Here is a 57,671-nt window from a genome sequence, read left to right as displayed (position 1 = left end):
GCAAATACGGAGCCAGCTGCTTTTGCACATAGTCGCCCATCACCTGCTGCAGACGCTCGGCCAGGGCATCGCCGCCGAGCGCCCTGAGCTGAGCCAGGTATTGCTGGGCTGCGACATCATTCTCAAGGTACGCTGAGAATGCGGCAGCGAGCTTTGACGCGTCCTTAAGATCTTCGGGCGACAGCGCCTTAAACTGATCAGAGCGCATAAAGCCCTCAAACAGCTGGTTGGCAAGCGCTCCCGCCTGCTGCATTTGCTCGGGCGTGAGCTCCAGGCCGTCAAAGATGCCCGAGAAATCTGGGGCCGGCGCTTTGGCCATGATGTCGCTGAAGTCAACGCCCTTCCCAACGCCCGAAAGGTCAATGTCCAGCCCGGACAAGTCGATACCAGAAAGGTCCACACCGCTGGCCGCGCCCGAAAGCGCAGATGCATCGAACGAGAACGCGCTCTTGAGCTCCGCCTCGTCCACGTTGAACATGCTGCCCAGATCAACGCCTTGTTTGGCCTCGCCTTGCAACTCGTCAAAGGTTTTGCCCGTAAACACATCTGTCTCGGGGTGGGCAAGCTGCTCTTGCACAATCTGCGAATTGGCAGCGCGCTTCATAAGCTGGCGAGTCAGCGCATGCGTATAGGCAATGCCCGGGGACAATGCGCTCGCGTTTGCCGCCTCGTTGGGTCGCACCACGCCCACAATGCGCACGTCAATACCGTCGGCAACCTTGGCTTTCATAAAGTCGGCGTCGCCAGACATGTCAGTCCACATGCCGGTCTCTTCGTTTTTGCGATAGGCATCGGCCGGCGACAACACCTTAAACGTCGTGGACAGCGCATCGTCGTAGGTAAAGTCAGCGCCGGTCTCGGGCGTCCCGACCTTGCCGTCGGCCGTCATGGCGCTGTTGACCAGGTCGTTGAGCTCATCGATATCCAGCGCACCGATGCTATAGAGGGTGTAGTCGCCCACCGTGCCGCGGCTCGAAAGCACCATCACGGCCTCGTTGGCAGACGTAGGCCAATGGCCGGCAACGACATCGTACTGGCTGTCGAGCAGGCTCTGGTCGTCAATCATCTCGTTAAAGACCGAGGTCCCCATGGAATCCATGCTCACCGTTGCCGCCGAACTTGCGCCGCCGCTCATGGCCTCGGTCATGGCGTTGGGCACCAGCCGGACAGGCTTCTCATCGCCCTTGCCGGCACGATAGACAACCGGCGTCACGCCGTAGCCGTACTGAATGGCGTTGACCTCTTTATCGATGCCGTCGCCACCGGCATCGAGCCATGCCTTAAAGCTCGTCATGTCGTTTGACTTAACGCCTGCGAACATATCCTTTACGGCCGTGACCACAGGGATCTTATCGGTCCCCTGAGCCTTGCCGTCGGTGCCGTCGTCGGACGAACCCTCGTTCTTGGACGTATCGTCATCCGTGGCCCCATGCCCGCCCATCATGGACGACAGGTCGTAATCTTGTTTGGAAATCGTAAGCGGGTAGCTCGAGAGTGTGTCCTCCTCGACCTTTTTGATGTAGTCGTTTACGCCGTTGGAGAGTGCCAGGATCGCCGCAATGCCGATAATGCCAATCGAACCTGCAAAGGCCGTCATGGCCGTGCGGCCCTTCGTGGTCATGAGATTTCGGGCAGAAAGCCCAAGCGCCGTCACAAAGCTCATCGAGGTTTTGCGCGTGGGCTTGGCCTCGCGACGCGCGGCCTCGGCAGCATCAAAGGGATCTGAATCGTCGGTGACCTTGCCGCCCGCCAGGTTGACAATGCGCGTGGCGTACCTGTATGCCAACTCGGGATTGTGCGTGACCATGATGACCAGACGGTCGCGCGCAACGTCCTTGAGCAAATCCATGACCTGGACGGACGTCGTTGAGTCCAAGGCGCCGGTCGGCTCGTCAGCCAGCACAATCTCGGGGTCATTGATCAGGGCGCGGGCAATGGCCACGCGCTGCATCTGCCCGCCCGAAAGCTGGCTCGGGCGCTTGTCAACGTGCTCGCCCAGACCGACTGCCTCGAGCGCCTTGCGCGCACGTTGGCGGCGCTCGGCATGCCCCACGCCCGCGAGCGTAAGCGCCAACTCCACGTTTTCCAAAATGCTCTGATGCGGAATGAGGTTATAGCTCTGGAACACAAAGCCGATGCGATTATTGCGATAGGCATCCCAATCGCGGTCGTTGAAGTCCTTGGTCGAGATGCCGTCGATCAGCAGATCGCCCGAATCGAAATGATCGAGTCCGCCGATGACGTTGAGCATCGTAGTTTTACCCGAACCCGAGGGACCCAGAACGGCTACGAACTCGTTATCGCGAAAAGACAGGCTTACGCTGTCGAGCGCTACCTGCGTAAACGACTGCGTAACGTACCTTTTGCAAATAACTCTGAGATCCAGCATGGACGGCAACCTCTCTCGCGCGGGCGCGCTCGCCCGCTCCCCCGCCGTTCACGTTCGGCGCGTTTGTCCTACTCTATCCTCATTTTTGGCCGATACCAGTGAGGAATGTAACGAACCGCGCCAAAAAACGAACGGGACAGCACGCCGCATGGCGCACCATCCCGCATATAACATCCCCGATGCGACAAAGAGGCTGTCACTTTGTCACATTCCAATGCGCGCTACTTTTCGAGCCCGCACGGCATAACGTTAGCGCTGCCGCGGCGAGCCTCAGTCACGGCTGCAAAGAAGCGATAGCCGCCCGAGAAGTTAAAGCACTCAAAGCCATGCTGCGCCAAAATACGGCAAGCAATGTAGCTGCGAATGCCGCTCTGGCAAATCACGTAGACCGGCTTGGCCCGGTCGAGCTCGCCCAGGCGATTGCGCAGATCATCGACGGGAATGTTTACGAAACCATCGATATGCCCGCGCTCATACTCCCCTTCCGTACGAACATCGAGCAGCTGCACGCTGCCATCGCGTGGCAAGTTGGGCTCATCCTCCCAATGCCACTGCGCCAGTATGCCGCGATTGAGGTTCTCGATCATAAAGCCCGCCATATTGACGGGATCCTTCGCCGATGAATACGGCGGCGCGTATGCTAGGTCCAAATCCTTAAGCCTATCGCCGCGCATGCCTGCCTGGATGGCAGTCGCCAGAACGTCGATACGCTTGTCCACACCATCGATGCCCACGATTTGCGCACCCAGCAGGCGCAATCCCTGCTTCTCGAAGACAACCTTCATGGTCATGGGCGTTGCACCCGGATAATAACCCGCATGCGAACCGGGCGACAGGACCACGCTGTCGCAGTCAATTCCCGCCGCGTGTGCTGCCTTTTCGGATAGTCCCGTGCTTGCCGCCGTCAAGTCGAATACCTTGATAACCGATGAGCCCAACGATCCGAGGTAGCAGCTGTCCATGCCGGCTATGACATCGGCGACGACACGCCCCTGCTTGTTGGCGGGGCCGGCGAGCGAAATGACCGCGTCCTCGCCGGTCACCTGATGCGTGACCTGCACGGCATCGCCCACGGCATACACGTCGGCAGCAGAGGTCTCCATGCGGTCGTTGACCACAATAGCCCCCTTGATGCCCAGTTCGAGCCCCGCCTCTTGCGCCAGATGGCTCTCAGGTGCCACGCCAATGGCAAGCAGCACCATATCGGCTCCGATAGGGTCATCGCCCGCAACATGGGTGACAACGCGGCCATCAACTTCCTCAAAACCTGTCACATCGGCCTTGAGGCGCAGATCGATACCGTGCTCACGCACCTCGGTATGCAAAAGGGTCGCCATGTCGTAATCCAGGTTGTTCATAAGCTGGACGGGACGCTGCAGAAGGGTCACCTGGAGCCCCAGCTCACACAGATTCTCCGCCGTCTCGACGCCAATGAAGCCGCCGCCGATCACGACGGCACTGCTCGGTCGCCGCTCTCGAACATAGCTGTGAATACGCAGCGTGTCCTCAACGGTGCGTAGGCTAAAGATTTTATCCGAGTCGATGCCCGGCAACGCAGGGCGAATCGGCTTTGCACCCGGCGACAGGATGAGCTTGTCATACGTCTCGACAAATTCCTCGCCCGTCAGCATATTGCGAACCTCGACCGTATGCGAATCGGGATGGATGGCAAACACCTCGTGACTCGTCTTGACCGCAATGCGAAAGCGATCCCAAAAGCCCTTGGGAGACTGCAGCGTCAATGCGCTCTCTTCTTCTATCACGCCGCCAATGTAGTACGGAAGCCCACAGTTGGCATACGATACAAAACCCGTGCGCTCAAAGATGACAATTTGGGCCTGCTCGTCGAGTCTGCGCAAACGTGCCGCCGCCGATGCGCCGCCCGCGACGCCTCCAACGATAACCACCTTCATAGCTAACGCACCACCTTTCCCGTGTAGCCGCTTATGCCGCCGATATTCTTGACACTGCCATACCCAGAACGCTTAAGAAAACTCACAGCTTGGTTGCTTCGCGCACCGCTCAGGCAATGCACGAAAAGCTGCGTGCCCTTTCGACGTATACCCATGATGCTACCCCGAAGCAGAAAAAAGAGTCGCTGTTTCCAGCGACTCCCCTTCAGTTGTCTGTCCCACGGACTTACTGTTCGCTCTTCGCGAGTGCCTGATCGATCAGTTTGTTGAGCGCCTCGCGCTGCTCAGCGGAGTTGATGCCGCCCATGATCGGCTCTCCCACAATGTTACCGTTCTGGTCGATCACGTAGGTGGTCGGGAACGAGTACAGGTTGGAGGTGAACTTTCCGGCCTCGCTGTCCGACTTAAACCAGATGTTCTTATACGTCACGCCCTTCTTGGAAAGCACGTCCTTGGCATCGGCCACCGCGTCTTTGTTGCCATCGAGCGTAAAGGAATTAACGCCCACGACCTGGCCGCCCTTCTCGGCAAGCTCCTTGTTGAGCTTCTCCAGATCGCCCAGCTCTCCCACGCACGGCTTGCAGGTGGTAAACCAGAAGTTCATGACGGTGACCTTGTTCTTGGAGAACAGCTCGTCGCTGTTTACATCGTTGCCGTCCAAGTCCTTGCCCTTAAAGCTGGGGAACTTCGTCTCCCCGCTCTCGCCGTTGGTCATACCCGCGGTCGAGGCATCAACGCTCTCCCCCTCGCCGGGCGTGCTGCCGCATCCGGGGAACTCCTTCTCCAGCGCCATGAGCTTGTCCTCGATCTCCTTGATCTGCTGTGCACCGGCCTTGAGTGTCTTAAGCTCATCCGCCGTGAACTCATCCTTGGCGCCGTCGATGGTCTTGAGCAGAAAATCGCCGTAATTGCTGCCATCCTCAATCATTGCCGAGTCTTTATTTGCCGCATTGAATACCTTTTCCCACAGCGCGTTATCACTCGAAAAGATCTCGTTCTCCTTCTGCATGAGCTTCGCATACAGCTCAGCGGCCTCGTCGGCATTGGCCGGCTTCTGCGCAGTGAGCTCTGCGATCTTAGGATCGGAGCTCGCAGATTCGCTCGCATTGCCACCGGGCGCCGAACATGCCACAAGGCACAAGGCCAATACCGGCACCATAAACAGGGCCGCAATCTTAGAAAGCTTCATAGTCATTCCTCCGTTTTGTCGAAGCTTGTTTACTTTTTATCGGCGGTCAAGGGAAGCTTTTCCGCCGACACATCCAGGCCATAGCGATAGCTGATGGCATCGACAGGACAGGCCCCGATGCACTTTCCGCACCGGATGCATTCGGCATGATTGGGCGCGCGGACCACATCAACGTCCATCTGACAAACCTTTGAGCACTTGCCGCACGAGACGCATTTGCACGCGTCAACCTGAATCCCCAGCAGGGACACCCTATTCATGAGCGCATAGAATGCGCCGAGTGGACAAATCCATTTGCAGAAGGGGCGGTAGAACAAAACGCTCAGCGCTACCACGGCAATGAGAACGGCAAGTTTCCAAGTAAAGAGCTGCCCCAACGCAGATCGAATGCCGGCATTGGCAATGGCCAGCGGAATGGCGCCCTCGAGCACACCCTGCGGACAGATGTACTTACAAAAGAACGGGTCGCCCATGCCCACGTCGTTAACCACCAAGACGGGCAGCAGCACCACGGCAAACAGCAGCACGACGTACTTGATGTACGTGAGCGGCTTGAGCTTTTTCGTGGAGAACTTTTTGCCGGGAATCTTATGAAGCAGCTCCTGCAGCCAGCCAAACGGACACAGAAAGCCGCATACAAAGCGTCCCAGCAGCACGCCGAGCAAAATGAGCGTACCGGTAACATAGTAAGAAAAGTTGAACTTGGATGAACCTACCACCGACTGGAACGACCCGATGGGGCACGCACCCGATGCCGCGGGGCACGAATAGCAATTAAGCCCAGGTACGCAGACTGTTTTTCCCGCGCCCTGATAGATGCCGCCTTTGGCAAAGTTTGGCAGGTGAATATTGGTGACCAGCGTCGCCGCCGCCTGAATGAATCCGCGAAATCGGGCCAAAACATGCGACGCAGTGTTTTCTCTTTTATCCAATTCCGATACACTCCAAGCACAGCCTAATCGCTTTGGCCAGCACGGCATCCGCCTCGCCACGCATAACACCAAAGCACACCATGGTAATTCCGACGATCAACAAAGCGACCTGTACCACGGGTTTTACCGCTTTGAACAACACGACCACTCCTTTCGTTACGCGACCATTGGACCATATCGGCTATAAAATCCGTGTTAAGCGCGATATGGAATGTGCAAGGAGACTGTTATGCGTATTTTGATCGTCGAAGACGAGCGAGCACTGTGCGATGCAATCGCGCGCAGCTTGCGAAACTTGGCGTACAGCGTCGACTGCTGTCACGATGGGCAGGAGGCGCTCGACCTGCTGGGCGTCGAAGTCTTTGACCTCGTGGTGCTCGACCTCAATCTCCCCCGTATCGACGGCATGACCGTGCTCAGGGAACTTAGGAAAACCGACTGCGAGACCAAGGTACTGATTCTGTCCGCACGTGGCGAAGTATCCGATAAAGTCGCCGGACTCGATGCCGGCGCCAACGATTACCTTACCAAGCCGTTTCATCTGGACGAACTTGCGGCAAGGATCCGCAGCCTTACCCTCAGGCGCTTCGCACAAAGCGACATAGTATTAACCTGCGGAAAGCTCAACTTTGACACCAAGGCGCGCATCGCTTCCGTGGACAGTGAGGCTCTATCTCTTACACGCAAGGAAACGGGAATCTTGGAATACCTGATGCTTAATCAGGGGCGACCGGTAAGCCAAGAGGAGCTTATAGAGCACGTTTGGGATAGCACCGTGAACAGCTTTAGCAACGCAACCCGCGTTCACATCTCGTCGCTCCGAAAAAAGTTGCGCGGCGCTTTGGGATACGACCCGATTCGCAATCGGATTGGAGAGGGCTACGTTATGGAGGATGGAGAATGAAAGGGCTTTCGCTGCAATGGCGCATAACGATTATGACGGCACTGCTCACGTGTGCGGCATGCGTGCTGACGAACTGCCTGGTCGGCTATACGGGCATGCGCTACATGGATGCCATCGGCAGCGACATCTCGGCCTTTAACGCAACCGGCGAAGATTCGCTCCAGGCGTTCGACCCAACGAAAGCAGCCCTCGATGACAAGGTCACGATCGTCGTAAACGACGCACAGGAGTCTTTTGGCACGACAGCCTGGTACATCACGGCTGGAGTCACACTCCTTGGCGGCGCGCTGGCATACTTTGTGAGCGGCCGTGCACTCAAACCGCTACGGGCTTTTGCAGCTCAGGTTGAGCGTGTGCAACCTGACAACCTAAGCGAAATCAGACTCAATGAAGATGTGCCCACCGAGCTACAACGATGCAGCGCCTCTTTCAACGACATGATCGCTCGTCTTGGCGAAGGGTTCTCTGCACAGCGTCAGTTTACCGGCAACGCCGCACACGAGCTGCGCACCCCGCTCGCCCTTATGCAAGCACAGATTGAACTATTCATCTCCGAACACTCCGGTTTGCAACCCGAAACAGCCGAGCTGCTCGGCCTGCTACAAGAACAAACCGAGCGCATGTCTCGAATGGCCAAGGTATTGCTCGAGATGAGTGAGCTCCGCAGCGTTCCTTGCGAGGACGATGTGGAACTTGGTCCCTTGTCCGAAGAGGTCCTCACCGACCTTGCGCCACTTGCCGAAAATAAGGGCATAGCCCTCAATTGTGCTGGAGACGCTTTAGTAATCGGGAGCGACACGCTCCTCTATCGGCTGGTGTTTAACCTGGTCGAAAATGCCATCCGTTACAGCCGCCCCGGCTCGACTGTCAACGTCTCCATCTGCGACAACGACAGCCACGTGTTCCTGCGAGTCGAGGACCAGGGCCCGGGAATACCCAAGCAGTACCGAGAGAGCATCTTCCAGCCGTTCTTTCGTCTAGACAAATCCCGCAGCAGGGCATACGGCGGCGCAGGACTCGGGCTAGCGCTTGTTTGGGAAATTGCAGCGCTTCACGGTGGCACGGTAGAGGTCGAAACAAGTTCCGAGAACGGGACCACCATGCTCGTAAGCCTTCCAAAACAATCCGTAGCGTTAACCGAACAGTAAAACGAAAGGGGTCCCGCACACGCTTGCGCGGGACCCCTTCTCCGTCAATGCAATTCGTCCAAAAGAATAGAAGCTTACTCCCACTCGACCGTGCCAACGGGCTTCGGCGTGAGGTCGTAGCAAACGCGGCAAATACCGGGGACCTCGGCGGTCACGCGAGCGGTAATGCGCTTGAGCAGCGCCCAGTCGAGCTCAGGCACCTCGGCGGTCATGACGTCGACGGTGTTGATGCAGCGAATAATGCAGGGCCAGTCGTAGGCGCGCTTGCCCTCGCGCACACCGGTAGCGCGGAAATCGGGCACTACGGCAAAGTACTGCCAGATGGTCAGGCCGGCCTTGTCGATCTCTTCGCGCACGATGGCATCGGCCTCGCGCAGCGCCTCGAGACGGTCACGGGTGATGGCGCCAAGGCAGCGGACGCCCAGGCCAGGACCGGGGAACGGCTGACGCTCAACCATGTTCTCGGGCAGGCCGAGCTCGCGGCCCACGACGCGCACCTCGTCCTTGTACAGCAGCTTAACGGGCTCGCAGAGCTCAAATTGCAGATCCTCGGGCAGGCCGCCCACGTTGTGGTGAGCCTTCACGACATCCTGGGACTCCAGGATGTCGGGATAGATGGTGCCCTGGGCGAGGAAGCTGACCTCGTCGCCCACCTTTCGGGCCTCTTCCTCGAACACGCGGATAAACTCGGCGCCGATAATCTTGCGCTTGGTCTCGGGCTCGTCGACGTCGACGAGCTTATCGAGGAAGTGGTCGGTGGCGTCCACGTAAACCAGGTTGGCGTCCATCTGGTTCTGGAACACGTCGACGACCTGCTCGCTCTCGCCCTTGCGCATCAGGCCGTGGTTCACGTGCACGCAGATGAGCTGCTTGCCGATAGCCTTGATCAGCAGCGCCGCGACGACCGAGCTGTCAACGCCGCCAGAAAGGGCCAGCAGGACCTTCTTGTTGCCGATCTGCTCACGGATTGCAGCAACCTGTTCTTCGATGAACGCCTGAGCGAGTTCGGGAGTGGTGATACGCACCATGTCGTCGGGACGCTTGTTGGAATCCATGCAGGGCTCCTTTTCGGGTCGATGGAACGCGCCGCGCATATGCAAACGCACCGTCATATGACCTCATTATATGCAGAGCGAGGTTCGTTTCCCATCGCTGCGACGGAGCTTTTTGCAGGGGTGGCAATTTTTCCTAATGTCGAGGTCAGCTAGGCTTCGGTAGCCACCTTGGGAGCATCGACAATAGACTCTTCCTTTATACGTTCGGCATAATCGTAGGCGATAACCACAAATTCCAGTCCCGAGCAACAGGGGTAAAATGGCTGCTAATGTTGCCAGCTGTTGGGAGATGGAAGATGGACTGCGATGGCTACCCGCGCATTCCCATGCCGTTGATGTGCACTGCCTTTGTGCCGGGGCAGATTGACGCTGCGGTTGCAGGCATTTCCGACCCCGATTCACGCACCATCGCCACGGCAGAAGCGCTGTACTTTCGCGGACAGGCCACACTCGCCGCCGAGACAGCACGCCCCTATCTTGACGCCACCGATCCCGCACTGCGCTATTCCGCATGCTTTATCTGCGGATACGCCAGCCTGTCGCTCAACCGTATCGCCGACGCCCGCCGGTGCCTTACGGGCATCCTCGATACGCCAACTGACGAGGAGTCGCCCGCCGCTCACGCCACGCATATCCTGTTCGCCTCCGCCGCGAGCGTCCTGTTGCACTTGCCTTCCCCGTATTCTGCCGAAGAGTTTTATCCGCTTGCGGCGCATCTGCCCGAAGGCCTGCGCCTGTTCGCCAGCTACGTGGTGGCGCACGCGTTGTATCTGCGCGGCGAATACGGCCGCAGCCTGGGCATGGCGGAAAACGCCCTGATTATGAAACAGGGAAGCTACCCCATCTCGGAGCTATTCCTGCACTTGTCGGCTTCGATGGCCTGTATGAGTCTCAAAGACGTCGACGCCGCAAAAGCGCACTTTGGCGCCGCTTGGGACATTGCGCGCCCCGACGGCCTTATCGAACTCATCGGCGAACACCATGGCCTTTTGCAGGGACTCATCGAGGCATGCCTAAAATCGCAATACCCTGACGATTTCGCACGCATCATCGAGATTACGTATCGATTCAGCTACGGCTGGCGGCGCATCCACAACCCCGATTCGGGCGAGGACGTGGCCGACGATCTAACGACCACGGAATTCACCATGGCCATGCTCGCCTGTCGTGGGTGGACCAACGCCGAAATCGCACGCCATATGGGAGTATCGCCGGGCACCGTCAAAAACCGCCTATCAGGAGTGTATGCCAAGCTTGGTATCGGAACTCGCGCCGAGCTGGTCGCGCATATGTTGCGTTAGCGACCGGGCTGCCAAGCGCATCGAACGCGTTCCGGAACCCGGCGCTTCGCTCGATCAATTTGGACATTTTGACCCTTGAACGGCACTACCGTGACTGGATGCCTTCTTGCAAAATTGGATTATTTCCATCGATACCTGCTGGATGGGGGCCAAAGATGCTTGATCGCCGTTCGTTACTTGTTGCTGGAGCGTCCTCGCTAGCGAGCATTATGTTGCTTCGCGTGCCGGGAAGCGAAAATGCCTTCCTGCTGCCGTTCGCGCCCACCGCGGCCTATGCCGACGAAGAAGACCCCTTCAAGGTCTTGGTGCTCTCGCGCACCATGTTTGGTGTGGTCGTGGTCGACGTCGCCAACAAGAATACGCCCATCACGGGTGCCCAGGTCACGCTCACATCGCGCTATGCTGCAGGCAAGCAGCTCACCGCCACTACCGATGACGAAGGCACGGCCATCTTTGAGGTCGCGCCGCTTTCGGAAGGCTACGTGGACGAGGCGACGCTTCTCGACGCGTACGAATTTAACGGCGGCATCTCCATTAGCATGGCGGAATACCGTGATGTCGAGATTCCCCTTGCTCGCATTCTGGGCGGCACCGCCATAACCGCGCCCACACGTCCGTTTTCCGACGGCGAGCCGTACTTCCGCCAGCTCACGTTTGACGAATGGGACATCCAGTACGCCGACGCCACGTTCATGACATTGCCGAAGGACGATACGGCAAACGACCAGCCCAACACGCACGCTTTTACCGTGCAGGCCCATCTGCCGCAGGGCGGGCAGGCAACGTTACATATCAATAAAGTGACGCCTGCCGCGGGCAGCTCACCCGAAACCGTCACGCAGATTGGCCAAGTCAAGGCCAGCGCATCGGGCACGGATAATCTGGCAACGTTCACACTCGAAGATAAGTTCCTCGATGCGGCATCGGGCCTTCTGGAAGAAGGGTGCAAGCTGCGCTTTGTCCTCGACTATCAGGGCAAAACCTACACGCTCTCCTCCCCCATGGCCGTTGTCACCGCGCCGGCCGCAAAGGCGGAATCGGGCTCGACCACCATCATTCCCACCACCATGGACCAAGAGGTCACTCCGTTTGATTTCCCCGCATCGTTTCCCGGCATCGGTGGTAATAAGTTCACGTGTTGGATGCCCACATTTCCGATCCTCTTCGATTTCTCGTTTGCCGGGTACGTGCTGTTTGGCGGAGGATACAAACCAGCCAGCTATATGAACGATTCGGGCAGCCCTGATCCGGAATACTGGAAGAAATCGCCGCGCGAGTCGGGCGCCAAGCAGGCAAACCGCTATCTCGACGAGATGGAGGGGAAGTGGAATCAGTACAAGAGCATGAGCGCCGGTTCGGGCACCGACCCAAGAAACACCAAGCTCCTTCGCCACCATTGCACGCTGCTGTTCACGATGGATATCGCCACACAGCTGTACGGCTCGCTCGCCTACGATTGGGCGGGCAAAACCTGGGGTGACAACAACGACCCCGCATACGGCAATATTAAGGCCCTCTTCCAGGTAAGAACCGACCTCAACTGGACCGAACAGTTCACCTTGGGACCGGTGCCGTTTTTCCTAAACGTCAACCCCTGGGTGCTGGCAAAACTGGCGCTCGCCGTGGGCGCCCACACGCACGGTAGCGGCGCGGCGTTTTTTAAAAACATTTCGCTCGATTGGTCAAACACGTCGGGCTCGTTCACCATCCAGATCGGGCTTGCCGTTACCTTTGGAGCCGGCGTTGCGGGCGTCGCCTCGTCTGCCGTGCGCGGCGCCGCATCCCTCACGCTGTTCATTGGGTACGAGAAGGCAGATGGACACCCGCTTCCGCGACTGCGCGTAGGTGCAGACGTCGATGTCGATGTGATACTCCAGTTCGTTATGTTCAAGTGGACCACCAAGGCTTGGTCGGGATCGTGGCCCACACTCGCCGATTCGTGGAATATGTCGGTGAACAACGGCGACCAGTATGTACTCCAGCGCTCTGAGCTGGCCTTGGGTGGAGATACGCCTTATACGCTGAACGCCTGCTTCGGCTCGGGCGGCAACGCCGAGGCAGGTGGTGTGCCGCAGTTTATCGCGTCGGCCACCATCGTCACCAACGCCGAGCTGCTCGCACGCGCCGAGGTTAAGGCCACTGCCGTAAACGCCGCGCCTGTCGTGCGCGATTGGGATCAAGCGGTCACGCGCATTGAGCTCGAGGCGGATGCAGAAAGCGACGACACGGGACAGATCGAGCATTTCGTCCATGCACTGATAGAGAACGACGAAAACGCCGCGCCAATGTATAAGTACACCTATATCGGGCAGGCGACGAACGCCGTTGCGGACCCCAACGCCAATTCTGCCGGCGTGTCGGAGGACGAGCGTGGCGGCATAAAACCCTCGAGCGACAACGTGCTGTTTTCCGGCGTGCTCAGCGAAGCCCACATGAAGCTGGCAATGATTGCCGGCGTAGAATGCCTGTTCCGTATCGCCTCGGTGTGCTACGGCGACAATGGCCGCTCGCGCCTGGTGGTGCACACAAGGGCAAACGGCACGTGGTCCGCCCCCACGCCCGTGGACTTCCCCCTTGGGTTTGGCGAGAGCGACGTGGAGCGCGACGGCATATACGATTACGACTTCGACGTGGTGGAATATACGGACGGGAGGGGAAACCAGGACGCCTACGTGCTGCTGGTCTCGGGCGAGCGCCCCGACGGCGACAACACCCTTTTCGATACGGCAAGCACAGCCGGCATACTGTCCGTCGTGCGCCTGCGCATAAGTAATGACGAGACCCGCGTGGTGTCGCATACGTCATGGCGCAGCATCTCGCGCGGCCGCCTGCAAGAGGATGGCTACCATTGCCTGCAGTGCCCGCGTATCACGGTGGGCAAGACGCTGGTCGACGGGCGCCTGTCGGGTGCCTACCTCCACCGCCGCGGAACCACCGCAGAAAAGGCGCTCGGCAGCGAGGCTGAGGTTGCGCTGGAGTGCTTTACCCTGTGGTCGGACGTTTCGGGCGACAGCCTGACGTTCCGCCAAGTTCTTCGCTTTCCGCAGGCACCGTCGAGTATCGAGCTGGGCGAGCCCGAGAATATCAACGGCAAAATGGTGGTGCCCGTTACGTACGAGACCGCAAACGGTTGCGGCTGCGCATCGTACGCCGTGATCGGCCAGTCTATCGCGGGCTGGGGCGTTATGCCGCCGGACGCCGCGGTGCCCCATGCGGTGCCATGGCCGCAGCACACGGGCTTTTTGGCCACCGTCAACGAACAACTGCAGCATATTACTTGGACGCGAGGCGCATCGGCATTTGCAACGCAGCCCGTGGGTGCCGCAGGCTGTGGCCCGGCATCGTTTAGCGTAAGCAACAACGGCAGGTGCGTGCTCTATGTAGAGAACACCGATGGCAAGGTGGGACAAACCTACGACGAAGAAGGCAACCCGGTAGCAGTGATGGGCAAGCACTTCCGCATCTTCGCCAGCACCTTGGCAGGCGATCTGTTCACGGAGCCGTTCGTGATGTGCGAGCTGGACCATCCCGTCGATCAGATAACGACATTTTTGACGTCGGGAGGCATGCTCTCCGCGCTCGCCACGCACATTGTGAGTGCCGAGCAGAGCAAGGCGGAGCTGCACGGCATCGAAGTGCCCTTGGTGGCGTGTGCCACTCCGACGGGCGCGGTCGCTACCTCGGGCGCGGTGGTACCCGGAGCAGCAGGCGAATCCTTCATGGTCACGGTGCGAAACGACGGCAACACCTTGCTGACCGCCGGCACGATCGATCTGTACCGAGAGGGCTCCAGTCAGCCGTTCTCCAGCGCATCCATCGGATTCGGAGTGAACGCACGCATGGCTTCGATCTACGATCCAGAGCTTGCCGAGGACGCTTCGGCCAACGACATGGCACACGTGAAGTACGCACTCGAGACGCTGGGCACACGTTTTGCAACGCACCCGCTGGTAGCCGACAACGGCAACGCCGTGCTGGCACCGGGTTGCACGGCACAGTTCCGCATGAGCTTCGCCATCCCCGAGAGTTGGAGCGACGAAGTGGGCAAACGCGTAACGCTGTATGCGAAGGCGCGTAATCTGGTGGCGCTCGATCCCGTAACGCTCGAGGAAATTCGACCGGGCGCAAACTCGGCGCTGGGTGCCGTACTGCACGAGCTTCATGTGCCCGACGCGGCATGCGAACGCTCGGAAGTTCAGGTCGGTGTATGCGACAGCGCGGATACGACAGGACTTCACGACGCCCCGATGACGGTCGACGGCGATGGTGGCTCGAGTGGCGGCGGTACTGACGAGGGCGGCGGCTCCGGCGGAAGCAGCTCCGGCAGTGGCAAGGACCACGACAATAACAAGCGCTCCGGAAAAGCGGGCGCACTTGCGGGCACGGGCGATGTCAACGCTCCCCTTACGGCAGCCGCTGCAGCACTCGCCGCGGCAGGCGCCGGCCTCGTCGCCTACAGCGCCCGCCGCACGGCGCTCGAAACCGACACCGCCAATGAGGTCAATTCTGATAAGCGTCGCTAGCTCCTGCTTACTTTTGTGAGAGGCGCCGACTCGGCTAATCGAACATCAAAATGGGCTGGTTCTGGATACCCAGAGCCGGCCCATTGCGCATTAGATGTCGTCTGAGGAGTCGAGTTCTGCCTCGAGCTTGGCACGGCGTCTTTTCGCCGTGAAAAACGTTGCACACAGGACAGCAAACGTGGCCGCGAAAATCGTCGCACCGCAGAACACGCCCGTGGCCAGGTTCGCCAACCAAAAGACGCTTTCGAGCAGTACGATCTGCGCCTCAGCGACACAGCGCATTGCGGCAATAACAAGCGCGAACGCGGCGCTTATGGAAACCATGTTCGCCATCGCCATGTGGACATAACAATTTCGATTCGCTATTCAAACTTACTCGGACAGAACCGACTCGGTTTTGTCCGAGTAAACTCGAGCATAAACTTGTTCATGCGATACAATTAACTCGGACAAAACCGAGTCGGAAGGAACCGAGTAAGTGGAATTCATTGGCAGGGAGCTTGAACTCGCCCGTATTAAGAAAACACTCAATGCGCCCGAGCAGCGCAATGTTCTCATTTACGGAAGGCGTCGCGTCGGCAAAAGTGAGCTCATCAAGCAGGCGCTAACCGATTTATCGGACGTCGCAACGATCTATTACGAGTGCCGCCAAACCTCCGAGGCAGACAACCTCGAGAGTCTGTCCGCCCTTGCTGCTGAAGCGCTAAGCTTTCCTCCGCTCGCCTTCACGGGCATCCGCGAGCTCATCGAATTTCTGTTTGCCCAAGCCAAAGACAAGAACATTACCCTCGTTCTCGACGAATACCCCTACTTGAGAGATGCGGTTAAAGGCTTAGACAGCATTCTCCAGACCTCAATCGACGCTCACAGGGAAGACTCACGTTTAAACATTGTCCTGTGCGGCTCCTATGTTGAGATTATGAAATCTCTCATCGAGCATGAAAGCCCCCTCTACGGGCGAATTGATCTCGCGCTTGAGCTTAAGCCCATGGATTACTTTGACGCTGCAAAGTTCTATCCCGCGTTCTCACCCGAGGACAAGGTGCGGCTCTATAGCGTTTTTGGCGGCATCCCCTTTTACAATCGCCTCATCGATCAGTCCCAAAGCGTACGCGACAATATCATCGAGCTCGTCACAGAACCTGGCGCCCGCTTAGAAAGCGAAGTACCGTCCTATCTCAACGCCGAGATCTCGAAGATGACCAACGCCAACGAAGTTTTCGGGGCTCTCGCACAAGGTTACTCCCGTTGGGGGGACGTGCTGGCACAGTCGCACGTCTCGAGCGGTCCGGCCATGGCAGACGTACTCGACAAGCTCATGTCACTCGAAATCGTCCAAAAGCGTGCACCCATCAACGACCCTACGAATAAGCGCAAGTCTGGCTACTTTGTGGTGGACCCACTTTCGCTCTTTTACTATCGCTACGTCTTCCGCAATGCTTCTGCGCGTCAGCTGCTCGACCCGGAATTCTTCTATGATCGTCACGTCTCCCAAGACTTCGAGGAAAACTACACTCCACATATGTTCGAGGAGATCTGCCGTCAATACCTCGTACGGCAAAACAGGACTGGCAAGATCGAACCGGCTTTCGATGCCATAGGCAAGTACTGGTACGACGATCCCGCAAACAAAACGAGCGGCGAATTCGATGTGGTAACGCAAGACCCCGAGGGCTACGCATTCTACGAAGCAAAGTTCCGCAAATCCCCCGTCACGCAAAAAATGGTCGACGAGGAAATCACCCAAGTCGAGGCAACGGGGCTCAAGTGCCATCGCTACGGATTCTTCTCCCGTTCGGGCTTCGAAGCTGACGAAAGCGATCGAACCGTCTTCATCGACCTGCCGCAGATGTTTGAATAGGACAGACCCCACCCGCATCCCAAGCATCCATTATCTAATCGAACTATTGTTCGATGGAATTCGTGTTGGTTGGAATCGCCCAAGGCCTGGGCTATGCTACCTTGACTATCTATATGACTAAAACGCAGCAAAGGAGCACCGAGAGAGCGAGTATGGCAAAAAACACCGCAAACTATGGTAACGACAGTATCCGCCAGCTCAAGGACGAGGAACGCGTACGTCTACGACCCGCCGTCATCTTTGGCTCGGACGGACTCGATGGCTGCGCGCATGCCGCCTTCGAGATCCTGTCCAACGCCGTTGACGAGGCACGCCAGGGCTACGGCAAACTTATCACCCTTACCGCCTTTCGCGATGGCTCCATTCAGGTAGAGGATAACGGCCGTGGCTGCCCGCTCGACTGGAACCCTTCCGAGAAGCGCTTTAACTGGGAGCTCGTCTTCTGCGAGCTCTACGCCGGCGGCAAGTACAACAACAACCAGGGCGGCGACTACGACTTCTCGCTCGGTACCAACGGCCTGGGCTCCTGCGCGACCCAGTACGCCTCCGAATACATGGACGTCACGGTTTGGCGTGACGGCAACAAGTACTCCCTGCACTTTAAGAAGGGCAAGGTCGTCGGCGCCAAAAAGAAGGCGCTCGAGATTGAGCCCAGCGACGAGGACCGTACCGGCACCACCATCAAGTGGCGCCCCGACCTTGAGGTCTTTACCTCGATTAGCATCCCTCACGACTGGTATCGCGAGACCATGCGCCGCCAGGCCGTGGTCAACGCTAACGTGACCTTCCGCCTGCGCATTGAGGGTGACGATGGCGAGTTTTCCGAAGAGGATTTTTGCTATCCCAAGGGCATCGAGGACTACGTGCTCGAGAAGGTCGGCACCGACTATCTCACCGAGCCCTTCTTTATCGAAGCCGACCGTCGCGGTCGCGACCGCGAGGACCTGCCCGACTACAACGTAAAGATCACCGCGTGCATGTGCTTCTCGCGCACCTTCATGATGCAGGAGTATTACCACAACTCATCGTGGCTCGAGAACGGCGGCTCGCCCGAGAAGGCGGCCCGTAGCGCTCTGACCAGCGCCATCGATGCCTACATCAAGCAACAGGGCAAGTACAACAAAAACGAGAGCGGTATTAAGTGGCAAGACGTCCAGGACTGCCTGGTACTGGTGACCAACTGCTTCTCCACCCAGACGTCCTACGAAAACCAGACCAAGAAGGCCATCAACAACCGCTTTATCCAGCAGGCCATGACTGCCTTCTTTAAGGAACGCCTCTCGACCTACTTGATCGAGAACAAGGACGCCGCCAACAAGATCATGGAGCAGGTGCTCATCAACAAGCGCTCGCGCGAGAATGCCGAGAAAACGCGCCAGAGTATCAAGACCAACCTGCAGCAGAAGACCGACATGGCCAACCGCGTGCAGAAGTTCATCGATTGCCGCTCCAAGGACAAGAGCCGCCGCGAGATCTACATCGTAGAGGGCGACTCGGCAGCAGGCGCCATTCGCACGTCGCGCGATGCCGAGTTCCAGGGCGTTATGCCCGTTCGCGGTAAGATCCTCAACTGCCTGAAGGAGGACTACCCGCGCATCTTTAAGTCCGACATCATCATGGACCTCATGCGCGTGCTGGGCTGCGGTGTGGAGATCAAGGACAAGCGCATCAAGAACCTTGGCGCCTTCGACCTGGACAACCTCAACTGGAACAAAGTCATCATCTGTACGGACGCCGACGTCGACGGTTATCACATCCGCACGCTCGTCCTCACCATGCTCTATCGCCTGGTGCCCACGCTTATCGACGAGGGCTACGTCTATATCGCCGAGTCGCCGCTCTACGAGATCAACTGCAAAGAGAAGACCTACTTTGCCTACACCGAGCTCGAGAAGAACGGCATCCTCAAAGAAATCGGCGACCAGAAGTGTTCTATCAACCGCTCCAAGGGTCTTGGTGAAAACGATCCGGACATGATGTGGCTCACCACCATGAACCCCGAGACGCGTCGCCTGATCAAGGTGGAGCCCGAGGACGTCACCAAGATGGAAACCATGTTCAACCTGCTGCTGGGCAACGACGAGGCGGGCCGCAAGCGCCATATCTCCGAGCACGGCAAGGAATACCTGGACCAGCTAGATCTGCAGTAGCAGCAAATCGATAACGACGGCCCATAAGAAGTTCAAGAGGAAATCGTGGCAAAGAAGAAGACGAAGAACCAGCCAAAGAAAAAGCAGGTCAACGACGAGAACGTCATCGGCCTGCACTCCGAGGTCACCGACCAGCCGATCACGCAGACGCTCGAGGTCAACTACATGCCCTACGCCATGAGCGTCAACGTCTCGCGTGCGTTCCCCGAGATCGACGGCTTTAAGCCCTCGCACCGCAAGCTGCTCTACACCATGTACAAGATGGGCCTGCTCAAGGGCGAGCGCCAGAAGAGCGCCAACATCGTGGGCCAGACCATGAAGCTCAACCCGCACGGCGACGCCGCGATCTACGAGACGATGGTGCGCCTGGCCACCGGCAACGAGGCGCTGCTCGCCCCCTTCGTGGAGTCGAAGGGCAACTTTGGCAAGTACTATTCGGGCGACCTGAGCTACGCCGCCTCGCGTTATACCGAAGCCAAGCTCTCCCCCATCAGTGCCGAGATCTTCAAGGACATCGACAAAGACCCGGTCGACTTCGTTGACAGCTACGACGGTGCCATGAAGGAGCCGCGCCTGCTGCCTACTACGTTCCCCAACATCCTCGTCTCGGCAAACAAGGGAATCGGCGTCGCCATGGCATCCGATATCTGCGGTTTCAATCTCAACGAGGTCTGCACCGCCACGATGCACTACCTGCAGGATCCCGACTGCGACCTGCTCGAGTACATGCCCATGCCCGATTTCTCCACCGGCGGCGAGATTATCTACCGCCGCGAGGAGATGGAGAAGATCGTCGAGACCGGCCTTGGCAGCTTCCAAATCCGCTCCCGCTGGCGCTGGATTCCCGAAGAGCGCATCATCGAGGTCTACGAGATCCCCTACACCACCAAGACCGATGTCATCATCGAGCGCATCGTCAAGCTCTCCAAGGAGGGCAAGGTCAAGGAGATCGCTGACATACGCGACGAGACCGACCTCTCGGGCCTGCGCATCGCCATCGACCTTAAGCGCGGCGTCGACCCCGACAAGCTCATGGCGAAGCTCTATCGCTCGACCACGCTACGGGATTCGTTCTCGTGCAACTTCAACGTGCTGGTCGATGGTTACCCCCGTGTTATGGGCGTGCGCCAGATCCTGCACGAGTGGGTCAAGTGGCGTATTGAGTCCACGCGTCGCCGCATTAACTTTGACCTGGGCAAAAAGTCCGAGCGCCTGCACCTGCTGCACGGCCTAGAGGCGATTTTGCTCGACATCGACAAGGCCATCGCCATCATCCGCGGCACCAAGCTCGAAGCCGAGGTCGTGCCCAACCTTATGAAGGGTTTCGACATCGACGAGACCCAGGCCGAGTTTGTTGCCGAACTCAAGCTCCGCAACATCAACGAGGAGTACATCCTCAACCGCACCAAGGACATTGCAAAGCTTGAGGGTGAGATTGCCGAACTTGAGGAGATCCTCTCCAGCGAGGAGAACATCAAGAAGGTCATCAGCGACGAGCTGGCCGCGGTCAACAAGAAGTACGTGATGCCGCGCCGCACGGGCAGGATCGAGCCCCATGAGGTTATCGAGGTAAGCTTGGAGCCCGAGGTCGAGGAGTACCCGGTCACCATCATGCTCTCGCGCGACGGCTACCTTAAGAAGATGACCGACCGCGTGCTCAAGAAGGCGACCACGCTCAAGTACAAGGACGGCGACAAACCCTTTATCGAGTTCCCGTCCTCCAACACCCACGAGCTGCTGGTCTTTACCAACAAGAGCCAGGTGTACAAGTGCAAGGTTGCGGCATTTGAGGACACCAAGTCGGCCCAGCTGGGCTCGTACCTGCCGACCGATCTTGAGATGGAACCCGACGAGAGCGTCATCTGGATCATCGACCCCGAGGACTACAAGGCCGACGTGCTGTTTGTCTTTGAGAACGGCCGCGTGGTGCGCGTCGCACTTGCCGGATACGTCACCAAGACCAACCGCAAGCGCCTTAAGAACGCCATCTACGGTGGCAGCAAGCTGCTGTATGCCCAGGTGCTCAAGGAAGATCGCGACATCGCGTTGGTCTCGAGCGACTATCGTTTGATGAACTTCAACACGTCGCTGCTCAAGACCAAGACGACCACCAACACGCAGGGCGTCCAGGCTTTCACGGCCAAGAAGGGCCGCTCGGTCACCACCGTCGGCACGACCGAGGAAATCCTTGGCGCCGGCGTCTCGGCCGAAAAGTTCACCGCGCAGAGTCTCCCCTCCGCCGGTGCCCTCATGAAGGAAAACGACATGCCGAGTCTGTTTGACTAGGACGACGGCAGAACCGCCATAAGCCTTCAAAGCAGCGGGGCCCGGAGCGCAGCAACATCGCGCTCCGGGCCCCGCTCGTTGCAACGTAGTCGGAATAATAGAACTCCCCGTTTTTCACTCCTGCAATCGCACGGCGCAAGGCATGTTAACCCATTAGCAAAACTTGCAAAAGTTAGCAAAACTTGCAAAAGTTAGCAAAACTTGCAAAAATTAGCAAAACCTGCAAAGGAGCTACCATGGAGTACAGCAAATGTCTCCGCCATGCCAGGCATGCTCGAAGATATTATCGAGCGAACCAAAGAAGCCGCAGATAGCTACCTCTCACAGCCTCACGCGCGCATAAACGGTGTTCAAATTGGCCCAGTGGGCATCGATTGGACATACGCTCAAGAGGCTCAGGGCAACTGGCGCACGCGCATGAATGGCATCTTTAAGCAACTCGAAAAACATGACATCGGACTTCTCATCACCATCGATGAAGTCACCGTCGATCTCGAAGAAATACTTCAATTTGCCTCTGTTTACCAGCACTTTGTACGCGAAGGTAAAAAAGTTGCCCTACTCATGGCAGGACTGCCCTACAAAGTATCGGCGTTGCTGCGTAACGATTCCGTCTCGTTCCTCAGGCGTTCCCAATATCATCAGTTGGGACGAATCACTGACGTTGAAATTGCAAACGCATTCCGCAAAACCGTTGAGGCCGGAGGCCGCTCAATCACACCAGAAGCGCTCAAGGATGCCGTGAAGGCCGTCGACGGATTTCCCTATATGATGCAGCTCGTCGGATATCGCACATGGGATGTTTCGGAGAACTCGCCCAAAATCAGTGCACCTGATGTACAGCAGGGTTCTCTGCTTGCCCGCATGGAGCTGCGCAATCGAATTCTCGAAACGACCTATCGGGAGCTTTCCGATAAAGACATTGAGTTTTTGCTCGCGATGCTGCCCGATTCTGGCCCCAGCAGGGTCTCGGAGATAGCCAAACGCATGGGCGTCGCCACCAACTACGCAAGCCAATACAAACGCCGCCTCCTGGAGGACGGCGTCATCGGAGAGCGCGGGCGTGGTCTCGTTGGCTTTGACATCCCCGCGTTCAGGGAATTCTTGAACGAGAAGGCGTTTTAGCACGCCGGAATTGTCCGCGGAAGCATCAACGCATGGCAATCAGCATTCCTCTTGGTAAGGACAGCAAGCATTTCCACCAACACCGATTGCCATGTGTTCTTCTTGCCTTTAAGCCAGCTTGCGAGCGAGCTCTCGCACCTCTTCCAACTTGGGCGAGGACGCCATGCTGTCGCGCTCGGTCATACCGCTGATGGTGACAATGCCTTGGTCCTCCCACTTGCAGTACGCGCAGGCCGACTTGTACATGGCGATCGCCGCATCATAGACGCCCTCGCTGTGGCTATCGAGCAAAAGGGCCGTCTTGGTGAACGGGAAGCCCGTAGCACCGAAGGCGTACAGGCGGTCGATGGCGGCCTTTTCCTGTGCAGTGATATCAAACCAGTAGATAGGCGAGGCAAAGACGACCATGTCGGCGTCTTTCAGCGACTCGATCACGCCGGCCATGTCGTCCTTCTGCACGCAGGTGCCCTCATGGGCGAAGCAGTACTGGCATCCCAGGCAGCCGGCGATCTTCTTGCCGGCAACGCGGACGACCTCGACCGTATTGCCGCCCTCGCGCGCGGTCTCGGCAAACGCCTCGACCATGATGTCGGTATTGGCGCCCTTGCGCGGGCTGCCACTCAATACAACGATTTTCATAGAAATCTCCCTCCTTCATGCCGCAGGCGCGCGGCACACATTTCGTTGTAACCAAAACGGATGGAGTTATTCAATCGCCTCGTTTCAGCTACTCCCACTCGATAGCTAAGCGAATCCGCATGGTGTCATGTTGCGCCGGGCCATGTCGCCGAAGACCTGCTTTATGCGCAATTTGAACGGATCGGGTCGGTGGTTCGCGGTTCTTGGAATAACTCAAGCGATTCGAGATATCCCAGGCGTATTCGTCAATCATGAAACCGGCATTTGAGTCCGCAGCGTCGGTCCTGGGCCCATTTGCCGACGGTTTTCGAGTTGAGGCCGAGCTCGGGGCGGCATTGCGTTGTCGGCCCGCCCGTCGAGATCATGTAGTCGGCGGTCTCGCGCCTAAACTCGTTGGCGTGCCTGGCGGATGGGTTCGACATGGCACCGCCTCTTCGGTCGTCGTCGGTATGTATGCTAGAGCATCGAAGTCTCTGGCATGCGCGTCCGAAAAGACGATACAGGTCGCCTCATGGGCTCCTCACGCTCCCGGCTACAGGCTGCGCGCCGACAAGTTCGGAATCGTGATCGAGGGCAAATGCGCGAAATGCGGCTGCGCCATCGCCCGATGCTGCTACTAGGCGCCATCCCCGCACATCGCGTTCCGCGGCGAAACAGCGCATCTACGGAGACATCGTAGACACGCGCCTTATAATGGGGCGATGAGTTCTTAGAAAGGGGCGCGGTTGTGAGTCCGGATGATTCTCTGGCAAAAACGGGGACGCAAGAGATTGCGCCTCCGGTCGACCGGTCGCCGCTCGCCCTCCTGAGCACAGCGATAAGGCAAAACTGCAATGAGGCGGACAACGCCATTGCCGACATCGTCAAGGCCGTGGAGCGGCAGGCCCCGGAGATGGCCCAGATCAGCAAGGCGACTGACAAGGGCTTCCGCCTTGTCGTCGACGCCTCCGACGAGACGCTCCAGGCCATCGACCGGGGCGACATCAAGCTGACGACGGACAAAATGGGCAACACCTTCGCCCAGATGAAGCGCTCGGACGGCAGATACGGCAAAAAGCTCCCCATCAAGAGAGAAGAGTTCTCTCAAGGAATCGACCCCGTGCAGGCAGCCAACGCAATGCAGGTGAAAGCCCTGCAGGAGCAGCTCGACGAGATCGCGGAACAGATCACGGTGATCGACGGAAGGGTCAAGGAGGTTCTCCGAGGCCAGCAGAACGACCGCATCGGCCTTTTCCGCAGCGGCATGTCGCTCTACCTTGAGGCGAGGGAGGTCTCCGACGAAGGACTGCGGAAGCTGCTGGTAGCCCAGTCCCTTCGCGCGCTTTCGGACGCCACAGCCCAGCTTGACCTTGAGCTGCAGGAAGACGTCGCGTATCTCTCCAACGGGGAGTATAGGAAGGCAAAGGGCAAGCGCGCGGAGCTAATCGACGAGAAGATGGCCTCCATCAACCGCTGCTTCCCGGTGCTGCACCAAGCCTCCGTCGCCCGCATGGCGATCTATTGCGAGCAGGGCGAAGTCAAGGCCATGGCCTCCGCCCTCGAGGCCTACTCGCGCCTGATCGAACAGACGGTCGGGTCGCGCGCCGGCCTACTTGCCGAGTTCGACGCATCGGATGACGGCACCGACCGAGGCGTCTGGCGCTCAAGGGCCACTCTGCAGCTCGACGTGTCGGCGCTCAGCAAGGCGCTCTCCGCTCCCGAGAAGACCTTCTATCTTGAAGCGATAAATGATGAAAAGGAGGCCGAAGATGAGCTCGGCTAAGGGATGTCCTAACGGCGAATGCGCCGCTCATAAGAAGAAGACTTGTTCAAGCCCTCGATGAACTACTGCCCCCAATGCGGGGCGGAGCTTGCCGCGGTGTGCAAGTCAAGGGGATGCTACACGTTTCTGGACGACCCTTCAAAGAAGCTCTGCGCGCGCTGCGAGGCGAAGCGCGCCGATAGGGTCGACGGGATAAAGAAAGTGGGCGCCGGAGTAGGCGGCGCAGTCCTCACAGTGGGCGGCGCGGTCGTCGGCGTTGTTGCGAAGATCGCAAAGAAATAATCGTCTAAAGACAAAGAGGCGGGCAAATGCCCGCCTCTTCCTACATCACCCACTTGAACACGGCGCGGAACAGCCGGACGAAAAAGCCCAGCGTGACCTTCAGCGCCGCCATGAGGAACCTACCAAGCCTCTTCATCGACGTCACCCCAATCTTCCTTGACCTTGCGGGCGCCCTCCTCGGCGCCCGCTTCCTTCTCTTTCTCGAGCAGCCTCGCCAGCTCGTCCGGCACGCCCGGGACCTCCGCGCGGCCGGGGTGCCGTCCGCGGGCGCGTCGGCGCGTCAGCCGTCGCGCACCTGGTGCCAGTTCGCCGTGAGCCAGAGCCCCTTCTCAGGCTCCTCGCGCATCTCAAGCTCGAACTCCGTGAGGTAGATACCCCCGCCACGTGCGCGAATGCTGTTAATTGTCCCCTCAAAGCCCTTGCGCAGCTGCGCCTTATCGATGAAGAGGCGGCTCTGGGCGCCCTCGAGTGCCCAGAGCCGCTCCATGTACACATTGCGGTCTACCCAAGCCATCATCCGCTCCCCCTCGGTTTCGAAACTCGATTTTTTAGAGTTTCGGAACCGAGGGGGCAAGATGCGCGCGGATGCTTCGAGGAGCGAATCCCAGTCGCGCCATGTCGGCAGCAATTCGTGCTGCCGGGCAAGCTCAACGCCCGCGTCGCAGAGCTGAACGACGGCCCCTTCGTCGTGGACGACCAGGAGACGCCGCGCGTCGAGGCGTTGTAGCCGGCGAGCAAGCCAACGTTATCAAGGCCAGCGTCTCGTTTGGAGCGTTGGCCTTTTCCAGCGCCCACGCCAAGTTGCCATACAGTATCTTGCCCTCCTCGCCCAGACGGCTCTTCTCGTTAGCTCCAACGAGTAGCGAACGTGCTGGGAAATGACGATGCGCAGCATCCGAGATTCCCGCCTCGCTCTCGAGGACAAAACCGCATGTCTACTCACTTGGAATAATCTCTATCCCAAGCTTGTGCTTAATCGGTGCGGTGCAATATCAACCGACACCATGCATAGGATGAAATTCAGGGGCGGCATTGACCCGGAGCTTGCAATTATCGCCTATTACAACAGCATTGCGTTCGCATTCACAGAGCTTTACGGCAGAAGCTGTGGGGCGGTGTGCTTGAGATTCTGCCCAAGAAAGTTGGCAATATCCATGTTCTCAATACCGGTCTATTGAACATTAATCCCGAGCTAAAAAGAAACGTTATCAGCATAATTGACGGAGTAGTAAGAAATGGGCGCAATATCGACGAAGCGTTGGATTACATTGATGCAAAGATACTCGTTGGTGTACTTAGATTCGATAAAGATACCTGTCGCGCATGTAGACGCATATGGAAAGACATTGAAAGCAAGGCGCCTTGGCAGAGGCACAAGATAGGCAGTGACTATAATGACCAGCACAAAATTTACTTGGATTAGCTTTTATGAAGAGTTATCTGACAAGCTGCTGACCTATCGAGACAGGCGCGACGATTTGATAAACAAGCTAGCAACTGTCTATGAATCGATCGGGATGAGTCTCCCTAAGCTTGAGGCAGATGAGCTCCAAGACATCGATCCGTTCACCGTCTTCGGCCTCTTCAACAAGGGCATCACAGACGCAAACCGGCAAAAGATCATCGCCGGCATCGCCGAGGTGTTCGACATTGGGGCAGATCAGCCCACGGACTTCGAGGGCATCCCCGTGCTCAACAACCTCAACGCGACCTTCTATGCCTTCGCCAACGACGAACGTCGCGGCGAGCACGACATCGATAACCTTTGGCATGTTTTCGAGGCCGAACTTGCACTGGCCGCCGACGACAACGAGGAAACCCGGAAGGCCTTCGTCGAGGCATTCGATACCACCGTCATCCAGTTCACACTTGGCTGGAAGCTCACCATGGGCCTCTACTGGGCGAGGCCCTACAACTTCATCAGCCTGGACTCGCGCAACCGCTGGTTCATGGCCGACGTGGCAAAGGCTGGCTCCACCATTGCCGGCATAGTGCCAAAGGAGAAGGACTCGCCAGTTCATGACGGAGATCGCTACCTCGCCATTTGCGACACCATCAAGTCGGAGCTCGGAAGCGAAGAGTGCTCGTATGCAGACTTCCCCTCGCTGACGGCTGCCGCCTTCATGGAATCCGAACGCGTCAACCAGGAGCGGAAGGCTGCCGAGAAGGCTGCAGCTGAGAATGCAGAGGAAAACGCCCTCGGAGACGAGGGAGTCAGGACCACGCACTTCTGGACCTACTCCCCGGGAGACGGCGCCGCGAGGTGGGATGACTTCTACGCACGTGGCGTAATGGGCGTCGGCTGGAGCAAGCTCGGCAACGTCGAAAAATACGCCAGCAAGGAAGACATCCGCAAGAACCTGCGCGCCCTATACAGTAGCAAGTATTCGCAGAAGAACTCCGCGCTCGCGCTCTGGCAGTTCTCGCGCGAAATCAAGCCGGGCGACGTTGTCTTTGCTAAGCGGGGCCGCAGCGTGATTATTGGTCGCGGCATCGTTGAGGGGGATTACCAATTCGACGAAAATGGCGACTCCTATCCAAACATCCGCAGGGTACGCTGGACGAGCAGAGGAGAGTGGCACACGGAAGACCTCCTCGCCGTGAAGACCCTGACGGACATCACCGCCTATCCCGACCTCGTTGAGAAGCTCAACTCGTTCTTCGAGGACGAGGGCGGCGAAGTCGAGGAAGACACGGAGGAGGTTGAATACCCAGCGTACACGTCCGAGGACTTCCTCTCGGAGGTCTTCATGGACGGCGAGCACTACAGGACCCTCGTCAACGTCCTGCGCGCGAAGAAGAACATCATCCTGCAGGGTGCCCCGGGCGTGGGCAAGACCTTCGCCGCAAAGCGCCTGGCCTACTCCATGATGGGCGTGAAGGACGCCGAGCGTGTGATGATGGTGCAGTTCCACCAGAGCTACAGCTACGAGGACTTCATAGAGGGGTTCCGTCCGAACGCGCAGGGCTTCGACCTCGAGAAGGGCGCGTTCTACAACTTCTGCAAGAATGCGAAGGACGATTCCGACAACGACTACTTCTTCATCATCGACGAAATCAACCGTGGCAACCTCTCGAAGATCTTCGGCGAGCTGTTCATGCTCATCGAGAACGACAAGCGCGGGCCCAGGAACACGCTGCAGCTCCTCTACTCGCACGAGCTGTTCTACGTCCCGAGCAACGTATACCTCATTGGCATGATGAACACAGCGGACCGCTCGCTCGCCATGCTCGACTACGCCCTGCGCCGCCGCTTCGCGTTCTTCGACCTCCGTCCCGCCTTCGACGCAGAGAGCTTCATCGCCTATCAGGAGGGACTTGCCAGCGAGAAGTTCGATAGGCTCATCTCCTGCGTCGTGAAGCTGAACGAGGCAATCGCGTCCGACGAGTCGCTGGGAGACGGCTTTTGCATCGGTCACAGCTACTTCTGCCGCATGTCCCCGGACGACGTGACGGACCATAAGCTCTCGGAAATCGTCAACTACGAGCTCGTGCCGATGTTGCGCGAGTACTGGTTCGACGAGCCCACCAAGGTCGACGAGTGGGCCGGCAAGCTGCGCAGGTCAATCCAGTGATCCGGATACAGAACATCTACCACATGCTCGCCTACACGTTCCAGACGCTGCAGGGGCAGGGCTACCGCGACATCACAGCCGAGGAGTTCGACAACACTGCCGACCTCCTCGCCGAGATACTGTCACGGGGCGTGAGCCTGCAGCTCAAGCGCGGCCTTGGCCGAGAGTACGTCGACCGCGAGGACATGCTCTCCTCACCGAGGGGCAAGATTGAACTTTCCGAGTCTCTGAAGGCGCGCTCGATTCTGCGCAGGCAGCTGGTTTGCAGCTACGACGAGTTCAGCACGGACACGCGCATGAACCGCATCCTCAAAGCGACGATCATGCTCTTGGTTCGCTCGGACATCGACAAGGCGCGCAAGAAGGCACTTAGACGGCTGCTTCCGTACTTCGTGGACGTGGAAGGCGTGAACCTTTCGGGCGAAGACTGGCACATGCGCTTCGACCGGAACAACCAGACTTATCGCATGCTCATGAACGTATGCTGGCTGGTCGTGAAGGGCCTCCTCCAGACGCGGGAGAGCGGGAGCCTCCGCATGATGGACTTCCTCGACGAGCAGAGAATGAGCCACTTGTACGAGAAGTTCATCCTCGAGTACTACAGACGCGAGCACCCAGAGCTTTCCGCAGGGGCGCCGTACATCAGCTGGGCGCTCGACGATGGCTTCAATGACATGCTCCCCGCCATGCACACCGACATAACGCTCACACGGGGCAGGACCGTCCTCATCATCGACGCGAAGTACTACAGCCACACGACGCAACAGCAGTTCGACAAGCAAAGCGTCCACTCCGGCAACCTGTACCAGATCTTCACCTACGTGAAGAACAAGGAAGCGGAGCTCGCCAGCACTCACGACCAGCATAGCGTGTCGGGCATGCTGCTCTACGCCAAGACCGACGAAGACGCGCAGCCTGATGGCGTGTATCAGATGAGCGGTAACCAGATAAGCGTGAGGACATTGGACCTGAACCAGCCCTTCGAGACAATACGTTCGCAGCTCGACGGTATTGCTGAAGCTCATTTCTCAAAAGAGGCGGCTTATGTTTGAGAGCCTGACAAAACATCTGCCCGCGATTGAGAATGCCGAGGGATTTGGCAACTGGGTCGTAGACCGAGAGAGCAAGGGCACCATGGACGACCCAATCAAGATACCCTACGTGAATTACGGAACGACGGTTGCTGACGTTGAACAAGCAATCTACGACTTCGTCGACGAGCATCCCGAGTACGAGCTCACGCATTACCGCAACATACTTGAACGCAACGGACTCGAGTGGGGCAGCCAGGCAATGTCTGGGGCAGATGTATCGGAACTCGACGGCCAAGCGGTGATGGCGCTTCTGCTCGGAGCCGTGAGAGCAGAGCGTTTCTGCGACGGAGCTCTGCTCGGCTTCTTTGGGGACGGGAGTATGAGACGCTGGCTGTTGAGGTTGAAAGAGATTGATGGGCGAGACGGGAATGAAGTGCGATATGAATAAAGATGACGCCATCGCGAAGCTTGAGTTGTTGATCAAAGAGGGCGAGATAGTTCTTGCTACTTCGCACTATATCGAAGGCGTAATCGGAGCACCTTATGTTAAGTCTGAGCTATTTAGCCCCTGGAGAGCGAAGGCATCCATTGCGCTCCATGAGCTACTTCCCGAGTCTCAGCAGGACGCGATGAAAGACCTTGAGAAGAAGGCTAACGACCACACAGGGATTGCAAGACAATGGCAGGGACTTCTCCAGGGAACTTTGGAGGGAATACAGCAAGGCTTCATCGTCCTTGAAGACTCAAATGATAGCGACGGTGACATTGTCATTGAGCAAATATTGGACAGGTTCCCCGACGTCGTTGCTTCCATCAATCGTAGACATGCTGGTAGAGATGGTTTTGCGATCAATGATGAATACGACGTCCAAGACCTTCTCAGATCAATCTGCCTAGCCTACTTTGATGACGTACGCGCTGAGGAGGCGGTGCCCGGCTTTGCTGGAAAGAACTCGCGCACGGATTTCTATCTCAAAGACGAAGCGCGCTTCATTGAGGTGAAGATGACACGTGATGGCCTACGTGACAAGGAGCTTGGCGAGGAGTTGAGCATCGACATTCCTCAGTACAGAGAGCATCCAGGATGCGAGCGGCTTTTCTGCTTCATCTATGACCCAGGTAGACTTGTCCGAAACCCAACTGGTCTCAAGCGTGACCTCGAGAAGATAATCCCGGGATTCGTCACCGTCATCATTGCGCGGTAGACAGAACAAGCAGCCTTTAGAGCTAGCGCCCCCGGGAGCCGAAGCTCCCGGGGGCGCCCTGCGCTTAGAGCGGCCGAGCGCATTGAGATGGTGGCGGAGAAGCGCCCGGCTCTCACCGACGATGAGCATGCTCACGACGTCGAACCTGATCCGGATGTCCTCGGAGTCCAGGTACTCAGCGAGGTAGGCCGCCGCCAGCCGTTCGAGCGCCGCGCGGTCCGCGTCCTCCTCGGGGAATCCCTCGCCGCCGTTCTGCGTGATCTGGCAGTGAATAAAGACCAGGTCGTCCTCGTCGCGGGCGATGAAGTCGGCTACGTCGCCGACGTGCGCCCAGTCTTCCTCCAGAATCTCGAAGCCCCTACGTTCGAGGTAGACCCTGATGCCCTTCTTGGCCTTGGCGTCGATGGCTTCCATGATGTCCTCCTTAGCTCCCGGTCCGCCCCGGTGGCGCGCCTTGGGAAAGATGACGATAGGCGCGCGCATACGCAGGCACCGCAACGAGGGCGGCATGACGCAGAGGGAGATCGCTGACGAGGTGGGGCTCACCGAGTCCGCCATCCGCAACTACGAGCGCGGCATCCGGACGTCCGGCGACCAGCGGATAGGGCGCATCGCGGAGGCCCTGGACGTCTCTGCCGACTCCATACGCGAGATAGGCGTGAGTGGCGTGCGCGGCGCCCTGGAGGTGCTCTTCCGCTACGAGAGGGAGCTCGGCCTCATGCCCGTCGTCACCGGAGACGGCGTGGCCGTGGCGCCCGACCCCAAGGAGGAGGGCTCGCAGAAGGCCGCGCAGGCCCTCAAAGCGTGGAAGCGCATGAGGGACCAGCTCGCGGCGGGCGAGATCGACGAGGACGACTACGAGGCCTGGAAGGCTCGCTTCAGGGGCTAGAGCAGGGTATAGAGCGCTTCTGGGGACGCTGCGGCGTCCCCTTTCTTTGCACGGAATCGTCACTCTCGCATTACTATTGCTGGTTTTCGTGGGCTAAAAAGAGCCCGAAATCGCCGGGAATCGCGGATTTTCACGATTTGTCAATCTTCGCTCCTACCTGCGGTTTTGCAAAAAGGGAGGCCGGAAAGGCGGGGTGACTACAAAGTGACTACATGACTCAGGTCAAAACGCGTTTGCGGCCAAGAAACGCGATGAAAATACTCTTCTCGCTTTGGCATCTAGTCGCCCCTCTTGGCAGCGAGTCGCAACGCATCACTCTCAAAGCGTTGACCGAAGAGTATTTCCGCAGGTTAACACCCATGAAATAAGCCCCGAAATCCGAAGGTCTCGGGGCTTATTTGCATCTGTTACTCCCCAAAAGTCCCGGTGGCTTCGTCCAATACAGGGGCACTGGTTGCTAACCACCGCGACTAGACGTGCAGGATGAGACTAGATGAAATGGGCTAAAGCCCTACTCCCACTCGGTGAGTCTTCTCGCAGGAGAGCGATCGAATCTCCTTCTTGAGCCTCGAGAAGGGTCCCTGACTAGCACATTGGACAAACGGGATAGCACTATAGCTCGTGCCAGCTGCATTAGACGCACGCATCGAGCACCCTAGACCTCCCGAACCTTGCTGCAGCGTCGCCCTCCGGGTAGAGCTTGACGGTCTGCATCCGGTCAGGCGAGACGGCGACGATGAACGACACGTGGTGCTCTTTCGACATAGGGTGCGCCAGCGACACATGCAGCTCGTCCTCCACGAATTATACGTCTATGGCGTGCTTCCCCTCGGCTGGCTCGGCCTCAAGCGGCGGCAGCACGATCCCTCAGCGCGAGACGACAGCCCCTCCAGTGACGGAGAGCACGTTGCCGCACACTGGACATACATAGAACTTGGAGTGAAGGGCGTTCGCGGAACGATTAGCGTTGCTCACGTCGCGAATTTGAATCTCCTCACGATTCCATTGACACCTTCTATGCCGCCTTCGGGCGGTCTTCGTCCTCCGGCCAGTTGGCCTCCCCGAATTCCACGGGGCCCTAATCCCCCAGCGCCGTGTGCACCCTCGCGCGATTGCGTACGGACTCGATATGCTTGAACAAACCTGGCGTGGCTTCTCCCCGCGTCTCGTAGGCCCGCGCGTGCACGCACTGCGATTTGACCAGTCCCATGAGCGACTTCGTGGCCGTGTTGTCCCACGGCGAAGATATCGAACCCATGGACGGGCTAATCTCGCGCTCGTAAACGGGCGGCCGCATCAAGATCTCCTTATAGATGAAGTAGTGTGCCTATGCGCCCGCGGCGAATCGCGAAAAGTACAGCAGGTTGTTGCGTGCGCTCGCACTCGTCGCCGTGTAATGCACAATGACGATATTCATCAAACACCCCTGGCACCACGGGAGTGCAGTAGGCATCATTCCCAGGTGTTGCTCGTCAGAAACTCGTTCATCGCCCATCTTCTCATCGAGCGACTCCACGTCGCGACGGATCACGGCCACGTTCTGCTCCAGGCGACAGGTGCGCGCAACCAGGCAGTTGTGATTCTTGACACGCTTCGTCAACTCGTCGTTCTTCACCTCCATCACGGCGCAACTTCGCGAGATGGGGAGAACCACCCCCAACGAGCGTCATCGCCCCGCCTATGAGCGCCACCGCGATCGACTCCATGCGAAACCTCCCGAACAAAACGCAGCCCTTGCTGCCGTACATCTTCTCGGATGGTCACAAATAGGGCGGCAGTTGAAAAGCAAAGAGCTATTTATTTGATTTTTTGAACTGTCTAATAGGATGACAGTTTGGGCATACCTTATTCTCCATTCAAGGAGGTAAGACCATGTGGCGAATAAAAGACGTATCAAGGATGACTGGCGTTAAAAGGGACAACATCCAGCAGATATGCGACAAACACGATTCACGTTACTTCATCTTTTGCCCCGAGGACAGCAGACAAGGCAGGCGTTTCTTCGATGAGGAGGATGTGCTGAAAGTTGCCCTCGTAGGTCAATACCAGAAAATGGGCTATAGCCTGACCTCCATCAAGAGGGCCTTTGATGAGATGGAAAGCGCCGAGCAGCCGTTCGAGGAAATAACCGAAAGACAGCTGGAGGAACTAACTGCGAAGCGCCAAGAGTTGGACAGGCAGCTCAAGTTCTGCAAGGAGCTCAACAGGGCATCCCATGGGCGAAACCCGAAGGAGGCGGTCCAAGCACTTCTGCGGAAGCGCCTGGCGGAAGCGCTGGTCGACTCGACGAAGGCCCTTCTCATCGACATAGGCTGCCCGATAGACGATTCGGAATTCGAATCGACATTTCAAGAAAAGCTGGGAATAGGCTCAGAGGATTTCTGCAACGCGCTTCTTGATGCACCCGACCTGTCAAGCCTGAGGCTTATCGAAAACAACGCGGCTGTCGAAGAAAAGCTGGAACGCGATTTCGCGAGCATCGATTCTGCAAGCGCCGAGGAAGTCTTAGCCCCCGATTCTCCGCTGATACAGCAGGTGCTCGGCAATTTATTGCAGCTGACGGGTAGGCAAACGCCAGATGAGGCGAAGGAGCACGCCGAGATGTTTGCCTGGCTCCTATGGAACAAGCTGCTTGAAGACCAGTATCTAGAGCTCTTTTTGGAAATAGGAATCGGACAAGGTGCGTTTGATTTCATAAATAAGGCAATGACACATTATGCGATAAGTAATTGGAAGGAGAAGGAAGATGAAGGAAGGCAAGCACAACAAGACCAGGAATGACGACCGGGCGATCGATGATGTCAGAGAGGTCGACGCCTCTGCTGCCGAAAAGAGCCACCCGAAGAAAAAGATCGCCACCAGGATGGTGACGGGCATAGCCGCCGCAGCCGTCGGAATCGGCATCGCCCTGCTCGTGAGCAGTAAGCTCGACCTGTCTGCGATATCGCCCGCATCGGCGGCAAAGGGCTCAAAGGCCATCGCCGACGGAGCAGCCAAGGTGGTTGCCCAGGCAGCCGTTCCGCCCGCCGTGGAGACGGTCGTCACACAGCCGAAGGTCGTGAACGTCGACTGGTTTCTCCGCAAGCTGCCCGAAAACCGGCACGCCTCGCCGGACGCGGTCTCGTACGCGGTTGCCCTCGGGGTCGACCTCGCCGAAGGCCAGACCATCGTAAGGCCCCAGACGAGACTCTACCGCCGAGCGGCATAACCCCCTGGAAGACTCAATAATCGCAAGAGAAACGGAGCAACGAATGGGGCACAGCCAGACAGCAATCGAAAAGAAGACCCGCACAGGCCTTTTCGGTGGCGAGAACAGCCGCGAGGAGAAGCGGATACCCCGCTTGCTCATGGCGCTGCTAGCATGTGCGGTAGTAGTCCGCGTCTTGCACGCCATCGGCCAGGTCATGCTCGTCACGCAAATGTGCGCATAAACGAAAGGTACCACCATGGTCATCTACAGAACGCAAGAATGGGACGGGTATGGAAAACAAAACTACTACTGGAACGAGTACCGTCGCGAAGGCGACACCGTAGTCAAGTACAAGTGCAACAGGCGCAAGTTCTTCGATGGTGACGAAAGTAACTGGGAGGAAAGCGAACACGAGGAAGATTCGTGGTCCATCGACGATTCCAACATGCCCGATTGGCTGCGCAGCTACCTCTAACGGCAAATAATTTTTGAACTCGTTAAGCCCTCGCGCCTCCACAAGGGACGTGGGGGCTCCCCATCCCGCTCCACCGTCAAATATCTGAGTTCCCCGCAGCAACCAGTCTGAGTCCATCAGAATCGTCTTTAGCTTCGAGCGCGCCAAAGCATACGTCGCGATCCCCGGCGCGGACGCCTTGAGCCCATGCAGGTCAATCGGCTCCAAAGCCGTGCACGGGTTAGACGCACGCTGTATCTTCACCACGCCCCAGAGTGAGTTCATGCCATCCACGCGGGTAAGCACCGAGCAACTGCAGACCCAGAAGTTCGTGCACGCCTCAGCACCGCACGCCACACTGCCCTTGGTTACCACTGTGCGCGCGTCTTTCGAGTTGCGCGCGAAGAACGCGTCCGCCACCACCTCTCACCCGCGCGGATGACGCCCGAGCCTGAAAGCGAACTGCCGTTGTCGAACAGTTCGCCCACGGGCCACGTGCGGCTGTCTTTGGCCGGGCGATCAGCATGCCCCGCGGTCCATTCCAACTCAGAAGCACCTGAGGTCCCACCGGCACGAACCTGCCCGCGCCGCTCACCAGGCGGCTATACGAGTAGGGCACCGAGCCCGCCTTCTTCATGCCGCTGCGTCGAGGCCCACAGCGCAGATGCCCTCCAGCTGCCCTTAGCTCGTAAACGCCTGCATGGTGTCCGCTATGCCCAAAAGGTGCTCGAAGCCCGCCACCTCGCTCATGGCGGAGAAGCCAGTGAACCAGTAGGCGTAGCTCGTCAAGCCCACCTCGGTGAACAAAGAGTCGATCACCGCCGCGCCCGAGAACCCCACCGCCGGCACCCCTCAGGTGGTCATAGCCTTGACCGCAGAGCGCTGAACGTCGCTTCCTTAGCAGCGAGATTCTTTACTCCCCATTAACCACCTGAGGAAACGCCGTACGGAGACCGCAAAAATGCCCATTGAGTTCGATTTGAGTTTCACGGTCCCCGAAACGACCCCGTTTCGCCCTCGGGGACAAAAATCGCGCGTCTACTCACTTGGGATAAACCCTTACTCCCATTTCTCCGAATACCGCCCCGTGCCTTACCGTCTTCAAACACGGGGAGTAAATTGCAAAATCGCAGGTAAAAGGTAGTAAAACGGCAAAGAAAAAGCCTCCGTCCCAACATGGGAACGGAGGCTCGATTACCGTATTTACTCACCAATGTCGCTGGCGGCTTTGCCGTGATTCTCGTACAAAACGAAACTCAGCGGCACAGTGCGGCACTCAAAAGTGCAAGTCAAAGCCCCATCGGCTTACTCCCACTCGATCGTAGCGACTTTAAAATACATTTCGCTTCATGCCATCTCGTTGCTTCTTGTTCGGGAAGTTCCTTGTAGAGCGAATCATTTTGTAATCGGGCGGGGTGATTACAAAATGTGACTTGCGCTCCTGCTCTGCCCGATTCGCGACTATTCCCTGGCGATTACTCCCATTTTCGCAAAGGGGAATTATCGCAGGGGGCTTGCATTTCTTCGAAATGAGGTCATCTTGCTCGATGGGTGAGATTTGGTTTTCATCGACCGGTTCTGATGCCAGTACCATGCAAGGCATGTTTAAGCGAAATGCTTCTCGGGAAAGGAGCGAGCAGGCGATGCTGAGCGGGTAAGTGGGGCAGCCCAGCAGATGCACTCGGCAAACGACTATCGTCTGGTTTCGATCCATTTCCCTTTATCTTGGTCAAAGCGGGCTTCCATGGTTGTTATGTCGTCGTTCGCTATGGACTCTAGATACCCTATCCAGCTTTCTAGTTTGACATGGTAAAGCTTATCGTTCGCGCTTTGGTCCGATGCAACGAAGAAGCCCAAAATGGTCCCATCCTCTCCAACTTCGAAAGTCGGGATTATAAACGAATGAATGATCTGGTTAAGTATTCTCCTGCAGGAAACAGGCTGAACCACCTCGTTCTCGAAGTCGTAGTAATCGCGTTCCGGGAATCGACGAAGCAAGGGCTGGACATGCTCAGGGCTTTCTAATTTATTCGAAATGACGCCAACGGAAATGTTGTGGCCGCTTATCGGGTCGGTGGTTTTCTTGGCGTCTATCAGCAACCTGGCAACGAATGCCGAGTATATCAACGCTCGTTCAGCAATAAAGTCGCTCTTGTCATCTTCATCGCATTCAAGGGAAAGTGTTGTCGAGGCGAGCTGGTCGATCAAGCTATGCAGCTCCTCTTTCCAGGGCATTGACTCAAAGATCGTTATTCGCTCGATTCCGTTGCTGGGATTTACCGACAATATCTCGTCCTGCTTGTGCCGTGAAGCGGGTTGCTCGTCTAATACTCGATGCTGCATGGCCCCTAATTTGGCATTTATGCCGATACTCCCGTCAGACGCTTCTTATGATAAACGCTTCGCTCTAATCTAAATTGAGAAGTCCGCAGAGACTTCTTGGAGAAGCCAGTCTGCTGAAATAATTTTCTTTACACGCCGCTTCCAGGATCGCGAATCGTGCAGATGATTGTATTTCTGATGGTGGATAGATTCCGATCAGGGAAGGTGGCATGGATTTGGCGCCTCTTGATTCCCTAATGGCCTACATAATTTAAGGCAAGCATAGGATTGGTGATTGTTCATGCATTCCTGAGCCAGGTTGCGATTTAGAATGCTGCTAGATTGCTATGGAGTTAGAAAAGGCGATTGTGCTGTCTGCGTTGCTGGCTCAACGTCGCCAGAACTTGGGAATGGCCCTACGGCCATTCCACCCAAAAAGAACGAATGGCAATTGCTGAGGCCTTGAAAGGTCAGATTGCGGTGGCGATAGGCGGGCTGAAGGATGAGGGGGTAATCGATCATGGCGTTGTTTTCCGAGCGGCTCGGTTTCGTAAAGCCTCGAGAGGTGCTGCAAATCGAATGTGCCAACGAAGAGCTTCGAATGAGCATTTACAACATGGTTCATAGGATTTTAGGAGATTATTCACGAGGCTCAAATGCGGAGGCGATCTGCAAGGAGCTCTGGACGATGGAATGGCACAATCCTGTCGATACGTTTCCCGTCTATAGCGATGAATTTTATCAAGAGCTGCGAGATTGGGTCTTTAATGGCCAATGGTACGTCTGCTACGACTTGATCGAGTTCGTCTACAACGAGCTTAATGACCTTGGTGCGCTAGAGCCAGAACCCCCGAATTTCGGATACGGAGGATGTGGGTGGGATGTCGGCGATCCAAAAAAAGACTTCCAAAAGGACGTGAATGCGGTTCTCGAAGCTGAGGGGTCTGGCTATCGCTTTCTTGGCGAGCGGATTGTACCCGTATCTAACGAACTCGAGCTTGCATCAATCGAACAAAGCATGTCTGCGGAAAGCGGTTTGGCGGGGGCCAGCGCTCATATCCAGCATGCGTTGGAGCTTCTGGCAATGAGACCCGACCCAGACTGCCTCAATTCCGTAAAGGAATCAATTTCTGCTGCAGAATCTGCCGCAAGGAGGATCTCTCCCATAAAAACCGGCACGCTCGCCGACGCCGTTGAGTCGCTGAGAAAAACTCGCGGTCTGCATAAGTCTCTGGCGGAAGCATGGAAGAGGATGTTCGGATACACAAGCGATGCAGATGGCATCAGGCACGGAGGGGAGGGCGAGCCCGTAGATCTCGATCCTGTATTTGCTAAGTACATGCTGGTGACCTGTTCTGCATTCGTCAATTACCTTGCGGAGGAGTTCGGACGGGATGGACAGTGTGCTTGCCGGGCGGAAGAGTAAGCACCCCCCCTGAATTGGATATAGCGCGTGCGATGTCGTAGTCGGTCTTGAACTGCTCGCGCATGCCGGGATTGTCGTCTAGGCTCGCGTACGCGATGTTGTTGAAGCACCGTCCCCCGAGCTCTTTAAGCGGTTATGTTTCACCAGCTGCCCCCGGTAGCGGAAGGTACGGGGCAGTGACTCCGAACCCCCTCTAGCTACTGTTTCGGTGTCCGGTTCCAAACTATTGCAAATTTGATGCGGAAAGAAAAATCGGATGTATTTGCAGGAAGGGAAAGCTGAGGAAAGCTGAGTTGTTCGCAGGGTATGCCTTCGAACGCTTGAAGAGATTGGGCAATTCTGGGAAAATACATTGAGGATGAAATAGTTAGAATCCTTCGGGAAGGGGAAACTATGGAGTATGTCAAGCCTGTGATTCTGAAGCCCGAAACGGTCAACATGGCCAAATGCGGTGACGGTCCTTGCGGAAGGCCCTGTAGCGTAAACAAGGCTTAGCCCGGATTCCGCACAAGACATCGCGAGACGCAGGGTTTCACTCTGCGTCTTTTCTTTTTAATCGACTTTTCTGCGACGCATTACTCGGGGTTTCCAGATGTTCTACAAAATCCGTAATGATATTTTATTCAGGCAGTACGAGCACCATGGCTATATTGCGGATAATTCCGATTATGGATATCGCTTTCTCGACGACTCGAGCTTCCGGCCTGGCGAGACTTTTGTATCTGAGAGCGGCGCGGTCATGCTTTCGATGTTGAGTAAAAGCCCGAGAGACGTTGAGGACGTAGTAGATGACTTGATGCGGATATTCAGGGGCATTGGTCGAGAAGACCTGAAACTCGATGTTGTCGATTTCTTCCACTCTCTTGTCGAAAAAGGATACTTGAGTGAGGGCCTAACCGCTTCGTCTTGCATCGACCGGGGTTTGCCCTCCGTGCCTGCGTCGTCTTATGGGGAGAGAACCCCGATCGTTCCGATGGAAGATTGCGCAGGAGGCCTGATGGGCCCCAGCGACTTTCTCAGGAGCATACATTTCGATGTCGCGAGCGCATGCAACGAGCATTGCGTCCATTGCTATATTCCGGATGAATGCAAGACGAAGACAATTGAAACGAACCTTATTTTAAGGATTCTTGAAGAGGCAAGACGTTTGAACGCCATCCACGTGACCTTCTCCGGCGGCGAGCCCCTTCTCCATAAAGACTTCAACGACTTTCTGAAACGCTGCAGGGAGCTCGACCTTTCAGTCAATGTCCTATCAAACCTGACCATGCTAACCGATGACCACATTTCGGAAATGGTGAAGAATCCGCTTCTCTCTGTCCAAACTTCGCTCTACTCGATGGACCCCTTGGCGCATGACTCAATCACCGGCCTGGTCGGCAGCTTCAATAAGACGGTCGATGGCATTTTGAGGCTGATTGAAGCTGGGATTCCAGTGCAGATTTCTTGTCCCGTAATGAAGCAAAACAAGGATAGCTTCATCGATGTTGTCGTATGGGCAAGAGAGCATAACGTCGCTGTGGCAGTAGAGCCCGTGATATTCGCATCATGCGATCACTCTGGAGGCAATCTAGATAACCGCATTTCGCTCGACGAACTTGATGCTGTGCTGGATAAGGAGATGTCGGAGGGATTCGCGCGCGTAATAAAAGAGGCGGCATCGGAGAAAGAGCTTCTGACGGGAAAGGACCCTGTCTGCTCTGTATGTAGGTACAGCCTTTGTGTCTCGGTTGAGGGGAACGTCTTTCCATGCGCCGGGTGGCAGTCGAATGTTATCGGGAACCTCAATGCAAGTACTCTAAAGGAAGTGTGGGAGGACTCGGAAAAGATCAGATGGCTGCGAGGTATCAAAAGGGATTCTTTCTCCAAATGCGTTAGCTGCGAAAACCGAGGTTATTGCACCGTTTGCATGATGGCCAACGCTAATGAGAATCCGGATGGCAATCCGTTCTTCATCGATGACTTCCACTGCAAGGTCGCCTCCAAGACTCGGCGTAAGGTATTGGATTTCCTCGAAATCAAACAAGAGGCGGAATCGGATTCTCAAAGTGCTGTTAAAGAAGTCGGCACAAGTGATGCGACGGGTCAGATGGGGGCCACGCAAGCATGGAAAAGCTGATTATCAGGGATGCCTATGAGCACAATCTGAAGCATATCGACTTGGATATCCCTCTCGATTCTTTCACTTGTGTCACCGGTTGCTCCGGGTGCGGCAAATCCTCCCTAGTGTTCGATACTATCTATGCAGAGAGCCAGCGGGGCTTCCTCGAGGGCATGACGGGGAATCTCTACGGCCAAAAGCTGATGAGCAAGCCCAAGGTTGGATCCATCGAAAATCTTCATCCGGCCCTGAACGTTTCTCAGAACTATTACAACGTTAATCCTAGATCCACGGTAGGAACCGTTACGGAGATCGCTTATTACCTCCGCTCCGTCTTTTCGATTGTGAACAGTGATAAATCTCAGGATGTCACCGAAAGCACCTTCTCATCAAACAATCCGAAGTCTGTATGCCCAAACTGTTCTGGCCTGGGTATAGAGAGGGCTGTATCCGAATCTCTCCTGATTCCCGATCGCGAAGTAACGCTGAGGGATGGAGGAATTCTTTTCTTTAAGGGTTCTCCCGAAAGCAAAGAGCAGAAATATCTGGAGGCTCTTTGCGAACACTACGGGATAGACATCGAGAAAAAAGTGTCCGAATTATCCGAGCGCGAGCTCGACCTTCTTCTCCGCGCAGATGAGGGAATACGCTATCAGCTTTCGTACAAAGAGGGAAAGCGGAGGAAACGCCATTATGTACACCTGGAGGGCGCCATCCCTGCCATTATGAAACGCATGTCGGATTGCGAATCTTCTTCGGAGCGGTTATCTACGTTTGGCCGGTTCACGGAGGAGCGGCCATGCTCTGCTTGCGGAGGAGCAAAGCTTCGACCTGATGTCCTAGCCTACAAGGTGGACGGGGTGAACTACGCCGCGGCGGAGCATATGGAACTGACTTTGCTTCGCTCATGGCTTTGCGAGATCGGGGATCTCAGAGCCTCCACACCCCACGGCGACGCCATTGCCCAGCTTGTAGATGGCGCGGTGCGCAAGCTGGATGCCCTGATCAAGCTCAACGTTGGCTACCTTTTTCTGGCCAGGACCGTTCCCTCCCTTTCTGACGGAGAGCGGCAGCGGGTTCGAATAGCGACGCAGCTTACATGCTCTCTAAGGGGATTGCTCTACATACTTGACGAACCCTGCAAGGGGCTGCATTCCAGGGATATCGGCCGAATAACGCAAGCGACAAAAGAGCTGGTTGATCGGGGAAATACTGTCATCGCTATCGAGCATAACAAGCAGTACATTTCGTCCGCGGACGGCATTATCGAGTTGGGACCGGTTGGTGGGCCAGAAGGCGGCTATCTGATGGATAGAGCTCCGCGTCCCGACAAAGGCCAGCCGCTGTCTTTCAAAATCCCGTTTGAAGCAGGTCGGTTTTTCGAAATCGGAGGAATTTCCTTCCGCAACATAAAGGGACAGACGGTCCGGTTTCCCGTAGGGGGAATCACCTGCATTACAGGCGTTTCCGGTTCCGGGAAGTCGACACTGGCGCAGGCGATCGCAAAGTGCTTTGCCTCGATCGACGGAGGCTGCTGCGAGTATTTCCACGGTCGCGATTCCGTCAAGCGGGTTATTCAGGTGAATCAGGCTCCCGTAGGGAAAACCCCTAGGTCGACCGTCGTCTCCTACTTGGGAATCTTTGACGACATGCGCTCTTTATTCGCGAAAACGGATTCGGCAAAGAAGCTCAAGCTCGGGGCATCTCAATTCAGCATGAATGTCAAGGGCGGACGTTGCGAATGCTGCCAGGGCACCGGTCTGCAAAAAATCGAATTGAATTATCTGCCTAGCTCTTACATAACTTGCCCAGAGTGCGGCGGAAAAAGATTTAGCGACAAAGTCCTGTCTGTTGCGTATCGAGGCATGACAATACTGGATGCCCTCGAGACCCCGGTTGCGGATATGGTCGATGTTTTCAGCGACTCGAAGAAGATAAGCTCCGTTCTTGCAAGCATGATGAAACTCGGTCTCGGCTATCTGAAGCTCGGCCAGATGTCCATGAGTCTTTCTGGCGGCGAAGCGCAGAGGATCAAGCTGGCAAGAGCTCTCGGCGTTCCCTCCCATGGAAAGAACCTGTACATACTGGATGAACCGACATCCGGTTTGAGCGATACAGATATAGAGAGGTTCGTGAAGGTTCTTTTCTCTCTGCAGGAAAAAGGCGACACTATTCTGATTATCGAGCATAACGTTGAATTTATCGCCGCTGTCTCCGATTATATCGTCGACTTCGGCCTTGCTAGCGGCGGGGCGGGCGGGACGATCGTCAGCCAGGGTTTGCCAGCTGCCGTGTTTGCGGATGCCTTGTCATCGCTCTACGGGCTCGACGACGCGATTTAGCCTTCAGCTGCCATTTTACTTGTAACTAGCTGTGAGTGATTGCCCGAAAGATGGATGGGGAAGAGATGACTTCCAACGATGAGAACAGATTGAAGCAATGCGAGATTGTTTTGACGCATGGCTGTAACCTGCGTTGTGATTTTTGCTTCGAGAAAGAGGCTGGTTACCGATTAAGCGATCGGCTTGAATATGAGGATCTAAGATCCTTGGTCGATCTTTGCGGGGAAGCAGGGGTTCGCTATCTGTTCCTTACGGGAGGTGAACCCCTCCTGTATCCGAATCTTGTTGAAACCCTTCAATATGTAAGCGAGAACTATCCCTCTATCATTCCTACGATAGCAACGAACGGCATGCTCCTTGCCGATGCCGACTATTGTCAGCGTTTGCTCGATGCGGGGCTTAGGTATCTTGACATATCAATGAAGGGGGCGAGCTCCGAAAGATGGATCCGATCAACAGGCTGCGATGGCCTTTCCAGCCAAATGAAGGCCATTCGTAATCTCTCATCAATGCCAATCGAGTTCACCTGTTCGATGGTTGTCACGCACGATAACGTCGCCGAGGTTTGTGATGCAACACGGATGGCCCATGACAACGGAGCCAAGCAATTCTCTTTCACGTTCTATATCGACAACGCTCATTCCAAGGAGAAGGATCGAGATTATCTGGTGAAGAACAATCCGATCTCATTGATTGAGGCTTTCGTATCTCAAGCAGAGCGTCTGTGCGCCATAACGGATGACTGGTGGGTTGAGTACAGTTATCCAATGTGCATATTCACCGAAGAGCAATTGAAGGTGTTGGAAGGAAGACTGGCTGGTCCGTGCCAAGTTCATCTGGGAAATGCGATAACAGTAAATACGCGTATGGAATTAATGCCCTGCGATATGTACATTGGCACCAACCTAGGTAGATTCGGGAAAGAATTCTCCAACCCCCGCGAATTGAAGAAACTATTGGAGGGTCGCGACGCTCAAGATGCGTTGAACGATATACGCAGACTACCGTCTTCGAAATGCGCGTCATGCGAATATTTAGAGCGTTGCTACGGCGGATGCCCCGTACTGTGGAAGAACTATTCCTTCGCTTCGTTAATGAGATTCAAGGAGGAGACGTTAAACTCCTTTTGATTTCCCATTCCTCAGGGATTGCTTGAGCTATGTTAGCCTTATTTGAGGCGTTAAGTTTATGTTTTCCGCAACATTTTTCGGAGGATATCGACGATAGAGCATTGATGCAGATTGAGGTGGTGGGGGCGCTATGGATCCAATTGCAACAGAACGATTCGTTAAGGATCTAAAGAACTATCGTTTTGTCGTTCCGTCCTATCAAAGAGGGTACAAATGGGATCAACAGCAAGTGTCTGAACTGCTTGATGATATCTACGAATTTTTCGATAATGCCGAAAGAACTGCAGACGAGAACTATTGTCTTCAGCCTATCGTCGTTAAAAAACTCAACGGAGAAAAGACGTTTGAGGTTATTGACGGCCAGCAGCGCCTGACGACAATCTACATCATTCTCAAATATGCATACAGAAATGATGATGAAGAAGAGCTTCCGTATTCGATCTCTTATGAAACCCGTCCGGATAGCGAATCTTTCCTAGAGGGATCTCTCGGCGAAATTAGTCTCGAGGATTGTCAAAATCCAGATTTCTATTTTATGCAGCAGGCGTGGAACACGATTGTAGCCTGGCGTGAGAATAACGGTTTGAGCTCAAAAGAGTTCGACAGAATGATTGCTTCGCATGTCGAAGCGCGAACCTTGCTAATCTGGTATCAAATTGCCGATGACCAGGATGCAATATCTATGTTTCGAAAGCTCAACGTTGGAAAGATACCATTGACTAATGCTGAGCTAATCAAAGGAAAGCTTCTTGGCGACTTGAAGAAGCAGTGTGGCGAACGGCGCATGTTGAGCGTTGCGGACGAATGGAACCATATAGAACAGTCCCTACAAAATGACAGATTGTGGTTCTTCCTTACGAACGATGAAAACATTGATTTAATGCAAAGTGCGCGTATCGATTTGCTCTTCTCGATTTGGGAAAACAGCAAATCGAATATTTCGGGTTCATGGGTAAAGAAGAATGCCTACTCGTCGTTCAACTGCCTTTGTCAAATGGTAAAAGAGGGAGCGCAGGTTCTCGATGTTTGGCGCGATATCTGTGACATCTTCGCGCACTTTCAATATTGGTACACGGACAATGTTATGTACCACAAAATCGGATATCTAATCGCTTCTGGCTATAAAAGCGCAGAAGAGCTCTTCCCTCTATTGGTTGATAAAAAGAAGTCAGAGGTCAAGATTCAGCTTGACGGATTGATCAAAGAGTCGCTGGTATCTGCGGGATGCAGCACTTCCGAAAAAATCAAGTTGCTAGACTACAACGACCCGAAGGAAAAGGCCGCGATCAAAAGAGTCTTGCTCTTGTTTAATATCAAGACGATTCTCGATTCGGATCGGGCTTCGATCAGGTTCCCCTTCGAAAAATATAAAACCGATGACTGGGATATCGAGCACATCCACGCAACTGCGTCAAAGCCTCCGACAGATGCCGAAATAGACGGTCGGGCAGAAAAGCGTAGAAGATATTTTGAATCCCTGAAAATGATTGCGGACGATTACGGAATCGATGCCCAAGAGATGAAAGCTGCGATCGATAGCTTCATCGACGACAGCGGCTATGAGGATGAAGGGAGATCGGAATACTTTGCATCCTCTGAAGCATTCGTCGCATTCTATGCCGCGATCGAGGAACAGCAAAACCTGATTTCTAACCTTGCACTTCTGGATGCTGGCACTAATAGGAGTTACGGATCAGGCACTTTCTTGACCAAGCGAGGTGTGATTATCAAAAAAGATAGAAGCGCCGAATTCGTGCCGATCTGCACCAAGAACGTGTTCCTCAAGTATTACACCCAGAATCCTCAATCCTTTGCAATCTGGAGCGCAACCGATAGACGCGAATACCTTGACGGCAAGAACGGAATGATGGACACCCTTGCCTATTATCTGGACGGTGACGATGATGAATAAAGGAAGCAGTAAAACATTCTGGGGAATTATCAAACAGTACAATATCGTCATTCCTCCGATACAGCGAGACTACGTCCAAGGTCGCCCTTCGAGGGAAGTCGCAGAGGTAAGAGACGTTCTTCTGTCCGATATCAAGAAGGCTGTCGACTCCTCAAATATTTTGAACCTGAACTTTGTGTACGGAAAAACAGTCGACACCCTGTTCCTTCCATTGGACGGCCAGCAGCGCCTTACAACCCTTTTCTTGCTGCATTGGTTTGCCCTTCTTTGCAAAGACGAAAAATCTGAAGAATCGATAAATGATGCAATCGACGTTCTTCGAGGTTTTTCATATCAAGCGAGAAGTACCTCCCGTGATTTTTTTGAAAGAATAACAACGGCCAGCATGTTTTTGGATATTCGGGCCGCTTGGAAAAATTCCGAAGGGCGCATCTCCGATTGCATAGGTGATGCTAGCTGGTTTCATCCGAATTGGAGATATGATCCCACTATTAGATCTGCGCTGGTCGTTTTGGATAGGATGGAGGTTGTCTTTTTCGAATGCGATGATCTGTGGGAGAAGCTCACGAATGACGACGACTGTCCCATTCGATTTGAATGGTTGGACGTCGAACATATTGGAAACGAAGATGATCTCTACATCAAGATGAATGCGCGAGGGAAAATCCTTAGCCCCTATGAGAATTTCAAGGCCGAGCTCGAGGGAGCGTCGTTAGGGGTGCTAGATTATCGTGAGCATGTCGAGTTCTTCTCGAGTCTTGACCAGAGATGGCTTGATTTCTTCTGGCGCTTAGGCACTCCCAAAAACTATGACGGAAAGATGTGTAGCTTTCTCGTATGGACCTTCTGGAATAGATGGAGCAGCCTCAACGCTTACGGGAACAAGGATACTGGTTATGCTGACGGAGTGAGGAATCTGCAGTCAAGGACACTTAATCTGGTTGCGAAGGACTTTGACACGGGGTTAAAGAACGCTTCCACGTTGACACAAAAGACGTTTGACTACATCAAATACACCCTGGATTATGCTTCTAGCGAAAACGCGAATCCTGAAATAGTGGACATAATCAGTCGGGCGTCTCAGGCCCAGCGCAATCCTGATTATTCCGAGCGCATCATGCTTCAGGTGGTTCAATCGTACCTTTACCAGGTCAAGGGGCATTTCGACGAGGAGTCGTGGTCCGAATGGTATCGAGTTGCCAATAATCTAGTTCGATTTGCCGGGAGATATCAAGGCTTTAATACTTTGGGAAGATATTCCGGTGCAGTGAAATGCATAGTTGGTATGGAGTGTTTTATCGGGGATTTGCTGGCTAAGCTCGCCGATGAAGACAACGTTGTGTCCGGATTCATACCTGATGAGCAAATCTTGGAAGAAAGACTCAAGGCGGTTCTTATCAATAAAAGCGAGAAATGGCGTGATGCGATTATCTCAGGCGAAAAAATTGAATACTTCGAGGGAAAGATTGGCTTCCTGCTCAATTATTCCGGCATCAACACCATGGAAGACGCCAGGAATGCAACCGACGAAAACCTTGAGCGATTCGTCTCGTATCTAAATTTGATCTCGAGTATATTTGGTCCGTCCGATCTCATTGTTGACGGAGATCTGTTGAGGCGCGCATTGCTGACCAAGGGCAATTATTCGATGCCTAAGAAAAAACTAAGTTATTACATCGTGCAAAACGACAGAGATGTTGACTGGCGGGCCTATTTCAGAATGTTCGATAGTTCTCATCGTAAAGCAAACAGCTACTTCAAGCTATTGTTGGACGATATTGAGAAACGGGGTTGCGACATCGAGGAGGCGATGAATGGAATCATCGCTGATTACGTTTGGGACGGTTGTAGGGATGACGCCTGGGCGAAGTATTTCATTGATGAGCCTCTTCTGTTTCGCGAGATTGGGGCAAACTTTCAGTTCAGAACGAGTCGGCTTTACTCTAAAGGCTGGGTCTGCTGGATGCCTGTCGGCACCAATACGGTCGCCAGCGGTTTCAATAAAGAGCTATTTACTGCATTGACTGCGATTGAACTAAGAAGATTGGGTTGGCACACGGAATGGAAACCACGTTTAAAAGGCATGCAGGCTGGTATTCAGTACGACGTATCGTTTGACGGGAAGGAATACAGCATCGGCATAAGCGATGATTTTTCAGATAAATTGCTGTGTGTTTACGAACGCAATAGCCAGGGTGACTATATAAAGGTTTTCGATTCGAACGATTACGAGCCTGTTGTCCAGTTCATTAACAACGCTGTAGCTTGAGGATAACTCGCAAATATTCATGCGAGATTCTTTGCGATACGTCCGCCTTGCCATCTCGTTGATTGCTGGAGTCGCAAAACCTGTTTAAGTCTGAGTATATCGTCTCTCAGGCAATAATGATGGCGTGTAAAAAACTCGGCTTTGACGGAGTTGCCTATTATTCTCGTCGTGTAACAGATGACGTATTTGCGCTTTGTGGCATCAATCTCGCCCTTTTTGTAGATTATGATCTTAATGGAGAGTACTCTCAGCTCGTTAAACATATGAAAATAGATGATTCCTTCAACTATGCTCTATACAAACAACTATTACCTTCGTTGAAGTATCAACACTATGCGTTGCGATCCACTGACAACGCTTTCATAACGAATATCGGCAGTTACGATAGGCAACATCCATATAGTGAAACAGAATTCTTTGAATTCGACCGATATCTTTTTTCAACATGGCAGAGCAAGAGAAACGAGAAGGGGAAAGACAGTCTTCCTTGGGGTGTACCAATCGATTAGCGGCTAACTTATTCTTCTGTTGATTGGTAAGAGCGAATTGCAAGCTTGCCAGTCCCCTCGTCAATATACGCCTGCAAAATTTCTTTTATTCCGGCGGACTTGGCTGCATCCACAACGCTTCGCTTTTCCGCTTCTTTCATGTGGAGGCCTAACACGACTGACGAGGGAACCATCTGAATCGATGGTCTACCCTCTGCAGACCCTCTGCATAAAAGTCTCCATTCGCAGTCGTACTCGTGCTGCTTACGCTTGATAAGCGTGACCTTTTCGAACTCCCACCTAATTGATTCCTTAAGATATTTGATAAGTTCTGGGCAGGATACTTTCGCATTAGCTGGCAACTCACGAAGTAGAAGGAGTGCAAGTGCGTATCGTGTTGCATCGTACCCCTCATTCGAGTAGTAAATAGGGAAAGGGGCCAAAGAGGAATCGTCATTCGCACAGAGTCCACAACTGTTCTTTTGGCCGCATAGAAATCTTATGGAACAGTTCGCATCGTATATCTGTACAAAGCCCTTATGGTTATCTGCGTATTTCAGCCACAGCACCTCGTTAAGCGGGTCATCGCAGAAGCAAAGGGAGTATCCGACGTTTTGCACTATTCGCCTAATATCGTCGATTTGACTGTTCAGCTGATCGAACTGAAGCGGGAGCTCTTCTATTTCAGCCCTTCCGATTATATCGCGCAGTTTGTTGAAGTCAGGGATGCCGAATTGGCCAAGCAGAGCGATAATCTCTTTAAGGGTGTGTCCTCTGAATGCATCGATAATCAGATTGAACTGGATTTGGAGAGCCTTTTTGTCGACATAAAAATATGTGTCGAGAGGGTCGTCATAATATGGGGGAGAAGAGAACAAGAGTGTGTTCGTGCGCAATTGCTTAAGAGAACCGGGTCCAAACGTCCTGAAACGGCACAGCCGATTGACTCGAGGACGGGCTTGCAAGACCGTATCTCGAACCTCTTTTGAAAAACCGTGCGCTCTTGAGAGAGTGTCCCAAAACTCCCGTCTTTTTTTGGAACCCAGTACGGCCTCCCTTTCGATTTCTTCGTAACTTTCGTTGTCCATCGGCATAGTCCTTGTGAGGGTCGTTCATATATTGTTCTTGGCTATATTATATGTGCCGTCTTGCGTCCTTCGGTTATGCGCTATCCTTTCATTGTCTGATTTATTCGCTGTGCGACCTGCGGTTTTCCCTTTGACGCACGCTTGACGTCGCTTATTTCACAAAATCGCGCAATTTTGGGCGGGAACTTGCGCCCATGACGTCATTTTCTATCTCACGACGTTCGATTCAGAATTTCAGCACATTATTGTGCTTTCGAACGGACGTGAGCAAAAGCGATCATTATTGACCTGCGATTTTGCTCGTCAAATGCTCGTTATTCGGATTGCGAGGCAAAAAAGAAATCCAGTGGCTTACAGGTTTGCCGGGTGAAAAACCGGCCTAACTGAAGCCACTGGATGAAAAATCAGGCTACGAAATGAACCTTACAATAATGTGCGGATGTTATTCCCACTCAATCATCGCAAATTTAAAATACATGCTATATCGTGTCATCTTGTTGCTCCTCTTTCAGGAAGTTCCTTGTAGAGCGAATCATTTTGTAATAGGGCGGGGTGATTACAAAATGAGGTTTCTGCTTCCGTTTCATCTGATTTGCGACTATTCCCTGGCGACTACTCCCCTATTTACGAAGGGGAGTGGTCACAGGTGGTTTTCAACGGGCGCGCACGCCGTCTCTGATACGGCAATCGGGGGATGCAAACCATGCGCCCTCGGAGGCTTTCTCCCTGACTTTTGTCAAGAGCGGAAGGCGGAAAACATTCTTTTTTGGGAAAAACATTCTTTTTTATGGGATAATAAAACAATAGATTATTCATAAGACGAGGAGACCCGTCATGAAGAAAAGTATTTTAAGTCTACTCTGCATCCTGGCATTTGCTTTGCCTTTCGTCGCAGCCACGCCATGTTTTGCGGATACGGGCGAAACCACGATAGGCCAAATTACCTATCGATATGATACAGAAACTGGCGAGGCGACGGTTAACGATGCCGACGAAAGCATTTCCGGCGACGTTGAAATCCCTGGAACAATAGAATTCGGTGACCAGAGATACAAGGTCACCTCTATCGGGGATTATGCATTTAGCTGGTGCACAGACTTGACCGAGATCACCATTCCCGAGGGCGTCACCTCCATCGGGAATGGCGCGTTTTATGATTGCACAGGCTTGACCGAGGTCGCCATCCCCGAGAGCGTCACCTCTATTGGTGATTTCGCGTTTTATGATTGCTCAAGCTTGACCCAGATCGCCATTCCCGAGGGCGTCACCTCTATCGGGAATTATGCATTTGCCTATTGCTCCAGCTTGAAAGAGATCACCATTCCCGAGGGCGTCACCTCCATCGGGAATAGCGCATTTTTCAATTGCACAGGCTTGACCGAGGTCGCCATCCCCGAGAGCGTCACCTCTATTGGTGATTTCGCGTTTTATGGTTGCTCCAGCTTGACCCAGATCGCCATCCCCGAGGGCGTCACCTCTATCGGGAATAGCGCGTTTTATGATTGCACAGGCTTGACCCAGATCGCCATCCCCGAGGGCGTCACCTCTATCGGGAATAGCGCATTTTTCAATTGCACAGGCTTGACCGAGGTCGCCATCCCCGAGAGCGTCACCTCTATCGGGGATTATGCATTTGCTGGGTGCTCAAGCTTGACCCAGATCGCCATTCCGGAGGGCGTCACCTCCATCGGGGATTGCGCATTTGTCTATTGCTCCAGCTTGAAAGAGATCACCATTCCCGAGGGCGTCACCTCTATCGGGAATGGCGCATTTTCCTATTGCACAGGCTTGACCGAGGTCTATATGAAGGAAGGCTTGAGCTTAGGCACCGATTCGTTTTTAAATGTGTCACAGGGCGTACATGTATGGTGCTACGAAGTGTTGAAAAACGCTGAGGCATCCGAAGACGGCAAAGTCCATGTTGCAATCGTTTCCGTAGAAGGCAAAGACGGCACCGACATCACTGATTCTCTCGCCATTTCCGACGGTGCTATGGGCGATGGCTATGTGATTGACGAAGTGAAGCCAAGTAATCTCACTTTGAAACATACGCTCACCAAGACCGAGGCGACCCCTGCCACCTGCACCGAGCCCGGCAATGTTGAATATTGGACCTGTGATACCTGCGGCAAGCATTTCATAGATGAAAACGGTACGGAAGAAATAGAAGAAAGCGAGTGGATAATTCCAGCTGCTGGGCATAGCTATGAGAACGGCAAGTGCACCGTCTGCAGTGAGGTCGCCCCCGCCTTCAAGGCAATGATCATTGAAGGCGCGAACGGAAAGTGGCAAAAGGGTAGCGAGGACGGACTGTCCTTCACCTCCAACGCCGCCTTCGCTGACTTCTTAAAGGTGCAGGTAGACGGAAAAGACGTGGACGCCTCAAACTACACGGTAAAGGCGGGCAGCACCATCGTCACCTTGAAGCCCTCCTATCTTGAGACCCTGTCTGCAGGCAAGCATACGCTGGCGATCGTCTCCGATACCGGCACGGCCGAGACCGAGTTCACCGTTGTCGCGGCAGAGAAGCAGGTGGTCGATGATGAATCTGCGAACGATAAGGCCGCCAGCGACGGCGACAAGGAATCGCTCGCCAAGACCGGCGACGACTCCATGCTGCCGATAACAGTGCTTTCTATCCTTGCCGTCGTCTCTATCGCAACAGGGGTGTTCGCTCTGAGAAGGTCTCGCATCTAGGTTTCGCAAAAGCGCTTTATGAGTCTTATTCCGCCCCGCAGGCTATCCTGCGGGGCGGTTCTTTTATATGGGCGTCGAACAAGCGACGTATCGAGAGGACGCTCTCGATGCGTTGCCTGGAGGGACTCGTCCAGGGCGCAGTCGAGCCGGACATGGAGAAAAAAGGCCTCGTCAGAGGCTTTTTTACGCCGTGACCCAGCTTTGACCCAAAAGTTGGTTTTTCTCTTTCGAAAAACAGATACGAAAACGTATCAGTTCTGGAATTGCAGGCGGCTTACGGGTCGATGGTCCTGCATAGGTTGGAAAAGCGCAGGAAATGATACGAAAACGTATCAAGTGATATTCTTTGGGTGTCGTCATAAATATGCCGAAAACACCTGGTAGAAAGACGAATAACAACTCGTAAGCCGCCCGCAAGACGCTATCGCAGACGTTGTCATTTTGGGGGTCACGATAATACGTGACCGCATTATCAAAACATAAAAAATACCCTCTGAGCAGGCAATACTCAGAGGGTATGATGGGTCACAAACTGATACGAAAACGTATCACCATTTATTCCCACTCGATCGTAGCAAATTCAAAATATGCGCCATCTTGTATCATCTCGTTGTTCCTCTTGCAAGGAGTTCTCTACAGAGCGAATCATTTTGTAATCGGGCGGGGTGATTACAAAATGAGGTTTCTGCTTCCGTTTCATCTGATTTGCGACTATTCCCTGGCGACTACTCCCATATTTACGAAGGGGAGTGGTCACAGGTGGTTTTCAACGGGCGCACGCTGTCTCTGATACGGCAATCGGGGGATGCAAACCATGCGCCCTCGGAGGCTTTCTCCCTGACTTTTGTCAAGAGCGGAAGGCGGAAAACATTCTTTTTATGGGATAATAGGACAATAGATTATTCATGAGGCGAGGAGACCCGTCATGAAAAAACGATTTTTAAGCCTGCTCTGCGTGCTGGCGCTCTGCCTGGGCCTGCTGCCCACCACGGCGCTGGCGAAGGGAGAAGATGCACCTAATACACTTTGGGTAGGCGAGATACAAATTACCGCGAGCGGCTATTGGAAAACAGATACCAATGGCAAACTGACCGATGGCGATAAGAACAACTACAATGTCTACTACGACGGCAACGGGACCCTGACACTGAATAATGCGACAATCCAGGGCAGGGGTACTATAAACGAGGCAGACCCTATAGACTACGGAATTTACGCCGCATCCACAAGCGGTCAATCGGTTGCTCTAACAATCAATTTGATCGGCAGCAATACGGTTAATGGGTACGGTGGAATCAAAGTGATGAGCTGCTTTTACGGCGCGATGTCCGTGCGGGAGAAATCGGCGCACGGCGGCACCTATACGCGCGAGCACGAGTATGTGAACAAGGCGATCGGCTACATCAAGAGCAATTACGGCTACCCGATTCAGGTCAGCGACCTCGCCCGGTACATCGGCATCGACCGCACGTACCTTTACCGCATCTTCTTCGCCTCGGAGAGCATGTCGCCGAAGCAGTACCTGATGCAGGTGCGCATCAACGCCGCCAAAAAGATGCTCCTGAGCGGCGCGTACACCGTGGGGGAAACCGCGCTGTCCTGCGGCTTTTCGGACGCCTCCTCCTTCTGCAGCCGCTTCAAGCGCTGCACCGGCATGACGCCGAAGGCGTTTATTCTGAACAGTCGGAGTTCGTCCCAAAGTAGCGTGGAAGGGGAATGACGATGTGTGAATTTAGTAGTCCGCAAATTCCAATAACGGATATTGAGAAGGCCATGGAACGGATCGGAAGTCCGGTGAGAGAACTTCGCCGCTTGGATGCGGGGGATGACAGCGAAGTGCTGCTTTGCAATGGGCTGTTTGTCATCAAAATCCCCAAACGGCCATCTGTGCGCGTGACACAGCAAAGAGAATTTGCAGTATACTCCTTTCTCAAACAGTATGATTTACCTGCTTTGATTCCGGAAGTGATTTTTCAATGCAATGAATTTAATGTTATGTCGTTTATCCCCGGAGAAAACTTTGGCTTTCAAGAATATGCCTTGCTTTCAGAAAAGGAAAAAGAAGCGCTTGCTTCAGATATGGCGATATTTTTGCGGAGATTGCATGGTATATCGGTGCCGCTTTCAGAGAAACCGTTCTGTCAAATCTTCGAAGATAAACGCAAAAGATATTTGGAAGACCAAGAACAGCTGCTTGAAGTGCTCGAAAACCGAAAACTCTTGAATGCACCACTCCAGAAAAATATCCAGACGATATATGAGCATATCGGTCAGAATCAGGAACTGTTTGACTATGCGGCCTGTTTAGTTCACAATGATTTTAGCTCTTCCAATATGGTGTTCAGACATAATCGTCTGTATGGCGTGATCGATTTTGGAGATGTAATTGTCGGTGATCCGGACAATGATTTTTTATGCCTTCTGGATTGCAGCATGGATGACTTTGGGAAAGATTTCGGGCGAAAGGTTTTAAGACATTATGGCCATCGGAATCCACAATTAGCAGAAAGAAAAGCAGAAATCAATGATGCTTACTGGCCGATACAACAAGTCCTGCTTGGTGTTCAGAGAGAAGATCGGTCGCTTTTCTGTAAGGGATACCGTGATCTTCTGACCGTAGATCCAGATGCCTTCATTTTATAAAAAACACAGCAAGGATCCTTGCTGTCAGCCTGTAGAAAAACCTGCTCCGGCAATTAAGCCAGAGCAGGTTTTTTGCTTGGAAACGAAAGCGGAAACGGAAAAAGCATCAAAACAACAGCTACACTTTTCCCCCATCCTGTTCGTTTTCCGCCATCCGGCGCCGGATGGCGGCCATTCCATTTCCAAATGGCCAGCTTTTTCAGATTCATGGCAGCAAATTTAAGCTTCACCCAGTTTGTCACCTGGGCCAAGCCTCTGTACTGCGTGTAACGCATCCCGTGTTTTTCCTTCGCATCGGCAAACACACGCTCAATCTTCTCTTTTCGCAGCCGGTACAGTTCTTTGTACACCGCCATATGCCGGACATGCTCTGCCATCTCCACATAGTCCTGCCAGACATGGCGCAGTACGGTTTTCTCGCACTTGGCGTTCTCGGTGCACATCCCTCTGGTGGGACAGGTCTTGCAAAGATAGCCTCGGCTCTTGTATTCCCGGTAGCCCTCCCGGTTTGTGGTGGAATAATGCAGCGCACGGTATTCCGGACAGATCACATCGTCAAAGTATTCATCATACACATAGGCCCACCAGGGGTGGCCGTTTCCTTTGGTCTTGGGGCGGGTATAGCAGGTGGAAAGAACGCGGCCGCTGTCGAAGATTCTCTTGCAGATCCAGGGGGTTTTGTAGGCGCTGTCCGCCACCACGGTTTTGTGCTCGGGGTAATACTGGCATACTTCATCGTACAGAGGATCAAAGGCTACACTGTCGTGGATATTGCCGGGAGTGACGTGAACACCAACAACAAAATTGTGCTTGTCACATGCTGTGTGCGCTTCGTAGGCAAAGCACTTTTTGTGCTCCCCCTTGTGGAATACACCGCTTTCCGGGTCGGTGGTGGACACCACCGTTTCCTTCTCCTCCGGCGGCTTTTTGTCGCTGTCATCCGAGAAAGGTTTCTTGCCGTGTTCCTCCCGGTCTTTGTTTACCTCATTGAACATCCTTTGAATCATAGGCGCCGTACACAAGATACGTTTCAGTGCAAATGGTTCCAGGTTCCAGAATGTTCATTACTGAAAGAACTTTTCGCTTGCCCTCTTTATCGGCCCTTCCGGCATGATCAAAAGACACGTAAGAAGCGATAACCTTCCATTTGTCAATCATCTCTACACCCGTATGCACTTCTTTGCGGGAGAAGGGACCTGTTCCCTTGATGTAGCGCAATTTTATATCGCCACTTTCCATGGGTTTTACGTTTGTGGCGAGGCCAAAATGCTCATGTACGGTAAGGAAGCAAGCAACCGAAAACAAGAGATAGACCGCCAGCACTACACTATTCCGAACCAAAGACCAAAAGATAAGCATTGTGGGAAAATCTAAACTTTTGGATTTTCCTACAATGCCAACTACGGCGGAATCCCTCCCACTCCTTATATCTTTCTGTATACATTGA

The 57,671-nt window shown here is 54.8% G+C and carries 45 protein-coding genes and 1 pseudogene (1 of these 46 running past the window's edge); 30 read left to right on the top strand and 16 right to left on the bottom strand.

Translation table 11 applies throughout. The annotated features are described in order from the left end of the window. The 5 genes from DW195_RS00995 to DW195_RS10490 all read right to left on the bottom strand — a co-directional run. On the bottom strand, positions 1-2,389 hold the 5' portion of the coding sequence (locus DW195_RS00995) for an ABC transporter ATP-binding protein/permease (protein WP_118205429.1). It extends 866 nt beyond the left edge of the window; the window shows 2,389 of its 3,255 coding nt (coding positions 1-2,389); it begins with the start codon at positions 2,387-2,389; the stop codon falls past the left edge of the window. Positions 2,390-2,610: 221 nt separating this feature from the next. Next, entirely contained in the window at positions 2,611-4,302 is a 1,692-nt protein-coding gene (locus tag DW195_RS00990; protein WP_117743321.1) for an FAD-dependent oxidoreductase, read from the bottom strand. 226 nt (positions 4,303-4,528) lie between these two features. After that, on the bottom strand, positions 4,529-5,491 hold the full coding sequence (locus DW195_RS00985) for a TlpA disulfide reductase family protein (protein ID WP_118205427.1): 963 nt from the start codon (positions 5,489-5,491) through the stop codon (positions 4,529-4,531). Between the two features lie 29 nt (positions 5,492-5,520). Beyond that, entirely contained in the window at positions 5,521-6,423 is a 903-nt protein-coding gene (locus DW195_RS00980; protein WP_118205425.1) for a 4Fe-4S binding protein, read from the bottom strand. Further along, positions 6,416-6,562 (bottom strand): CD1871A family CXXC motif-containing protein, encoded by a 147-nt coding sequence (locus tag DW195_RS10490; protein WP_035136962.1) that lies wholly within the window; start codon positions 6,560-6,562, stop codon positions 6,416-6,418. Before DW195_RS10490 ends, DW195_RS00980 begins: the two co-directional genes overlap by 8 nt. 90 nt (positions 6,563-6,652) lie before the next feature. Between DW195_RS10490 and DW195_RS00970 the strand changes: the two genes are divergently transcribed. Both DW195_RS00970 and DW195_RS00965 read left to right on the top strand, forming a co-directional pair. Next, positions 6,653-7,327 carry a response regulator transcription factor gene (locus DW195_RS00970; RefSeq protein ID WP_195246183.1) on the top strand — a complete coding sequence of 225 codons (675 nt, stop codon included), beginning with the start codon at positions 6,653-6,655 and terminating at the stop codon, positions 7,325-7,327. Then, positions 7,324-8,475: a cell wall metabolism sensor histidine kinase WalK gene (locus DW195_RS00965; protein ID WP_118205421.1), complete on the top strand. Its 1,152-nt coding sequence runs from the start codon at positions 7,324-7,326 to the stop codon at positions 8,473-8,475. Before DW195_RS00970 ends, DW195_RS00965 begins: the two co-directional genes overlap by 4 nt. A 74-nt stretch (positions 8,476-8,549) precedes the next feature. Here DW195_RS00965 and guaA read toward each other — a convergent pair whose 3' ends face one another. Beyond that, the gene (gene guaA / locus DW195_RS00960) at positions 8,550-9,530 is read right to left on the bottom strand and encodes a glutamine-hydrolyzing GMP synthase (protein ID WP_118205419.1); all 981 of its coding nucleotides are present in this window, start codon (positions 9,528-9,530) and stop codon (positions 8,550-8,552) included. A 296-nt stretch (positions 9,531-9,826) separates the two neighbouring features. On the opposite strand from guaA, the gene DW195_RS10485 reads away from it, so the two are divergent. Next, entirely contained in the window at positions 9,827-10,831 is a 1,005-nt protein-coding gene (locus DW195_RS10485; RefSeq protein WP_199576256.1) for a helix-turn-helix transcriptional regulator, read from the top strand. A 209-nt stretch (positions 10,832-11,040) separates the two neighbouring features. After that, positions 11,041-15,354 carry a hypothetical protein gene (locus tag DW195_RS00950; protein WP_118205417.1) on the top strand — a complete coding sequence of 1,438 codons (4,314 nt, stop codon included), beginning with the start codon at positions 11,041-11,043 and terminating at the stop codon, positions 15,352-15,354. A 90-nt stretch (positions 15,355-15,444) separates the two neighbouring features. On the opposite strand, the gene DW195_RS00945 is transcribed toward DW195_RS00950, so the two are convergent. Then, complete coding sequence (locus DW195_RS00945) at positions 15,445-15,678, bottom strand: hypothetical protein (protein ID WP_147356632.1); 234 nt, start codon at positions 15,676-15,678, stop codon at positions 15,445-15,447. 154 nt (positions 15,679-15,832) lie between these two features. On the opposite strand from DW195_RS00945, the gene DW195_RS00940 reads away from it, so the two are divergent. The 4 genes from DW195_RS00940 (at position 15,833) to DW195_RS00925 (ending at position 22,776) form a co-directional block, all read left to right on the top strand. Continuing rightward, positions 15,833-17,215 (top strand): ATP-binding protein, encoded by a 1,383-nt coding sequence (locus tag DW195_RS00940; protein WP_118205413.1) that lies wholly within the window; start codon positions 15,833-15,835, stop codon positions 17,213-17,215. A 152-nt stretch (positions 17,216-17,367) separates the two neighbouring features. After that, complete coding sequence (locus DW195_RS00935; RefSeq protein WP_117820832.1) at positions 17,368-19,365, top strand: type IIA DNA topoisomerase subunit B; 1,998 nt, start codon at positions 17,368-17,370, stop codon at positions 19,363-19,365. A 45-nt stretch (positions 19,366-19,410) separates the two neighbouring features. Then, positions 19,411-21,651 (top strand): DNA gyrase subunit A, encoded by a 2,241-nt coding sequence (locus DW195_RS00930; RefSeq protein WP_118205411.1) that lies wholly within the window; start codon positions 19,411-19,413, stop codon positions 21,649-21,651. 261 nt (positions 21,652-21,912) lie between these two features. After that, positions 21,913-22,776 carry an ATP-binding protein gene (locus tag DW195_RS00925; protein WP_199576255.1) on the top strand — a complete coding sequence of 288 codons (864 nt, stop codon included), beginning with the start codon at positions 21,913-21,915 and terminating at the stop codon, positions 22,774-22,776. A 108-nt stretch (positions 22,777-22,884) separates the two neighbouring features. Here DW195_RS00925 and DW195_RS00920 read toward each other — a convergent pair whose 3' ends face one another. Then, positions 22,885-23,415 carry a flavodoxin family protein gene (locus DW195_RS00920; RefSeq protein WP_118205409.1) on the bottom strand — a complete coding sequence of 177 codons (531 nt, stop codon included), beginning with the start codon at positions 23,413-23,415 and terminating at the stop codon, positions 22,885-22,887. Between the two features lie 727 nt (positions 23,416-24,142). Between DW195_RS00920 and DW195_RS00915 the strand changes: the two genes are divergently transcribed. Both DW195_RS00915 and DW195_RS00910 read left to right on the top strand, forming a co-directional pair. Then, on the top strand, positions 24,143-25,177 hold the full coding sequence (locus DW195_RS00915; protein WP_118205407.1) for a hypothetical protein: 1,035 nt from the start codon (positions 24,143-24,145) through the stop codon (positions 25,175-25,177). 42 nt (positions 25,178-25,219) lie between these two features. Next, the gene (locus DW195_RS00910; RefSeq protein ID WP_118205405.1) at positions 25,220-25,459 is read left to right on the top strand and encodes a hypothetical protein; all 240 of its coding nucleotides are present in this window, start codon (positions 25,220-25,222) and stop codon (positions 25,457-25,459) included. Between the two features lie 280 nt (positions 25,460-25,739). Here the strand turns inward: DW195_RS00910 and DW195_RS10480 are convergent, their stop codons facing one another. Continuing rightward, entirely contained in the window at positions 25,740-25,976 is a 237-nt protein-coding gene (locus DW195_RS10480) for a hypothetical protein (protein ID WP_199576254.1), read from the bottom strand. A gap of 600 nt (positions 25,977-26,576) precedes the next feature. On the opposite strand from DW195_RS10480, the gene DW195_RS10380 reads away from it, so the two are divergent. From DW195_RS10380 to DW195_RS10705, 5 genes and pseudogenes are all read left to right on the top strand, one after another. Continuing rightward, positions 26,577-26,882, top strand: coding sequence for a hypothetical protein (locus DW195_RS10380; RefSeq protein WP_158567868.1), 306 nt, complete (start codon positions 26,577-26,579; stop codon positions 26,880-26,882). 94 nt (positions 26,883-26,976) lie between these two features. Continuing rightward, a complete protein-coding gene (locus DW195_RS00895) occupies positions 26,977-29,034 on the top strand; it encodes an AAA family ATPase (RefSeq protein ID WP_199576253.1) in 2,058 nt (685 codons plus the stop codon). Next, positions 29,031-30,086: a 5-methylcytosine-specific restriction endonuclease system specificity protein McrC gene (gene mcrC, locus DW195_RS00890; protein ID WP_118205537.1), complete on the top strand. Its 1,056-nt coding sequence runs from the start codon at positions 29,031-29,033 to the stop codon at positions 30,084-30,086. The genes DW195_RS00895 and mcrC overlap by 4 nt, the downstream gene beginning before the upstream one ends. Then, complete coding sequence (locus DW195_RS00885; RefSeq protein WP_118205399.1) at positions 30,079-30,516, top strand: DUF6508 domain-containing protein; 438 nt, start codon at positions 30,079-30,081, stop codon at positions 30,514-30,516. The genes mcrC and DW195_RS00885 overlap by 8 nt, the downstream gene beginning before the upstream one ends. Then, a pseudogene (locus DW195_RS10705) lies at positions 30,482-31,186 on the top strand (hypothetical protein); the annotation flags it as partial. The gene DW195_RS00885 and the pseudogene DW195_RS10705, both read left to right, overlap by 35 nt. Here the strand turns inward: DW195_RS10705 and DW195_RS10560 are convergent. Then, positions 31,088-31,687, bottom strand: coding sequence for a YraN family protein (locus DW195_RS10560; RefSeq protein ID WP_118205397.1), 600 nt, complete (start codon positions 31,685-31,687; stop codon positions 31,088-31,090). The pseudogene DW195_RS10705 and the gene DW195_RS10560 sit on opposite strands and share 99 nt — an antisense overlap. On the opposite strand from DW195_RS10560, the gene DW195_RS00875 reads away from it, so the two are divergent. Then, positions 31,653-32,162, top strand: coding sequence for a helix-turn-helix domain-containing protein (locus DW195_RS00875; protein ID WP_370215079.1), 510 nt, complete (start codon positions 31,653-31,655; stop codon positions 32,160-32,162). The genes DW195_RS10560 and DW195_RS00875 overlap by 35 nt on opposite strands. A 1,327-nt stretch (positions 32,163-33,489) precedes the next feature. Here DW195_RS00875 and DW195_RS10475 read toward each other — a convergent pair. After that, positions 33,490-33,783: a hypothetical protein gene (locus DW195_RS10475; protein WP_199576252.1), complete on the bottom strand. Its 294-nt coding sequence runs from the start codon at positions 33,781-33,783 to the stop codon at positions 33,490-33,492. A 251-nt stretch (positions 33,784-34,034) separates the two neighbouring features. On the opposite strand from DW195_RS10475, the gene DW195_RS00860 reads away from it, so the two are divergent. Genes DW195_RS00860 through DW195_RS00845 form a run of 4 tightly spaced genes read left to right on the top strand, consistent with a single transcriptional unit; the run spans position 34,035 to position 35,827 of the window. Then, positions 34,035-34,943 carry a MerR family transcriptional regulator gene (locus DW195_RS00860; protein ID WP_118205393.1) on the top strand — a complete coding sequence of 303 codons (909 nt, stop codon included), beginning with the start codon at positions 34,035-34,037 and terminating at the stop codon, positions 34,941-34,943. Next, positions 34,909-35,370 carry a hypothetical protein gene (locus DW195_RS00855; protein WP_118205391.1) on the top strand — a complete coding sequence of 154 codons (462 nt, stop codon included), beginning with the start codon at positions 34,909-34,911 and terminating at the stop codon, positions 35,368-35,370. The genes DW195_RS00860 and DW195_RS00855 overlap by 35 nt, the downstream gene beginning before the upstream one ends. A gap of 43 nt (positions 35,371-35,413) precedes the next feature. Continuing rightward, positions 35,414-35,593: a hypothetical protein gene (locus DW195_RS00850; protein ID WP_118205389.1), complete on the top strand. Its 180-nt coding sequence runs from the start codon at positions 35,414-35,416 to the stop codon at positions 35,591-35,593. A gap of 15 nt (positions 35,594-35,608) precedes the next feature. Continuing rightward, on the top strand, positions 35,609-35,827 hold the full coding sequence (locus DW195_RS00845) for a hypothetical protein (RefSeq protein ID WP_118205387.1): 219 nt from the start codon (positions 35,609-35,611) through the stop codon (positions 35,825-35,827). Between the two features lie 660 nt (positions 35,828-36,487). Here DW195_RS00845 and DW195_RS10365 read toward each other — a convergent pair. Then, positions 36,488-36,625, bottom strand: a complete 138-nt coding sequence (locus DW195_RS10365) for a hypothetical protein (RefSeq protein ID WP_158567866.1) — start codon at positions 36,623-36,625, stop codon at positions 36,488-36,490. A gap of 873 nt (positions 36,626-37,498) precedes the next feature. After that, positions 37,499-38,014: a hypothetical protein gene (locus DW195_RS00840; RefSeq protein ID WP_147356467.1), complete on the bottom strand. Its 516-nt coding sequence runs from the start codon at positions 38,012-38,014 to the stop codon at positions 37,499-37,501. Positions 38,015-38,648: 634 nt separating this feature from the next. On the opposite strand from DW195_RS00840, the gene DW195_RS00835 reads away from it, so the two are divergent. From DW195_RS00835 to DW195_RS10300, 7 genes are all read left to right on the top strand, one after another. Continuing rightward, a complete protein-coding gene (locus DW195_RS00835; protein WP_118205383.1) occupies positions 38,649-39,554 on the top strand; it encodes an AbiJ-NTD4 domain-containing protein in 906 nt (301 codons plus the stop codon). Positions 39,555-40,146: 592 nt separating this feature from the next. After that, positions 40,147-41,673 (top strand): PqqD family peptide modification chaperone, encoded by a 1,527-nt coding sequence (locus tag DW195_RS00830; protein ID WP_118205381.1) that lies wholly within the window; start codon positions 40,147-40,149, stop codon positions 41,671-41,673. Beyond that, entirely contained in the window at positions 41,661-43,997 is a 2,337-nt protein-coding gene (locus tag DW195_RS00825; RefSeq protein WP_118205379.1) for an ATP-binding cassette domain-containing protein, read from the top strand. Before DW195_RS00830 ends, DW195_RS00825 begins: the two co-directional genes overlap by 13 nt. Positions 43,998-44,062: 65 nt before the next feature. Next, positions 44,063-45,127, top strand: coding sequence for a radical SAM/SPASM domain-containing protein (locus DW195_RS00820; protein WP_118205377.1), 1,065 nt, complete (start codon positions 44,063-44,065; stop codon positions 45,125-45,127). Between the two features lie 130 nt (positions 45,128-45,257). Then, a complete protein-coding gene (locus tag DW195_RS00815) occupies positions 45,258-47,039 on the top strand; it encodes a DUF262 domain-containing protein (protein ID WP_118205375.1) in 1,782 nt (593 codons plus the stop codon). Next, positions 47,005-49,308, top strand: coding sequence for a DUF262 domain-containing protein (locus tag DW195_RS00810; protein ID WP_147356466.1), 2,304 nt, complete (start codon positions 47,005-47,007; stop codon positions 49,306-49,308). Before DW195_RS00815 ends, DW195_RS00810 begins: the two co-directional genes overlap by 35 nt. A gap of 119 nt (positions 49,309-49,427) precedes the next feature. Then, a complete protein-coding gene (locus tag DW195_RS10300) occupies positions 49,428-49,817 on the top strand; it encodes a hypothetical protein (RefSeq protein WP_147356465.1) in 390 nt (129 codons plus the stop codon). An 8-nt stretch (positions 49,818-49,825) separates the two neighbouring features. On the opposite strand, the gene DW195_RS00800 is transcribed toward DW195_RS10300, so the two are convergent. Continuing rightward, complete coding sequence (locus DW195_RS00800) at positions 49,826-50,884, bottom strand: DUF2971 domain-containing protein (protein ID WP_118205369.1); 1,059 nt, start codon at positions 50,882-50,884, stop codon at positions 49,826-49,828. Between the two features lie 834 nt (positions 50,885-51,718). Between DW195_RS00800 and DW195_RS00795 the strand changes: the two genes are divergently transcribed. The 3 genes from DW195_RS00795 (at position 51,719) to aph(2'')-Ig (ending at position 56,224) form a co-directional block, all read left to right on the top strand. Further along, positions 51,719-53,581 (top strand): leucine-rich repeat domain-containing protein, encoded by a 1,863-nt coding sequence (locus DW195_RS00795; protein WP_118205367.1) that lies wholly within the window; start codon positions 51,719-51,721, stop codon positions 53,579-53,581. Between the two features lie 925 nt (positions 53,582-54,506). Continuing rightward, positions 54,507-55,301 (top strand): helix-turn-helix transcriptional regulator, encoded by a 795-nt coding sequence (locus DW195_RS00790; RefSeq protein ID WP_118205365.1) that lies wholly within the window; start codon positions 54,507-54,509, stop codon positions 55,299-55,301. Positions 55,302-55,303: 2 nt separating this feature from the next. Then, positions 55,304-56,224, top strand: a complete 921-nt coding sequence (gene aph(2'')-Ig, locus DW195_RS00785; protein WP_118205363.1) for an aminoglycoside O-phosphotransferase APH(2'')-Ig — start codon at positions 55,304-55,306, stop codon at positions 56,222-56,224. A gap of 53 nt (positions 56,225-56,277) precedes the next feature. Here aph(2'')-Ig and DW195_RS00780 read toward each other — a convergent pair whose 3' ends face one another. Together DW195_RS00780 and DW195_RS10360 are read right to left on the bottom strand one after the other, a co-directional pair. Continuing rightward, positions 56,278-57,219 (bottom strand): transposase, encoded by a 942-nt coding sequence (locus DW195_RS00780; RefSeq protein WP_158567865.1) that lies wholly within the window; start codon positions 57,217-57,219, stop codon positions 56,278-56,280. After that, on the bottom strand, positions 57,209-57,547 hold the full coding sequence (locus DW195_RS10360) for a hypothetical protein (protein WP_158567864.1): 339 nt from the start codon (positions 57,545-57,547) through the stop codon (positions 57,209-57,211). The genes DW195_RS00780 and DW195_RS10360 overlap by 11 nt, the downstream gene beginning before the upstream one ends. Positions 57,548-57,671 lie beyond the last annotated feature (124 nt).

Source organism: Collinsella sp. AM17-1 (assembly GCF_003470665.1).
Lineage (GTDB): Bacteria > Actinomycetota > Coriobacteriia > Coriobacteriales > Coriobacteriaceae > Collinsella.
This window is presented reverse-complemented; position numbering and strand designations above follow the sequence as displayed.

Coding starts and splice junctions, on each gene's coding strand:
- DW195_RS00945 (WP_147356632.1), bottom strand. CDS start 15,678: ATGGTTTCCATAAGCGCCGCGTTCGCGCTTGTTATTGCCGCAATGCGC.
- DW195_RS00965 (WP_118205421.1), top strand. CDS start 7,324: ATGAAAGGGCTTTCGCTGCAATGGCGCATAACGATTATGACGGCACTG.
- DW195_RS10300 (WP_147356465.1), top strand. CDS start 49,428: ATGGCGTGTAAAAAACTCGGCTTTGACGGAGTTGCCTATTATTCTCGT.
- DW195_RS00935 (WP_117820832.1), top strand. CDS start 17,368: ATGGCAAAAAACACCGCAAACTATGGTAACGACAGTATCCGCCAGCTC.
- DW195_RS10480 (WP_199576254.1), bottom strand. CDS start 25,976: ATGATGGCTTGGGTAGACCGCAATGTGTACATGGAGCGGCTCTGGGCA.
- DW195_RS10560 (WP_118205397.1), bottom strand. CDS start 31,687: ATGGAAGCCATCGACGCCAAGGCCAAGAAGGGCATCAGGGTCTACCTC.
- DW195_RS00825 (WP_118205379.1), top strand. CDS start 41,661: ATGGAAAAGCTGATTATCAGGGATGCCTATGAGCACAATCTGAAGCAT.
- DW195_RS00845 (WP_118205387.1), top strand. CDS start 35,609: ATGGTCATCTACAGAACGCAAGAATGGGACGGGTATGGAAAACAAAAC.
- DW195_RS00990 (WP_117743321.1), bottom strand. CDS start 4,302: ATGAAGGTGGTTATCGTTGGAGGCGTCGCGGGCGGCGCATCGGCGGCG.
- DW195_RS00895 (WP_199576253.1), top strand. CDS start 26,977: ATGAGTCTCCCTAAGCTTGAGGCAGATGAGCTCCAAGACATCGATCCG.
- DW195_RS00835 (WP_118205383.1), top strand. CDS start 38,649: ATGGCGTTGTTTTCCGAGCGGCTCGGTTTCGTAAAGCCTCGAGAGGTG.
- DW195_RS00925 (WP_199576255.1), top strand. CDS start 21,913: ATGCCAGGCATGCTCGAAGATATTATCGAGCGAACCAAAGAAGCCGCA.
- DW195_RS00790 (WP_118205365.1), top strand. CDS start 54,507: ATGAAAAAACGATTTTTAAGCCTGCTCTGCGTGCTGGCGCTCTGCCTG.
- DW195_RS00820 (WP_118205377.1), top strand. CDS start 44,063: ATGACTTCCAACGATGAGAACAGATTGAAGCAATGCGAGATTGTTTTG.
- DW195_RS00780 (WP_158567865.1), bottom strand. CDS start 57,219: ATGTTCAATGAGGTAAACAAAGACCGGGAGGAACACGGCAAGAAACCT.
- DW195_RS00920 (WP_118205409.1), bottom strand. CDS start 23,415: ATGAAAATCGTTGTATTGAGTGGCAGCCCGCGCAAGGGCGCCAATACC.
- DW195_RS00970 (WP_195246183.1), top strand. CDS start 6,653: ATGCGTATTTTGATCGTCGAAGACGAGCGAGCACTGTGCGATGCAATC.
- guaA (WP_118205419.1), bottom strand. CDS start 9,530: ATGGATTCCAACAAGCGTCCCGACGACATGGTGCGTATCACCACTCCC.
- DW195_RS00800 (WP_118205369.1), bottom strand. CDS start 50,884: ATGGACAACGAAAGTTACGAAGAAATCGAAAGGGAGGCCGTACTGGGT.
- DW195_RS00815 (WP_118205375.1), top strand. CDS start 45,258: ATGGATCCAATTGCAACAGAACGATTCGTTAAGGATCTAAAGAACTAT.
- DW195_RS00850 (WP_118205389.1), top strand. CDS start 35,414: ATGGGGCACAGCCAGACAGCAATCGAAAAGAAGACCCGCACAGGCCTT.
- DW195_RS00795 (WP_118205367.1), top strand. CDS start 51,719: ATGAAGAAAAGTATTTTAAGTCTACTCTGCATCCTGGCATTTGCTTTG.
- DW195_RS00950 (WP_118205417.1), top strand. CDS start 11,041: ATGTTGCTTCGCGTGCCGGGAAGCGAAAATGCCTTCCTGCTGCCGTTC.
- DW195_RS00875 (WP_370215079.1), top strand. CDS start 31,653: ATGCCCTTCTTGGCCTTGGCGTCGATGGCTTCCATGATGTCCTCCTTA.
- DW195_RS10485 (WP_199576256.1), top strand. CDS start 9,827: ATGGACTGCGATGGCTACCCGCGCATTCCCATGCCGTTGATGTGCACT.
- DW195_RS00855 (WP_118205391.1), top strand. CDS start 34,909: ATGAAGGAAGGCAAGCACAACAAGACCAGGAATGACGACCGGGCGATC.
- DW195_RS00885 (WP_118205399.1), top strand. CDS start 30,079: ATGTTTGAGAGCCTGACAAAACATCTGCCCGCGATTGAGAATGCCGAG.
- DW195_RS00830 (WP_118205381.1), top strand. CDS start 40,147: ATGTTCTACAAAATCCGTAATGATATTTTATTCAGGCAGTACGAGCAC.
- DW195_RS00860 (WP_118205393.1), top strand. CDS start 34,035: ATGTGGCGAATAAAAGACGTATCAAGGATGACTGGCGTTAAAAGGGAC.
- DW195_RS10475 (WP_199576252.1), bottom strand. CDS start 33,783: ATGGAGGTGAAGAACGACGAGTTGACGAAGCGTGTCAAGAATCACAAC.
- DW195_RS00985 (WP_118205427.1), bottom strand. CDS start 5,491: ATGAAGCTTTCTAAGATTGCGGCCCTGTTTATGGTGCCGGTATTGGCC.